This window comes from Rhodopseudomonas rhenobacensis, assembly GCF_014203125.1.
In the GTDB taxonomy this organism is placed as follows: Bacteria; Pseudomonadota; Alphaproteobacteria; order Rhizobiales; family Xanthobacteraceae; genus Rhodopseudomonas_A; species Rhodopseudomonas_A rhenobacensis.
In genome coordinates this window covers 1-54,134 of sequence record NZ_JACHIH010000034.1, presented here as the reverse complement: position 1 = coordinate 54,134, position 54,134 = coordinate 1, and the positions used below count along the sequence as shown (strand labels likewise).

Below are 54,134 nucleotides of genomic sequence, written 5' to 3'. Positions count from 1 at the left end.
CGCCAAAGCGCGCGATGCGCGAGCCGAATACGCTAATGCAACTTGACACGCCAGATAGTCGCTCACCCGACCCGGCTTCGCTGCGCTCCGCCGGGCCGACCTCTCCCCGCGCGCGGGGAGAGGTGAAGTCAGTGCCCGCGTCCGGGACACGACCCATAGGCGCAATTTCTTGCTACAAGATGCGCTTTAGTGTTGCGAACGGTGCGAGGCGGCGATGCCGGTGGGGTCGGATCAGATTGAAGTCTTGGACGCGTCGGGCTGGCGCAAGGTCGGCAGCCAGGCCGGCTCCAATCCCGGCGGCGTGTTTGAAGACGACGCCGGCGTGCGCTGGTACGTCAAGACGCCCAACACCGCCGATCACGCCCGCAACGAGGTGCTGGCCAATCGGCTGTATCGGCTGGCCGGCGTCGCGGTGCCCGACGTCGAACTTGCCCGGCGCGACGGCCAGCACGCGGTGGCGAGCCGGATGCTGAAAGGGCTGACGCTGGCGGAGGCGCCGCCGCATCTGTCCGACCGGGCCGGCGTGAGCGTCGGCGAAGGCTTTGCCGCCGACGCCTGGCTGGCGAATCGCGATGCTTTCGGCGTCGACCTCGACAACATGATCGTCACCGCAACCGGCGAAGTGATCCGCATTGATCAGGGCGGCGCGCTGCGCTACCGCGCGCAAGGCTCGCTGAAGACCGAATTCGGGCCCACGGTGGCCGAGTTCGACACGCTGCGCGACCGCCGCAAGAACGCGGTGGCGGCGAGCTTTTTTGCCGCGATGACCGAGCAACAATTGTTATCATCGCTGCGCTGCGTCACCGCGATCGGCTCGGCCGCGATCGCCGCCGCCGTGCGCGCGATCTATGGCGACGGTGCCGAGTCGGCTCTGCTGATCGACACGCTGATCGCCCGCCGTGACGACCTCGCGCGGCGCGCGCAGCACATCGGACGCGACTGATGCGCACCTCGGTCTCTCATCCTCTGCAAATCGCAGCCGTGCCCGGCGGTCCCGGCTGCGGCCGGGTCGGGCTGACCTTCTGTCCCGGCAAGTACGATCCCTATGCGGCCAGCGGCGCCTGGAAGCGCGATTTGGCCTGCGATCTCGACATGATCCGCGACTGGGGCGCGGCCGCGGTGGTGACGCTGGTCGAGCAGCGCGAACTCGCGATGCTGCGGGTGGAAACGTTGGGAGAAGAGGTGCTGCGCCGGCAGATGGCGTGGTTTCACCTGCCGATCGTCGACGTTTCGGTGCCGGATCAGAGTTTCGAATTGGCATGGGCCTCGGCCGGCGCGGGGTTGCGATCGATCCTGCGCAGCGGCTTCGACGTCGTGGTGCATTGTCGCGGCGGGCTCGGCCGCGCCGGCACCATCGCGGCGCGGCTGTTGGCCGAACTCGGCCATGAGCCCGCGATCGCGGTGCGCGAGGTGCGCAAGGCGCGGCCCGGCGCGATCGAAACGCCGTCGCAGAAACACTACGTGCTCGCGATCGGCGCCGCGGACGAGGACCAGCCCGCGGCCGAGCGCATCCGCGATCGCGCGATCGGCGCGCTGGCCGGGCTGGCGGTCGGCGACGCCGTCGGGACGCCGCTGGAATTTCAGCCGCGTGATAGCACTGCGCCGCTCACCGACATGATCGGCGGCGGGCCGTTCCGGCTCGAGCCCGGCGAATGGACCGACGACACCAGCATGGCGCTGTGCCTCGCCGACAGCCTGCTGGCGAGCGACCCCGGCTTCGATCCGGCCGATCTGATGCGGCGCTTCGTCGCCTGGTGGGAAGAGGGTGAAAACTCGGTCAATCAGCGCGGCTGCTTCGATATCGGTCTCACCGTCAAGGCGGCGCTGCAGCGCTGGCTGCGCGAGCGTGATCCTGATGCGGGCTCGCCGGATCCGCGCGCCGCCGGCAACGGCTCGTTGATGCGGCTCTCTCCGGTGGCGATCCGCTACTGGAACGACCGGACGCGGCTGCAAGACATCGCAATCCGCCAAAGCCGCACCACCCACGCCGCCGCCGAAGCGCTGGATGCCTGCGCGCTCTACGCCGAGATCCTGGCGGATGCGATCGCGGGACTGCCGCGCTCGCAGCTGCTGCGGCCGCGCGAGGGAACTTATGCCGGTGCGGTGCAGGCGATCGCCGCGGGCGGCTGGCGCGGCAAGCGCCGCGACGAAATCCAAAGCTCGGGCTACGTGGTGCATTCGCTGGAAGCCGCGCTGTGGTGCGTCGGCAGCACGGTGGATTTTCGCTCCGCGGTGCTGAAGGCCGCCAATCTCGGCGACGACGCCGACACCACCGCGGCGATCGCCGGGCAATTGGCCGGCGCGCTGTATGGCGCAAGCGGCATTCCGCGACATTGGATGCAGCGGCTGGCGGAGCGCGAGGCTATCTTGGCGCGCGCCGCAGCGCTGTTCGATCGCTCACTCGGCGAGCAAGCACCGCGTTGACAAAGCGGAAGCGTCATTGCGAGCCGAAGGCGGCGCGCAAGGGGCCGCGGGATGAAGGCTGATCAGAGCTTTCGAGTCGAATTGATGCGCGTCAAGTTTCCCAGCTGCCATTCCGGGGCGCGAGCAGCGTCAGCTGCGAGTGAGCCCGGAATCCATAACCACCGCAGGGGTTATGGATTCCGGACTTGCTCGTTCTTGCGAACTCGCAATCCGGAATGACGGCTGATTTGGGTTGGAAGCTTCGAGCCGAAAGAATGCTCTACAGCTGCGAGGTCGACCGCCCGGCGCTGGCGGTGGCGTCGCCGAGGCTGGGGACTACCACCAGGCGTTTGATCTGGCCGTTCTGATAGGCCTGCAGGAAGCGGTCATATTGCTTGATCGAAACGCAGCCGTTGGAATCGCCGTTGGGGCCGAGCATGTAGCTGTGCGCCAAGAGGCCAGTGCGCCCCATCGTATCGCCGCTGCCGACCGGGATCATGCGGATCGCCTGCACGCCGTGAAACAACCGCTCGCGCGGCTTCAGGTCGTAGACGTTGGGCGGCGTCGCCCCGACATTGTGTTTGTCGACATGGCCGGGATCGTCCATCAGCGCGCCGAAGCCGGAATGCGCTTCCAGCTTGACGCCGTTCGGCATGTACACCCGCCGCGCCGAAATATCATAGACCGCGGTGGCGTTGTCGTAGCCGAGCGCTGTGAGGTTCGGGCCGTCGCTGCCGAGCCCGCCGTCGGGATCGAGCGAGGCCAGCGTCAGCTTGTTGCCGAATATCTCGGAGAATTTCTGCAGCAGCCCCGGCTGCGGATCATTGCTGACCGCGACGCTGCGCTGCGCCGCCATCACGTCGGCCAGCACCGGCCGCGAGCGCGGCAGCGGCACCGCGACGACGCTGTTGGTCTGCGCCGGCGGGGCCGACGGCATCGCCACCAGATCCGGCGGCGCGACGTTCTGCGCGGTGAGATCCTGCGCCAGCCGCGCCTTGGCCTGCCGCAGCTTGGCTTCGAGCTCGGGCGACAGCGCGCGCGCGGTCGCCACCGGCGGCGCCACCGCGATCATCTCGTCGAAAATCGAATCCTTCAGAAACCTGGCATCGAACGACGCCGCATCGACGACGCTCGGCGATTCCGCTTCAGTGACCCAGGCGATCGGATCGACGTCGGCGATCCACGCCGCTGCGCCAGCCGCCAGCACCACGCCCAGCAGCGTCAGCGAGCTGGGAACGAAATAACTGCGCCCCAATGCAATGCTCTCAACGCACGTTCTGACGGCGGCCATCCATTTCCCCGTGCGACGCTTTGGATCGCTCGCTCATTCTGCCCAGGATGCATCAAGCCGGCGCATCTTGAAAGCCAAACTGCGGCAGTTTGGAGACCGCCGCCGCTGCCTCGGGTTTGCCACAAGATCTGTCGCGCACGCAGCGCCCCGCGCGCTGCGCGCTGGCAGGTATCCTAGTATGTGAAGCGGCAACGAGTCGAGCGGTCGCGATGTCCTGGCCCGGTTCCTGCTTCGTCCGTGGCCTGCCGCCGGTTTGCCACAAGGATGATGCCAACGATGCCGCTCTACAGCTTTCATTGTGCCAAATGCGACAGCGACGTCGAACTGCTGGTCGGTTCCGAGCAGCGGCCGGCCTGCCCGAACTGCCGCAGCAAGAAGCTGCAGCGGCTGGTGTCGCGGGTGGCCGCGCCCGGCAAGAGCCGCGACCTCATCAAGGCGGCGCGGTCGCAGGCCGCGCGCGAAGGCCATTTCAGCAATTACAGCCGCAGCGAACGCCGCGGTTAGGCTGCAGGCGAGTTTCGCCCGACACGGTTTCGATTGACGGATCGCCACGCTTCGCAGAAGTTCGCCGCACGTTTGGCCGAGGTTGCAATGCTCAGTTGCCCCGCAAGCGCTTCTGACAACGTCGAAAACCGAGGCTTACCGACATGACCATCCGCCTGCATCGCGGCGATCTGCCCGACCTGTCGCGCTATACCGATTCGGTGGCGATCGACACCGAGACCATGGGGCTGAACCCGCATCGCGACCGGCTCTGCGTGGTGCAATTGTCGAACGGCGACGGCAGCGCCGACGTGGTGCAGATTCCGGTCGGTCACAGCGATGCGCCAAATCTGAAAAAACTGTTGGCGGATCCTGCAGTTACCAAGATTTTCCACTTCGCGCGGTTCGACCTCGCGGCGCTCTACAACGCGCTCGGGGTGATGCCGCAGCCGGTGTATTGCACCAAGATCGCCTCGCGGCTGACCCGCACCTACACCGACCGTCACGGCCTGAAGGATCTGGTGCGCGAAGTGCTCGGCGTCGATTTGTCGAAGCAGCAGCAATCCAGCGACTGGGGTGCGCAGAGCCTCAGCGACGCGCAACTGGCCTACGCCGCCTCCGACGTGCTGCATCTGCACGGCCTGCGCACCCGGCTCGACGCCATGCTGGCCCGCGAAGGCCGCAGCGAACTGGCGCAGGCGTGCTTTGATTTCCTGCCGACCCGCGCCAAACTCGACCTCGCGGGTTGGGCGGAAGAGGATATATTCGCGCATTCCTAAAGCTTCGACGGCCGCGATGCGGCCATCGTCCTCGTTTCGGCTGGATTTGATGCAATTGCGGCACGGTCCGGCGCCGTCTGCCGCGCCGCCGGCCGGCGGGGCTTGCGGAACCGCGGGCTCGGCGCCAGTTGGTGTCGAGGCCGTCGGCCCGCTCGCAGGCGGCGGATGGGACGAGCCAGGCGTTGTGGAGCAGCGGTGCAATCGACGATCCAGTTGTCAGCCTATCAGACCGGAATGGAGACGCGCTTCGCAGTAGCGGCGCGTCACAGCCGGCTGGTGCGGTTGCTGCGGGTCGCGGTGCCTCTCGCAGTGGTGCTGGCGATGGCCGCGATCGTCGCGGTTTCGGTGTTCAACCCGTTCCGTTTCCTGGCGAAATTGCCGGTCGACATGGGCAATCTGGTGGTCTCCGGCACCAAGATCACGATGGAAGCGCCGCATCTGTCGGGATTTTCGCCGGACCAACGGCCCTATGAGCTATGGGCCAAGACCGCGACCCAGGACCTCACCACGCCCGACCATGTCGATCTCGCCACCCTGCGGGCCAAGCTGTTGACCCAGGACCAGGCCACCGTCACGGTCGATGCGCGGCAGGGGCTGTTCGATACCAAGAACCAGCTGCTCGACCTGCGCAAGGACGTCTATCTGCAGAGCTCGACCGGCTACGAGGCGTGGATGACGCGGGCGTTTATCGATATCGCCAAGGGCACCGTGGTCTCCGACGAACCCGTGGACGTGAAATGGCAGGGCGGAACGTTGCGCGGACAACGCATGCGGGTCACCGAAAAGGGCGAGATCGTCCGCTTCGAGGGCGGCGTGGTGATGAATCTGGACGGCGTGCAGCCGGCCCCGCCGGAGGAACCTGTCAGTGCTCCTGCTCCCAAGCCTCAAACGGCGCCGGCCAGCCGCGCTGTCTCCGGCAAAGCCAATGTGAAATGATCCCCAGATGACCAAGTTGCAGAGAACCGGCCGGATCCTGGGTGGCGGTTGCGCCGCGATGATTGTCGTCGCGGCGCTGGGCGTTGCGCCGGCCGCCGCGCAGGCCGGGATGACCGGGGTGCCCAACGCGATGCAGGGCTTCTCGCAGAACCGCGACAAGCCGATCCAGATCGAGGCTGCCACGCTCGAGGTGCGCGACAAGAAGAAGGAAGCGACCTTCACCGGCGACGTCAAAGTGGTGCAGGGCGATACCACCATGACCTCCAAGGTGTTGGTGGTGTTCTACGATCAGGACCAGCCGCCTGCCGAGCCGGCGCCGGGCCGCTCCGCCAAGACCGCGCCGAAGCCGCAGATGACGGCGGCGGCGCCCGGCCCCGGCGGCGGATCGTCGATCCGCCGGCTGGAAGCCAAGGGCAATGTCGTGGTGACCCAGAAGGATCAGGTAGTTACCGGCGACACCGCGGTGTTCGATACCAAGACCAATCTGGTGACAATGCTCGGCGGCGTAGTGCTGACGCAGGGCAAGAATGTCGTGCGGGGGGACAAACTCCTGGTCGATATGACCACCGGCGTGTCGCGGGTGGAGGCCGGCAACGGTCGGGTGCAGGGGCTGTTCCAGTCGTCCCCCGGGGCAGGGCCGCTCGGGACGGCGCCGCCGCCGAATTCCGGCAAACCGAAGTAATTTCAACGCGCCGCGGCGGCGCAATGAGGTTGAGCGGCAGCGTGCTGAGCCGCTAAGTGTGGTGTGGGGCGGGCGGCGCCTGGCGGCTTGGTGCGACGCACCACAATTTGCCGCTATTGCGCGGCAAAGACCAAGACGATTGAGGAAGAACCGCGCGCCATGCTGCGCGGCTTCGAACCAGGGCCGGGAAGGTTGACGATAACGCGATGGTGGATCTTCTCGGCATGTTCCGGCGCCGGCCGGCCAAGGCCGCCGCGAGCTTTGCGCGCTCGCAGCGCGACGACATCACCGACCTCGGCGACAACGTCGGCGACCTTCTGACCAGCCCGGTGCGCGACGCGCCGGCGATCCCGCGCGAACCCGCCGCCGCGGCGCCGCCGCCGCCGATTGCTCCGCAGCGCCCAGCCCGGCCGCAGTCGGCGCGACCGCAGAGCGCGCCCGCCCGCGACGGCTTTCTCGCGGTGCACGGCATCGAAAAGAGTTTCGGCAGCCGGCGCATCGTCCGCGGCGTCAGCATCTATGTCCGGCGCGGCGAGGCGGTCGGCCTGCTCGGCCCCAATGGCGCCGGCAAGACCACGGTGTTCTACATGATCACCGGCCTGATCAAGGCCGATCGCGGCGCCATCGAGCTCGACGGCCACGACGTCACCAAGCTGCCGATGTACCAGCGCGCGCGGCTCGGCATCGGTTACTTGCCGCAGGAAGCCTCGATTTTCCGCGGCCTCAGCGTCGAGCAGAATATTCGCGCGGTGCTTGAGGCGGTGGAGCCGGATCGCCGCAAGCGCGAGGCCGAACTCGACAATCTGTTGCAGGAATTCAACATCGAGCGGTTGCGCAAATCGCCGTCGATCGCGCTGTCCGGCGGCGAGCGGCGGCGCGTCGAAATCGCCCGAGCGCTGGCCAGCCGGCCGAACTACATGCTGCTCGACGAACCGTTCGCCGGCATCGATCCGATCGCGGTGGGCGACATCCAGGACCTGGTGCGCCACCTCACCAACCGCGGGATCGGCGTGCTGATCACCGACCACAACGTCCGCGAGACGCTGGGGCTGACCGACCGTGCCTATATCGTCTATGCCGGAGAGATCTTGACCGAAGGCAGCCCGGAGGAGATTGTCAACAATCCGGACGTCCGGCGCCTGTATCTCGGCGAGGAATTCCGGCTCTAACGGCGGCGCCAGGCAGAGCGTCTTTGGTTTCCAGGGACGCCGCCCATACTCCAAATTTCCCATTCGTCAAGCCGTGTACATCGGTCCGATAACGCGTTAAGCAAGAAACGGACCAATCTGGAACGGCTGCCTCCATGGCACTGACCCAACGCTTAGAATTCCGCCAGTCGCAATCGCTGGTGATGACGCCGCAGCTGATGCAGGCGATCAAACTGCTGCAATTGTCGAACCTCGACCTCGCTAGCTTCGTCGAGGACGAGCTCGAGCGGAACCCATTGCTCGATCGCGCCAACGAAAACGGCGAGCCGCCGGTGCCGGGCGAGCCCGCTCCTGAGCGCGCCGAATTTTCCGACCGCGACGAATCCGGATCGGCGTCCGGCGACGATGCGGGCGGCGAGGGCGCAGATTTTACCGACCGCGCCGGCGGCGACGGTTTTGAGGCTTCCGCCGAAGACTGGATGCAGCGCGACCTCGGCAGCCGCGCCGAGATCGAACAGACCCTCGACACCGGCCTCGACAACGTGTTCTCCGAAGAGCCGGCCGAAGCCGCGGCGCGCACCGCGCAGGACGCAGCACCCACCGCCTTCACCGAATGGGGCGGCGGCTCGTCGAACGACGACGGCTACAATCTCGAAGCCTTCGTCGCCGCGGAAATCACGCTGGGCGGCCATCTCGCCGAGCAGCTGGCGGTGGCGTTCACCGATCCGAAGCAGCGCCTGATCGGGCAGTATCTGATCGACCTGGTCGACGACGCCGGCTATCTGCCGCCGGACCTCGGCGACGCCGCCGAACGGCTCGGCGCCAGCGCCGAACAGGTCGAGGCCGTGGTGGCCGTGCTGCAGAAGTTCGATCCGGCCGGGGTCTGCGCCCGCAATCTCAGCGAATGCCTGGCGATCCAGCTGCGCGACCGCGACCGCTACGATCCGGCGATGCAGGCCTTGGTCGAGCATCTCGATCTGTTGGCCAAGCGCGACATCGGCAATCTGCGCAAGATCTGCGGCGTCGACGACGAGGATCTCGCCGACATGATCGGCGAGATCCGCCATCTCGATCCCAAGCCGGGGCTGAAATTCGGCTCGGCGCGGGTGCAGACCGTGGTGCCGGACGTCTATGTCCGGCCCGGCCCGGACGGCGGCTGGCATGTCGAGCTGAACAGCGAGACCTTGCCGAAGGTCCTGGTCAACCAAGTGTATTACTCGGAGCTGTCGAAGACGATCCGCAAGGACGGCGACAAGGCCTACTTCACCGACTGCCTGCAGAACGCCACTTGGCTGGTGCGCGCGCTGGATCAGCGCGCCCGCACCATCCTCAAGGTTTCCACCGAGATCGTGCGTCAGCAGGACGGCTTCTTTACCCAGGGCGTCGCGCATCTGCGGCCGCTCAATCTGAAAGCCGTTGCAGATGCCATCCAGATGCACGAGTCGACAGTCTCGCGGGTGACCGCCAACAAATACATGGCGACCAACCGCGGCATCTTCGAATTGAAATACTTCTTCACCGCGTCGATCGCCTCGGCGGACGGCGGCGAGGCGCATTCGGCGGAAGCCGTGCGTCACCACATCAAGCAATTGATCGATGGGGAAAACCCCGCGATTATTCTGTCCGACGACACCATCGTCGAAAAACTGCGCGAAGCTGGTATTGACATCGCGCGTCGCACCGTCGCCAAGTACCGCGAAGCGATGCGGATTCCCTCCTCCGTCCAGCGTCGCCGAGACAAGCAAAGCATGCTTGGAAATGCACTCACAGCGCCGGCAACCACGGCAGACCGGTCCCGCGACATTGCACCGGCTTGATTGAGTTCATTCCTGCTGAAACTGTATCTCCATCTTTAGACGAATCGAGGCATGACATGACCATTCGGGTCTCCGGCAAGAGCATCAGTGTCGGTGAAGCGCTGCGCGGCCGCGTCAGCGAGCGCACCGACGAGGTGCTCCGCAAGTATTTCGACGGCAACTATTCGGGCCATATCACCCTCAGCAAGGACGGCTTCGGCTTTCGCACCGATTGTGCGTTGCACCTGGACTCCGGCATCACGCTGGAAGCCGAATCCAACGCCGCCGACGCCTATGCCAGCGCCGACCAGGCGCTGCTGCAGATCGAAAAGCGGCTGCGCCGCTACAAGAGCCGGCTGAAGGATCGCTCGGCGCGCAAGATTCACGCTGCCGCCGCTGCGGTCGCCGAGATCGGTGGGTCGTCGCTGGACGCGCCGAGCTACGTCATCGAGGCGCCCGACACCGAAGCCGAAATCGCCGATGAGGGCTACAACGCGGTGATCATCGCCGAGGCGACCACCTCGCTGAAGCGGCTCTCGGTCTCGGAAGCGGTGATGGAATTGGACCTCTCCGGCGCGCCGGTGGTGGTTTTCCTGCATGGCAGCAGCGGCCGGGTCAACGTGATCTACCGGCGGCCGGACGGCAATGTCGGCTGGGTCGATCCGCCGGCGGTGGCCAGCTGAGATCGCCATTGACGCCCTGCAGGGCGCTTCCTATGGTCCGCCGCCTTCGGGGCCGAGCCCCGGGGCGGCGAGCTTTTGCGGCCGGCCGCGACTGGTGCTAGACTGCACCAGTTCGATGATTTCAGGAGCGTTTTAGACCGGCGAAGCATCTCAATCCGCCGGCCAAAGCGCCCCGCTTGACCCAACCTGCCTCACGCCTATTTCACACTGACGGTAAATCATCCTCGGAACGCTTCATGACGATTACCGATCTGGTCGCGCCCGAGGCCGTTATCCCGGCGTTGAAAGTCAACAGCAAGAAGCAGGCGTTGCAGGAGCTGGCGGCACGCGCCGCGGTGCTCACCGGGCAGAACGAGCGCGCGATCTTCGAAGTGCTGCTGCAGCGCGAGAAGCTCGGCACCACAGCCGTTGGTTACGGCGTGGCGATCCCGCACGGCAAGCTGCCGAAGCTCGACAAGCTGTTCGGCCTGTTCGCCCGGCTGGAGCGGCCGATCGATTTCGAGGCGATGGACGGCCAGCCGGTCGACCTGGTGTTTCTGCTGCTGGCGCCGGAAGGCGCCGGCGCCGATCACCTGAAGGCCTTGGCCCGGATCGCACGGCTGCTGCGCGATCTCGACGTCGCCAAGAAGCTGCGCGCCTCGCGCGACGCCCAGGCGATCTATTCGGTGCTGGCGTTGCCGCCGGCGACCGCGGCTTGATCCCGGCGATGTAGCCAACGGCGCGGGCGACCAGAGCGGCCGCGTTCCGCCACCCAATTCATCGATCGACGCCGCGAGCCGCCGGGCCTGCCGGTCGCGCGTTGTCGCCCCAATCGGGACCAAAATGTTTCAGATCGCCATCCTTGCTTTCAGCCTGTCGACCGACGCCTTTGCCGCCTCGGTTGCCAAGGGCGTGCGGTTTCCCAACATGTCGTGGCTGCGCAGCGCCGGGATCGCGCTCGGCTTCGGTACGCTGGAAGCGCTGGCGCCGCTGATCGGCTATCTGCTCGGCAAGCAGTTCGCCGGAATCATCGAAGGCTACGACCATTGGCTGGCCTTCATCGTGCTGGGCGGTCTCGGGCTGCGGATGATCTGGCGCAGCTTTCATCCCGAGGCGGTCGTCGCGTCGCAGACCACACCGACCTGGGCCGCGGTGCTCGCCACCGCGCTCGGCACCAGCATCGACGCCACCGCGGTGGGGCTGACGCTGGCGCTGTTCGGCGACAACATTCCGCTAACCCTGTTTGTGATCGGCATCGTCACCTTCGTGCTGACTTTGATCGGATTGCGGATCGGCGGCCTGATCGGCGAGCGCACCGGCCGTTGGGCCGAACTGGCCGGCGGCCTCGGCCTGATCGTGATCGGCAGCAATATTCTGGTCAGCCATCTGACGGCGTGAGCCACGGACTCTGCCGTCGGCTCGCAAGTCGTGATATCTTGGCGGGATGAAACGGTCGGACGCACTCAGGAAGCTGCGCGCCCATGCCGACGCCATCAGGGCGCTGGGCGCGACGTCGCTCTATCTGTTCGGCTCTACCGCCCGTGGCAAGGCCAGCGCCACGAGCGACCTCGACCTGTTCGTCGACTACGATCCCCGCGGTCGGTTTAGCGTGCTCGACCTGGTGGCCGCCAAGCGACTGCTCGAGGGCAGCCTCGGCGTCGCGATCGACCTCACCACCCGAAAGGGGCTGCACCCGCTGATCCGCAAGCAGGTCGAGGCCGAGGCGACCCGGGTTTTCTAGAGATGGCCGCGCGTTCCCCCTCGCTGCGCATCCACGATATGCTCGAAAGCATCCGGGGAATCGAAAAGGCGATCGCCGACAAGACCTTCCGGGATTACCAACGGTCGTGGCTGTTGCGCTCGGCCATTGAGCGTGGTGTCGAGGTTATCTCTGAAGCCAGCCGCCATCTCGGTCCGGACCTTAAGGCGCAGCATCCCGACGTGCGCTGGGATGACATCGCGGGGATCGGCAACATTCTGCGGCACGAATATCAGCGTGTGGATGCGTCGATCATCTGGAATGCGATCAAGAATGACCTGCCGGCCCTGAAGCAGGCGCTGCTCGCGTTGAAGCGGGCGACCAAATAGCCGGGTTGCTGGCATCGGACACGCAAGCGGCGTGATCGGCAAAAAAAGCGCGGGCCATCCTGACTCAACAGGACAGCCCGCGCAAAACTCGCTTTTGCTGGCTCGCGTTGCTCTCGCGGCCGTGCGTCAGTGGACGCTGACGGCCTGCAATTCCTGGCTCCAGGCATTGGCGATCGCCGCTTCCCGACTATCGGTCAGCATGATCGGGGTGCCGTCGGCCGAATGCAGCGCGAACAGCTTGAGGCCCGGCGCGATTCGCGGCGCCTGCGGAAACAAGCCAGGCACGTCCTCGGATCGGATCTGCTTCACGTAAGCGATATGGCCCTCGCCAAGGGTCGCCAGCGCCTCGGTGGAGACGTCGACATTTTCAACGACATTCACTGCAGTCATGGTCTCGACTCCTTTTTGTACATCAAGCGGTCGAGTCCGCTACTCGTTCCATTATTCGTGTTCATTGATAGCGATTGTCTTAACGACCCGCTCCGGCTCAGGCCGGGCCAGATCGATCGACAGCAGCCCGTTTTTCAAATCCGCACCCAGCACCTGCATCCCCTCCGCCAACACGAAAGTGCGCTGGAAGTGGCGCGCGGCGATGCCGCGATGGATGTATTGCCGGGTCTTGTCGTCCTGCTGCCGGCCGCGGATCACCAGCTGGTTTTCCTCAATGGTGACATCGAGTTGGTCGCGGGTGAACCCGGCGACCGCGAGCGTGATCTGGAGCTTTTCGGGCTCCCCGTTACAACGGTCGCAACGCTCGATGTTGTAGGGAGGGTAGCCGTCGGCGCCCTTGACGACGCGATCGAGCGCACGCTCGATTTCATCGAATCCCAGCAGGAACGGACTGGATAACGTCGGAACACGAGACATATCGTACAAAGCCCTCTCGAAGCGACTTTGAGTTTAGGGCCCTTGCGGCACCCTAAGAGTCGGCCGGCTGGCGGACTGCCCTCCGGTCACACCACAATATGGGCATCGCCCGGTGCTGTTCAAGAACCCCCAACGGGCGTCCCACGGCGGCATTTTGGCACTTACAGGTCGATCCGGCGGCGGCCGTCGGCGCTGAACAGATGCAATCTTTCACGCGGCGCGGTGACCATGATCCGCTCGCCCACTGCCGGCGCGTTTTGCCCCGGCACCCGGACGATCACCTCGCCGGGCGGCAGCTCGCCGGGCCTGGCGCTGATCGCCGGCTCGCCGTGACGCGCGCGCGCGCCATAGACGAAGGTCTCGGCGCCGACCCGCTCGATGGCGTCGACGACGAGATCGAGCGAAAGCCCGCCGCTCGCCGCGGCCTCCGTCGAAATCAGCAGATCCTCGGGCCGAATGCCGAGAATCCCAGCCTCGGTGTTCGCGCGTGCGTCGCCGGAAAATTGCGCGCGGATCTCATCGGCGTCGAGCGTGATCAGGTTCATCGGCGGCGCGCCGATGAACGAGGCGACGAAGGTGCTGGCGGGCTTGCGATAGACCTCGAGCGGATTGCCGATCTGCTCGACCATCCCGCCATTCATCACCACCAGAATATCCGCCAGCGTCATCGCTTCGAGCTGATCGTGGGTGACATAGATCGAAGTGGTGTTGAGCCGGCGCTGCAATTTACGGATCTCGACCCGCATCGCGATGCGCAGCTTGGCGTCGAGATTGGACAGCGGTTCGTCGAACAGAAACACTTTCGGCTGCCGCACGATGGCGCGGCCCATCGCCACGCGCTGGCGCTGGCCGCCGGAGAGCTGCCTGGGCTTGCGCTCCAGCAGCGCGCCGATTTCCAGAATCCGCGCCGCCTCGCGAACCCGGGTGTCGATCTCCGGCTTCGGCATGCCGCGGTTACGCAGGCCATAGGCCATGTTGTTGTAGACGCTCATATGCGGATACAGCGCGTAGTTCTGGAACACCATCGCGATGTCGCGATCCGCCGGCTCAATGTCGTTGACGACGCGGCCGCCGATGTCGATCTCGCCTTTGGTGATGGTCTCGAGCCCGGCGACCATCCGCAGCAGCGTCGACTTGCCGCAGCCGGAGGGGCCGACCAGCACGCAGAACTGGCCGTCGTCGACCGCAAAGTCGATGCCCTTGATGGCCTCGACGCCGCCCGGATAAGTCTTGCGGACGTTGCGCAGGGTGACGTTAGACATCGGACGCGACTTTCACTTTTCCGTCTCCACCAGGCCGTGCACGAACAGTCTTTGCATCACGATCACCACCAGCACCGGCGGCAGCATCGCCAGCACCGCGGTGGCCATCACCATCGGCCATTCGGTCAGCGCGTCCGAAGTTGTGATCATCTTGCGGATGCCGATCACGATGGTCTGCATGTCGTCGCGGGTGGTGATCAAGAGCGGCCACAGATACTGATTCCAGCCATAGATGAACAGGATCACGAACAGCGCCGCGATATTGGTCCGCGACAGCGGCAGCAGCGTATCCCAGAAGAACCGCAACGGCCCGGCGCCGTCGATCCGCGACGCTTCCAGGAGTTCGTCCGGCACCGTCATGAAGAACTGCCGGAACAACAACGTCGCGGTCGCCGAGGCGATCAGCGGCAACGTCAAGCCGGCGTAGCTGTCGAGCATGTTGAGATCGGCGGCGATCTTGTAGGTCGGATAGATCCGCACCTCGACCGGCAACATCAGGGTGATGAAGATCATCCAGAAGATCCACATCCGGAACGGGAAGCGGAAGTACACGATGGCGTAGGCCGACAGGATCGAGATCGCGATCTTGCCGAGCGCGATGACCAGCGCCATCACCAGCGAATTGAACAGCATCACGCCGACCGGCTCGCGGGTCGAGCCGGAGGTGCCGACGAAGATCGTCCGGGTGTAGGTCTCGAGGAAATGTCCGCCCGGCAGCAGCGACATCTGGCCGTTGGCGATCGAGGCGGCGTCCTGGGTCGAGGCGACGAACGCCAGATAGACCGGAAACGCCACCACAGCGATGCCGACCCACAGAATGAGATGCGCGACGAGACCGCGGATGCCCTGGCGCTCGACCATCAGGACAGGCCTTCGAAAAGTGAATGCGGGCGCCGCCGACTTTCCCTCGCCCCGCCTGCGGGGAGAGGGTGTCTGACGCGCGCGCAGCGCGTGTCAGACGGGTGAGGGGGCGTCGCCGCGAGTTCTGACTCGGGGAGACGCCCCCGCACCCGACCCGGCTTCGCGGGCGCTACGCCGGGTCGACCTCTCCCCGCAAGCGGGGAGAGGTGAAGAGCCTCGATCTCCGCGTCTGTGATGACCGGCGAAGCTTGCATCAGTAGGTCACCTTGCGTTCGACGTAGCGGAACTGGATTGCGGTCAGCCCGATCACGATCACCATCAAGAGCACCGACTGCGCCGCTGAGGAGCCGAGATTGCCGCCGAGCAGCCCGTCGAGATAGACCTTGTAGACAAGCGTTTCAGTGGATTTCGCCGGGCCCCCGCCGGTCATCGCGTCGATGATGCCGAAAGTGTCGAAGAACGCGTAGACGATGTTGACCACGATCAGAAAGAAGATCGTCGGCGTCAAAAGCGGGAAGGTGACAGTCCAGAACCGCCGCATCGGGCCGGCGCCGTCGATCGCCGCGGCCTCCAGCACGCTCTTGGGGATCGACTGCAAGCCGGCGAGAAAGAACAGGAAGTTGTAGGAGATCTGCTTCCAGGCCGCGGCCAGCACCACCAGGATCACCGCGTGGTTGCCGTTGAGCAGCGGATTCCAGTCGAGCCCCATGTTGCGCAGTCCCCGCGCCAGTACGCCGAGCGACGGATGCAGCATGAACATCCACAGCACGCCGGCGACCGCGGGCGCCACCGCATAGGGCCAGATCAGCAGCGTGCGATAGAGCCCGACGCCGCGCAGCGGCTTGTCGGCCATCACCGCCAGCAGCAGCGCGAACGACAGCGAGGAGCCGGCGATCAATGCGGAAAACGCGAAGGTGCGGACGATGGCGTTGAAATATTCCGGCTGCTGCAACAGCTCGGCGTAGTTCTCGAACGCCACGAAGGTGGTGGAGAGCCCGAACGCGTCCTGCAGCAGGAAGGATTGCCACACCGCCTGCAGCGCCGGCCAATAGAAGAACACCAGCACGATGCCGACCTGCGGGGCGATCAGCAGGAACGGCAGCAGCGGGGAGTGAAACACGGACTGCTTTTGCATTCTTAGTTCCCCTCCCCCCGCTCTTGCGGCGGGGAGGGGTCAGGGGTGGGGGGAGCCACGGACGCGGCGCTCAAGATCGTCTCGACAACGCCGTCGATATTTTCAAGCACCTCGTGATTCCAAAATCTCAGCACCCGATAACCCTGCGCATGCATGTAGTCGGTGCGGACCTGATCCGTTGCGCTCTCCGCGTGCTGCCCACCGTCGATTTCGATGACAAGCCGAATCGCGTGGCAGGCAAAGTCCGCGAAGTAGGGACCGATGGTGGCTTGCCGGCGGAAGTGCACATCGCCGAGCGCGATCTTGCGGAGGCGCTGCCACAGCTTGCGCTCGGCATCGGTCGTATTCTGCCGCAGGCTGCGGGCGCGGGGGACGCGGTGATCGATTGTACGCGACATCGGCGTCGTCCCCCCACCCCCGACCCCTCCCCGCCGCGAGAGCGGCGGGAGGGGAGCTCCCTCCGCTCTCGAATGCATCGACTACGCTACCTTCGCTGGCTTGCTGCGCTCAAGATCCGGGACGCCGCAACGGACGCCTCGTATCCTGCCCGGCTTAGCGCTTACTTGCTCACCGTGCGTTCGAACTGCCGCAGCATGGCGTTGCCGCGGGTCACCGCGGTGTCGAGCGCGTCCTTGGCGGTCTTCTTGCCGGCCAAAGCGGATTCGATTTCTTCCGCCCAGATGTCGCGCAGTTGCACCATGTTGCCGAGCCGCAGCCCGCGGGAGTTTTCGGTCGGCGGCTTGTTGGTCAATTCCTTGAGCGGCGTCTCGAGATACGGCGCGGTGATGTAAAAGCCTTCCTCCTGGGCCTTGGCGTAGGCCGCCTTGGTGATCGGCAGATAGCCCGAGGCCTTGTGGATCGCGACCTGACGATCGGTGTCGGACAGGAAGCTGAGGAATTTGGCGACGCCCTTGTATTCCGCCGGCGTCTTGCCGCCCATCACCCACAGCGAGGCGCCGCCGATGATCGAATTCTGCGGCGCGCCGGCTGCGTCCGGGTAATACGGCATCGGCGCGTTGGTCCAGTCGAACTTGGCCTGCGCCTTGACGTTGCCGAAGAAGCCCGACGAGGTCAGGAAGATCGGGCATTCGCCGGCGGTGAAGCGGCCTTCGCCGGAATTGGTGCGGCCGGAATAATCGTAGGTCTTGTCCTTCTGCAGCTCGATGAGCTTTTCCAGGTGCTTGATCTGCAGCGGGCCGTTGAATTCAAGCTTGGTGTCGAAGCCGTCGAGGCCGTTGGCCTTGCTCGCCAGCGGCACGTTGTGCCAGGCCGACAACTGCTCGAGATTGGCCCAGGTCACCCAGGCGGTGGAGAAGCCGCAAGTGGCATAGCCCGCGGCCTTCAATTTCTTGGCGTCTTCGAACACCTGCGGCCAGGTCTTCGGGATCTCGGCGATGTCGGCCTTCTTCAAGGCGTCCTTGTTGATCCACATCACCATCGAGGACGAGTTGAACGGGAACGACAGCATCTCGCCCTTGGAGGTCGAGTAGTAGCCGGTGATCGCCGGCAGATAGGCCTTGGAGTCGAACGGCTCGCCGGTGTCCGCCATCAGCTTGTAGACCGGCTTCACCGCGCCGGTCGCCGCCATCATGGTGGCGGTGCCGACCTCGAACACCTGGATGATATGCGGCGCGTTGCCGGCGCGGAACGCGGCGATGCCGGCGTTCATGGTGTCGGGATAGCTGCCCTTATAGGACGGCACGACCTTGTAGTCGGTCTGCGCGGCGTTGAATTCTTCGGCGAGCTTGACGATGACGTCGTTGTTGGCGCCGGTCATGGCGTGCCACCACTGGATCTCGGTTGCAGCAAGCGCAGGCGATGCAAGGCCGAGCGCGAGCGAAAGCGTCGCCGCCAGGCCGACATGTCGAAGTGCCATCAATATCCTCCCGATTGGCCATCATCTCGTCGCGCGGTAACAGCGCCCGATGACATGCACATGACCATGTCCACGAGCGCAGCCTAGGGGCGAAGCCACGCCCGAGGGAAGCGATAAAAAAAGGCGGAATAGCAACCGCCGCAATGCGGTATCGACGCGTGCGTTGGGCCGCGCCGCGGCCTCAGCGCTTATGCGCGTGGTCGCACACCGCGCCGCTTGCAACCAGCGATGCAATTTCGTCCGACGAAAAACCGAACTCGCCGAGCACCTCGTCGGTGTCTTGCGCGAATTTCGGCGGCACCCGGCGCAACGAGGCTTTGCTGCGCTCGAAGCGGATCGGCGAGGCGACGCCCTTGTACCAATCCTTCTCGATCACGTCGCCCCGGTAGACGGCGTGCGGGCCGGTCAACGCCTTGTCGATGGTCTGCACCGGGCCGGCGGGCAGCCCCGCCGCCAGCAGCCGATCGCACAACGGCTCGGCGTCATGCTGGCTGAACACCGCGCCGAGTTCGGCGCTGAGCGCGTCGCGATTGGCGATGCGATCCTTGTTGCGGGCGAAGCGCGGATCGGTGCCGAGTTCCGGCTTGCCGATCTCCTTAGCTAGCTTGCGGAAGGTGGCGTCGTTGCCGACGCCGATGAAGATGTCGTCGGTGCGGGTCGGAAAGATCGCGTAGGGCACCAGGTTCGGGTGCTCGTTGCCGGTCAGCGCCGGCGGCCTGCCGTGCAGGAAGTAGTTCGCGGCATGCGGATGCATGATGGCGAGGCCGGTCTCGAACAGCGTGGTCTCGACGAATTGCCCGCGGCCGGATTTCTGCCGCTCGGCCAGCGCCATCAGGATGCCGATCGCCGCATAGAGCCCGGTGGTGATGTCGACCAAGGGCACGCCGATTCGGGTCGGCCCGCTTTCCTTCGAGCCGGTGGCGGCGATCATGCCGGCCATCGATTGCACGATGGCGTCGTAGCCGGGATTGCCGCCGCGCGGGCCGTCGCCGCCGAAGCCGGAAATCCGGCAATGCACCAGCCGGGGAAATTGCTCGCTCAGCACCTCGTTGCCGAGGCCCCATTTCTCCAGCGTGCCGGGCTTGAAATTCTCGATCAGCACGTCGGCCCGGTCGAGCATCTTCAACAGCACCGCGCGGCCGCCGGGCGAGGCGAGGTCGAGCCCGATCGAGCGCTTGTTGCGGTTGACGCCGATGAAATACGCCGCGTCCTCGTCGTGAAAGGGAGGGCCCCATTCGCGGGTCTCGTCGCCCCTCGGCGGCTCGACCTTGATCACATCGGCGCCGTGGTCGGCGAGGATCTGCGTGCAATACGGACCGCCGAGCACGCGCGACAAATCGATCACGCGCAGACCGCTCATCGCACCGGGGGCAATTTCAGGGGACATGGGCGCTTTCTTGCGAAGCTTACATCGAGAGGCTGGAAGCTAGCAGAGCCGCTTGTTTGCGAAGGCCCTGCCGGAATGGGACTTCAGGTACTTTTCGAACTCCAGAGCTTTGAACTTGTCTGGAAATCCACAGTACCAGCACAATTCCCACGGCGTAAACTTTGAAGTGTGCGGAGATTTGCCGGCGTTATGGTCCGCGATTCGTTGCTTCAGGTCGGCCGTAGCGCCGGTATAAACCTGATCCGGAAAGCTGACGCTGCGGATGATGTAGACGTACCACATCGGTTCACCGGGTTGGCGCCGCGACGCCGGCCGCCGCGTTGACGGCGGAAAATCTACCAAGGAAAAACAATACGTCCACGCCTGTCGTTGCGCCGGGGACGCTTCGCCCTCGGCTAGCAAGACCGCGCCAAGCGTGCTCGCCCAAGCCAGACGAGCAAAGCCAAGGTCGGATGATCTGAAGTGGATTGATTTGGATTTTGCTGCAGCCCGTCGCGCGCCCTGCGGGCTGTGCCGGGCACGCTTCGCCTTCGGCTAGCGTGGCTGCGCCACGCGGAGCGATGGCGAGTTTGCTCAAAAGAGAAGAGAGCTGATTCGATGAGATGGAGTTGTTGAGTTCTGTGCCAGCCCGTCGCCGCCCTGCGGGCTATGCCGGGCACGCTTCGCCTTCGGCTAGCGTGGCTGCGCCACGCGTAGCCGAAGGCGAAGCGTGGTGGAGCCAGGCGGGATCGAACCGCCGACCTCTTGCATGCCATGCAAGCGCTCTCCCAGCTGAGCTATGGCCCCTTAACCGTGCGCGGCGGTGGGATTCGTCCGCGCAGGCATTCGTTGATCACATTCCGGCGACGATCTCAAGTCTCCTCGTCACCAGAAACGTCACCAATAATATCGGTGACGTCTTCGTCGCCTTCTTCCTCGTCGGCGATGAAGGTGGAATCGTCGTCGTCATCGTCTTCGATGGTGTCGTCGATCTCGATGTCGTCTTCGGATTCCGGCACCACGGCCTTGACCTTGCCGGTGTTCTCCTCGGCGTCGGCTTCTTCCAACGGCACTAATTCCTCGGCTTCGGCGGCTTCCGGCGCTTCGGCAGCAGCGGCAGCCGAAGCTGCGGCGGCGCGCGAGGCGGCGTCCGCACGGGTCCGCGGCGGCGGAATCGGCGCAATCGGCACGACCTCCCCAGTATAGGGCGAAATCACGGGGCTCTTGTTGAGGTCGTAGAACTTTTTGCCGGTCGTCGGGCAAATACGCTTGGTGCCGAGGTCGGATTTGGCCACTTGTGCAATCCTGGGAATTCTTGAAAAACGGTGCTTCACTTGGCTAGTTGCCACGCTGCTGTCAATAGCGCTCTGCACGAGGGCGACGGCATCGTGATGCGCGCAAGCCTTTTCGCAACCGACCGCGCCGGCGCAGAGGAACACAATCTTGACCCATTCAACTCACCCCGCCGGCCAGCCGAGCCCGCTCGAATCGCGCAAGTCCGCGTCGCTGACCGGCCGGGTGCGGGTGCCGGGCGACAAGTCGATCTCGCATCGCGCGCTGATTCTCGGCGCGCTGGCGGTCGGCGAGACAAGGATCAGCGGGCTGCTCGAGGGCGAGGACGTGCTCAACACCGCCAAGGCGATGCGGGCGCTCGGCGCCCAGGTCGAGCGCACCGGCGATTTTGCCTGGACGGTTCATGGCGTCGGCGTCGCCGGCTTCGCGCAGCCGGCCGCGGCGCTCGATTTCGGCAATTCCGGAACCGGCTGCCGGCTGGTGATGGGCGCCGTCGCCGGCTGTCCGATTCAAGCCACCTTCGACGGCGACGCCTCGCTGCGCTCGCGGCCGATGCGCCGGATCGTCGATCCGTTGGAACTGATGGGCGCGCGGGTCACTGATTGCCGCGACGGCGGCCGGTTGCCGCTGACCTTGGCCGGCGCCCGCGATCCGCTGCCGATCCTGTACCGCACCCCGGTGGCGTCGGCGCAGATCAAATCGGCGGTGCTATTGGCGGGGCTATCGGCACCCGGGGTCACCACGGTGATCGAGCAGGAGGCCAGCCGCGACCACACCGAATTGATGCTGAGCCATTTCGGCGCGCAGATCGTCACCGAAGCCGAGGGCGTACACGGTCGCAAGATCTCGCTGACCGGCCAGCCCGAACTCACCGGCGCGCCGGTGGTGGTGCCGGCCGATCCGTCCTCGGCGGCGTTTCCGATCGTCGCGGCGCTGATCGTGCCGGGCTCCGACATCGTGCTGACCGAGGTGATGACCAATCCGCTGCGCACCGGGCTATTCAAGACCTTGCGCGAAATGGGCGGCTCGATCGAAGAGAGCGAGGTCCGCGGCGACGCCGGCGAGCCGATGGCCCAGTTCCGGGTGCGTGCCTCGCAGCTCAAGGGCGTCGAGGTGCCGCCGGAGCGCGCGCCGTCGATGATCGACGAATATCTGGTGCTGGCGGTGGCCGCCGCCTTCGCCGAGGGCACCACGCGGATGCGCGGCTTGAAGGAATTGCGGGTCAAGGAGAGCGACCGGCTGGAGGCCACCGCGGCAATGCTGCGCGTCAATGGCGTTGCGGTGGAAATCGACGGCGACGATCTGATCGTCGAAGGCCGCGGCCATGTACCCGGCGGCGGGCTGGTCGCCACCCATATGGATCACCGCATCGCGATGTCGGCGCTGGTGATGGGGCTCGCCGCGGACCAGCCGGTGACGATCGACGACACCGGCTTCATCGCCACCTCGTTCCCGGACTTCATTCCGATGATGCGCCGGCTCGGCGCGGAGTTCGGCTGAGCACTGAGTGTTGGTCCCGTGCCCCGGACGCGGTGCACCGCGCCGCTCTCGCGGCGTGGTGCGCTGCTGAGCCGGGGCCGTAACGGAACGCAGCGCTTGCAATGGTCCCGGCTCGCGTCGCAGCGCTTGCGCGCTGCTCCGCGTCCGGGACACGATGCTCTAAATGAATTCACGCGCGGTCATTCCGGGGCGCGAGAGCGAAGCTCGAGCGAACCCGGAATCTCGCAACGGGCGTGAGTCTTTCCCCAGCGGCAAGATTCCGGGTTCGCTCGCCCAAGAGGGCTCGCGCCCCGGAATGACGTCGCGTTGTGGAGACCCGGCCCCGCCTACGCCGCCTCGATCGGCACCCGCCCGGCCAGCGTGTCGGCGTCGCGCTGCACGGCGGTCAGCGCCGCCTCGAGCTGGGTGCTGATCGCCGCGCGGTCGGCGTCGGCGCCCACCGTGATCGGCTCGCCCCAGCGCACCACGATCCTGGAGAACGGCTTCGGCAGGAACAGCCGGTCCCAGCTCTTGAACACCACCGCGCGCTGCGGGCTGATCGACACCGGCAGGATCGGCAGCCCGGTCAGCCGGGCGAGATCCAGAACGCCGTCGTTGACGTGCATCCGCGGTCCGCGCGGGCCGTCCGGGGTGACGAACAGGCAATGGCCGTCGCGGCCGAACCGCATCAATTCGCGCACCGCGCGCATGCCGCCCTTGGAGCTCGATCCGGTGACGGTCTCGATGCCGAAGATCGCGCCGATCTTGGAGATGATGCGGCCGTCGCGATGGCCGCTGATCAGCGCCTTCAGCGCCTTGTCTTCCATGCACAGCATCGGCAGCATGATCAGCCGGCCGTGCCACATCGCCATGATGTAGGGTCCCGGAACCGGCGGTCGCGGCCGGTCGAATTTGGCCGTCCAGGTCACGATCTGGAAATACGCCGCCAACGGGTAGCTGATGGTGGTCTGGAACGCATCCGAGCGCAGGATCCGTTTGATGAAAGCGGGCGTAGCCATCGAAATATCCACCAGGAAGATGGCAGCGTCGCAGGGCGTGAGCCGCCGCGCCGTCTGCGAGGTCTTTGGGAGGCGGCTTATACGTGCCGCCAGCCGGCTTGCAAACGACCCGACGCGGTCGCCGCGGCTTGAAACTTCGCCCTTGGCGGTGTTGAAGGTGGCCGGCGCCGCGCCCTTTTTGCGAAGAAGGCGGCCGCAGGAAAGCAGGATCAGCATGATTATCGCCATCGACGGACCGGCCGCCTCCGGCAAGGGCACGCTCGGCAAGCGGCTCGCGGCGCATTACGGCTACCGTCATCTAGATACCGGCGTGATCTACCGCGCGGTCGCCAAAGCGCTGCTGGACCAGGGCGCCAACCTCACCGACGAGGCCCGCGCCGTTGCGGCGGCCGAGGCGCTCGATCCGGACAGCTTCAGCGATCCGGCGCTGAAGTCGCAAACCGTCGGCGAGGCCGCCTCGGTGGTGTCGGCGCTGCCGCGGGTCCGTGCCGCGCTGGTCGCCTTCCAGCGCCAGTTCGCCGCCACCCTGCCGGGCGCGGTGCTGGACGGCCGCGACATCGGAACCGTGATCTGCCCGGACGCCGACGTGAAGATTTTCGTCGTCGCCGATGCCGGCGTCCGCGCGCATCGTCGCACCCAGGAAGCGCTGGCGCGCGGCGAGGCCGCCGACGAGGCGCAGGTGCTGGCGGATATTCTCAAGCGCGACGAGCGCGACAAGAACCGCGCCGCGGCGCCGTTAAAAGCCGCAGACGATGCGCACTTGCTCGATAACTCGCATTTGGATATAGAAAGTGGCGTCCGGGCCGCCATCGACATTGTCGAGGCCGTTCGAGCGGGCCGGCAGAGTCGCCCTTGAACTTCTCTGACACGGGCGTATGTTCCGGGTCATGGCAGAAAGCGCCGAAATCGAACGTATTGCTCGCGACGTCGTCAACGCGCACACGGTGATGAACGCGGTGACGTCCGTGATATCGCGGCCGTCAGTCGATTGGACGGACGACCCGATCATTGAAATCAACGTTGTGGTCAGGCCTGAAGCGGAGACTGCCCTGCTGAAGGGTGAAACGCCGCTGAACATCCTGACACGCATATCCGATCAATTGATCGGACTCGGTGAGCATAGGTTCCCGATCATCCACTACGCGACGACCGCGGACATGGAAGCTGTCAATGACGCTTCCGAACCCTGACCACTACCTCGATCAGGCGGAACATCTCATCACCTTGTCTAACGCACGGCAGGCAGATCTTCGGCGAGCCGTATCGACGGCCTATTACGCGGTGTTTCATGCCGTGATGAGGGCGGCGGCGGACACCTATATCGGATCGACCAATCGAAACACCGCCGAGTATGCACTCGCTTACCGTCAGATTGACCATGCTGGCCTGAAAAGTGTCTGCGAATATTGCATGAATCCCTCTTTCGCGGTCGGGGCTCAGCCGTTTAAATTTGGACCTGACCTCCGCGCGTTCGCAGCGGCGGTGCTTGAATTGCGTGGCCTCCGACACCGGGCGGACTACGATCCGGCGCTGTATCTATACGTTCTGGATGTGCGCACCGTTATCGCGACAGCGCGGGACGCTCTTAATCGTTTCCGCAGCCTAGCCTATGACCAGCGGCGAGTTCGGCGCACTTGCTCGATAACTCGCATTTGGATATAGAAAGTGGCGTCCGGGCCGCCATCGACATTGTCGAGGCCGTTCGAGCGGGCCGGCAGCGGGTCTGAGATTTTCCCGGGAATTGGGACACTCAGGCGAAACCGTTGCCGTCATTGGAGGAAAGCCCGCTCCAGGTCGCGTGTGTGGTGTTGAACTGATAGGATCACGACCTTAGATTTTCGAGGTTGGTCCGCCGTGTTCAGGCCCCGGATCGTCTTTGGAATTTCTAAAAACCACCGTATCGATCGTGCAGGCATGCTGCCGGCCCGCTTTGCCATTCAGCAAGCGGTCGCCAAAGGGCGCGGACCTTTGGCACTTCACGCCCGATACGCCCTCAACCGATAAGCCGGCGACACCCGCATCTGGAGAACAAATGGCTTCGACTGCTTCCTATAATCCTTCCCGCGACGATTTTGCCGCGATGCTCGACGAGTCCTTCGCCGGCGGCAATCTGCAGGAAAGCTCTGTCATCAAGGGCATTGTTGTTGCGATCGAGAAGGACATGGCCGTCATCGACGTCGGCCTGAAGACCGAAGGCCGCGTGGCGCTGCGCGAATTCGCCGGCCCCGGCAAAGACAGCGAACTCAAGGTCGGCGACACCGTCGAGGTGTTCCTCGACCGGATCGAGAATGCGCTCGGCGAAGCCGTGCTGTCGCGCGACAAGGCGCGCCGCGAGGAAAGCTGGGGCAAGCTCGAGAAGGCCTTCAACAATAACGAGAAGGTCCACGGCGTCATCTTCAACCAGGTCAAGGGCGGCTTCACCGTCGACCTCGACGGCGCGGTGGCGTTCCTGCCCCGCTCGCAGGTCGACATCCGCCCGATCCGCGACGTCGCGCCGCTGATGAACAACTCGCAGCCGTTCCAGATCCTCAAGATGGATCGCCGCCGCGGCAACATCGTGGTGTCGCGCCGCACGGTTCTCGAAGAGACCCGCGCCGAGCAGCGCCAGGAACTGGTGCAGAACCTCGAAGAAGGTCAGGTGATCGACGGCGTGGTCAAGAACATCACCGATTACGGTGCGTTCGTCGACCTCGGCGGCATCGACGGCCTGTTGCACGTCACCGATATCGCCTGGCGCCGGGTCAATCACCCGACCGAGGTGCTGACCATCGGCCAGACCGTCAAGGTCAAGATCATCAAGATCAACCACGAGACCCACCGCATTTCGCTCGGCATGAAGCAGCTGCTGGACGATCCGTGGCAGGGCATCGAGGCGAAGTACCCGCTGAACGCGCGCTTCACCGGCCGCGTCACCAACATCACCGACTACGGCGCGTTCGTCGAATTGGAGCCGGGCATCGAAGGCCTGATCCACGTCTCCGAAATGTCGTGGACCAAGAAGAACATGCACCCCGGCAAGATCGTTTCGACCTCGCAGGAAGTCGAAGTGCAGGTCTTGGAAGTCGATTCGGTCAAGCGCCGGATCTCGCTCGGTCTCAAGCAGACCATGCGCAATCCGTGGGAAGTGTTCGTCGAGAAGTATCCGGTCGGCGCCACCGTCGAAGGCGAAGTCAAGAACAAGACCGAGTTCGGACTTTTCTTGGGTCTCGACGGCGAAGTCGACGGCATGGTGCATCTGTCCGACCTCGACTGGAAGCAGCCGGGCGAGCAGGTGATCGACAACTTCAAGAAGGGCGACATGGTCAAGGCCATCGTCCTCGACGTCGATGTCGAGAAGGAGCGCATCTCGCTCGGCGTCAAGCAGCTCGAAGGCGACCCCTTCGCCGAGCCGGGCGACGTCAAGAAGGGCGCGATCGTGACCTGCGAAGTGCTGGACGTGAAGGAATCGGGCATCGACGTGCAGATCGTCGGCACCGACTTCAACACCTTCATCAAGCGCTCCGAGCTCGCGCGTGAGCGTTCCGATCAGCGCGCCGAACGTTTCGCCGTTGGCGAGAAGGTCGACGCCCGGGTGATCCAGTTCGACAAGAAGGCCCGCAAGGTCCAGGTGTCGATCAAGGCGCTCGAAGTCGCCGAAGAGAAGGAAGCCATCGCGCAATACGGGTCTTCGGATTCGGGAGCGACGCTGGGCGACATTCTCGGCACCGCGTTGAAGCAGCGCGACAAATAAGCTTCGACAAGGTCGAAGTTGGATCGAGGGCCCCGGGAAACCGGGGCCTTTTTTCGTGGGTTGAGCAGCCGCATTGCGACGTGTTCGGCCGCCGCTCAAAGGTCGGCGTGCCCCGGACAAAGCGCATCACGCCGCCCTTGCGGCGTGATGCGCTGCAGAGCCGGGGCCGTCACGGATGCTGCCTTCGGAACGGTCCCGGTTCTGCGGAGCAGCGCTTCGCGCTGCACCGCGACCGGGACACGAGGCCTGGTCATGGGGCCGCACCTTGTTTTCTTCATATTGGGTTGCAATTGATGTAATCGGGACACGATCGATCAACGGTCCGGATGGACAACCGTGACGGTCGCTGCTGGAGAATTTTCGATGTCGTTTGATTCCGATGTGATCGTCGACCGCCGCAGGATGCGCCGCAAGCTGACGTTCTGGCGCGTGGCGGCGGCGCTGGTCGCCATTGCGGCGGTGATTGCGGTGGGCTCCGCGGCGGTGCCGTCGGGCGCGTTGGCGCCGAGCGCCGGGGCGATCGCCCGCGTCAAAATCGACGGCCTGATCCGCAGCGACGCCGACCGCGTCGAAGCTTTGGAGCGGCTGGAAAAATCCGCCGCCGCCGCGGTCGTCGTGCACATCAACTCGCCGGGCGGCACCACCGCCGGCTCCGAGCAGCTTTACGACGCGCTGGTGCGGCTCAAGGCCAAGAAGCCGCTGGTGGTGGTGGTCGAGGGCCTGGCGGCCTCCGGCGGTTACATCGCGGCGATCGCGTCGGATCATATCGTGGCGCAGCAGAGCTCGCTGGTCGGGTCGATCGGCGTGCTGTTTCAGTTTCCCAACTTCACCGAATTGCTGAAGACCGTCGGCGTCAAGGTCGAGGAAGTGAAGTCGTCGCCGCTGAAGGCCGCGCCGAACGGCTTCGAGCCGACCAGCCCGGAAGCCCGCGCCGCGCTGGAGTCGCTGGTGAAGGATTCCTACGCCTGGTTCCGCGGCCTGGTGCAGCAGCGCCGCGGCATGGACGCAGCGCAACTCGAAAAAGTCGCCGACGGCCGGGTGTTCACCGGGCGTCAGGCGGTCGACCTCAAGCTGATCGATCAGCTCGGCGACGAGAAGACCGCGATCGCCTGGCTGGTCGCGGAAAAGAAGGTCAAGGCCGACCTGCCGGTGCGCGACTACAAGCTCGAGCCGCGGTTCGGCGACCTCACCTTCTTGCGCGCTGCGGCGTCGATCACCCTCGACGCGATGGGCCTGAACGCGGTGGCGCGGCAGATCGAGCGCGCCGGCGTGGTGCAATCGGTCGAGCAGCTCGGCCTGGATGGCATGCTGGCGCTGTGGCAGCCGGCGGGATCGAACTGATCTCGGCGAGGCCGCCGCGTCGCGCGGCGTGCAAGCCGCGCAAGGGGTGTCGCGATGCCGTTTTCGGCACAGACCTAGTGATTTCCACGCCCTCTGATTTCATTTAGCGTCTTGACAGTCCAAGGTATTTTCACGGAAATGGCGATCCGCACCCACGGGCCCCAGTCTCGATGATCAAATCCGAACTCGTTCAGCGCATCGCCGAGCACAACCCGCACCTCTATCAGCGGGACGTCGAGAATATCGTCAACGCGATCCTCGACGAGATCGTAGCGGCTCTGGCGCGCGGCGACCGCGTCGAGCTTCGCGGCTTCGGTGCGTTTTCGGTCAAGCATCGGCCGGCCCGCGCCGGGCGCAATCCCCGCACCGGCGCCCATGTGCCGGTCGACCAAAAGAGCGTACCGTTCTTCAAGACCGGCAAGGAAATGCGCGAACGGTTGAACCGTGACAGCGGAGCGCCAGACACCGGCGCGTAGCGCGGTTCGGCAGCCTTCAAGGCGAGAGAGACCATGCAGAAATTCCTGACGGCCTTGGTTCTGATTCCGCTCGGACTGATCATCTTCGTGTTTGCGCTCGCCAACCGCCAGTTGGTGACGGTGTCGCTCGATCCGTTCGCCGGCAATGATCCCGAACTCGCGGCCACGCTGCCGTTGTTCGTTCTGTTGATCGGCGTGGCGATCCTCGGCGTGATCGCCGGCAGCACGGTGACCTGGCTGCGGCAGCGGCGCTGGCGCAAAGCGGCGCGCCGGCACCAGGCCGAGGCGATCGAGGCGCGGGCGCAGCTGACTGAGCTGCGCGCCAGCGTCGTTACCCCGCCCGCGGCCGAAGCCCAGCGGGCGCCGCGGCTGCTGCAGCTCGGTTCCGCCAACAGTTCGCGAGACAAGCAGAGCGCGACGTTGTAACACCCGCTCTCGAGCGCCTTGCCGATCGGCCAACCCGTGCTGCGAGACCATGCCCCTTGTCGTCAAAATTTGCGGCCTGTCCACCCGCGCGACGCTCGACGCGGCGCTGGCGGCTGGCGCCGACATGGTGGGCTTCGTGTTCTTTGCGGCCTCGCCGCGGCATGTCGATCTCGCGCAGGCGCGCGAGCTCGGTGACGCCACCGCGGGTCGCGCCGCCAAGGTCGCGCTGACCGTCGATGCCGACAATGCGCTGTTCGAAGGCGTGATCGCGGCGCTGCGGCCGGACATTCTGCAGCTGCACGGCCATGAATCGGTGGCGCGGGTCGCCGAGATCCGCCGGACCTTCGGTCTGCCGGTGATGAAAGTGCTCGGCGTCGCAACGCCGGCCGATCTTGCGCCGTTACCTGATTATGCGGCGGTCGCCGACCGCATCCTGTTCGACGCGCGGCCGCCGAAAGGTGCCAGCCGTCCCGGCGGGCTCGGCGCGGTGTTCGACTGGACGCTGCTACGCGACCTCGATCTGGCGCGGCCGTTCATGGTGTCCGGCGGCCTCACCGCCGATAACGTCGCCGAAGCGGTGCGCATCACCCGCGCCGGCGGCGTCGATATTTCCTCGGGCGTCGAAACCGCCCCCGGCGTCAAGGATCCCGATCTGATCCGCGCCTTCATTCGCGCCGCGCGCGCCTCGCAAGAGTTGATGATCTGATGACTTCGCAGCTGCCAAACTCGTTTCGCTCCGGCCCCGACGAGCGCGGGCATTTCGGCATTTTCGGCGGACGCTTCGTCGCCGAGACCCTGATGCCGCTGATCCTCGATCTGGAAAAGGCCTATGCGGACGCCAAGGCCGACCCTTCGTTTCAGCGCGAGATGGACGGCTATCTGAAGGACTATGTCGGCCGGCCGTCGCCGCTGTATTACGCCGAGCGTCTCACCGAGCACCTCGGCGGCGCCAAGATCTACTTCAAGCGCGAGGAGCTCAACCACACCGGCTCGCACAAGGTCAACAACGTGCTCGGCCAGATCATGGTGGCGCGGCGGATGGGCAAGAAGCGCATCATCGCCGAGACCGGCGCCGGTCAGCACGGCGTCGCCACCGCGACCTTGTGCGCGCGGTTCGGCCTGGAATGCATCGTGTTCATGGGCGCGGTCGACGTCGAGCGGCAGCAGCCCAACGTGATCCGGATGCAGATGCTCGGCGCCAAGGTGGTGCCGGTGCAGGCCGGCGCCCGCACGCTGAAGGACGCCATGAACGAGGCGCTGCGCGACTGGGTCACCAACGTCAGCGATACCTTCTATTGCATCGGCACGGTGGCGGGGCCGCATCCCTATCCGATGATGGTGCGCGACTTCCAGTCGATCATCGGCGCCGAGACCAAGGCGCAGATGCAAGCCGCCGAAGGCCGGCTGCCGGATTCGCTGGTCGCCTGCATCGGCGGCGGCTCTAACGCGCTGGGGTTGTTTCATCCGTTCCTGGACGATCCCACCGTGGAGATTTTCGGCGTCGAGGCCGCGGGCCATGGCTTGACGCAATTACACGCCGCCTCGATCGCCGGCGGTCGCCCCGGCGTATTGCACGGCAACCGCACCTACCTGTTGATGGACGAGGACGGCCAAATTCAAGAAGGCCATTCGATTTCCGCCGGCTTGGACTATCCCGGCATCGGTCCGGAGCATTCCTGGCTGCACGAGACCGGCCGCGTGACTTACCTCAGCGCCACTGACCATGAAGCGCTGGCCGCGTTCCAGCTGCTGTCGCGGCTGGAAGGCATCATCCCGGCGCTGGAGCCGGCGCACGCCATCGCCAAGGTGATGGAGCTGGCGCCGAAGCGGCCGAAGGATCACCTGATGGTAGTCAACCTCTCCGGCCGCGGCGACAAGGACATCCCGCAGGTCGCGGAGATTCTGCAGGCCGCGCAGAAATGAGGAGCTTGGTTCTCCGATTGGCCCCCTCACCCGACCGGCGTCGCTTCGCTCTGCCGGTCGACCTCTCCCCGGTGGGGAGAGGTGAAGAGTTGCCGCCGACTCGGCGTGTCGCCGCCGCGCGGCGTCGCGTTGAGACGGCAAACGAAGCGATGCCACTTGCTCACCTCTCCCCGGCGGGGAGAGGTCGGATCGCTCTTGCGATCCGGGTGAGGGGGCATCAGACCTCCGGCAGCGTCGCCTCGATCATCTGCAAGACGCCTTCAAGATTGTCGTACACGTCGATGTTGGTGACGCGAACGACATGGAAACCGCAATCTTCCAGCGCGCGGGTGCGGTGGGCGTCGCGCTTGACCGCGTCGGCTTCGCTATGCGTCACGCCGTCGACCTCGACGACGAGCTTGCCGTCCAATGTGACAAAATCCACGACGTACGGCCCGATCGGGTGCTGCCGGCGAAACTTCCAGCGCGACAGCCGACGGTTGCGCAGTGCTTGCCAGAGCTTGGCTTCGGGGCTGGTCTGCGCGGAACGCAGTTGTCTGGCTCTCGCCTTGAACTTGTCCATCCCTTTCACCGGGCTGCTTGGCAGCCGGCCTCTCCCTGACCAGCAGAGGCATAGCATATCCGGCGCAACATCATGACCACCCGCATCGACACCCGTTTCGCCGAGCTGCAGAAGCAAGGCCGCGCCGCCTTCGTCACCTTCCTGATGGCCGGCGATCCCGATCTCGACACTTCGCTCGCGCTGATCAAGGCGTTGCCCAAGGCCGGCGCCGACATCATCGAGATCGGCATGCCGTTCACCGATCCGATGGCCGACGGCCCGGCGATCCAGGCCGCCGGCTTGCGCGCGCTGAAGGCCGGCACCACGCTGAAGAAGACGCTGGCTCTGGTGCAGGCGTTCCGCCGCGACGACGACGCCACGCCGCTGGTGCTGATGGGCTACTACAATCCGATCTACATCTACGGCGTCGACAAATTCCTGGTCGATGCCAAGAAAGCCGGCGTCGACGGGCTGATCATCGTCGACCTGCCGCCGGAGGAAGACTCCGAACTGTGCCTGCCGGCGATGCAGGCCGGGTTGAATTTCATCCGGCTGGCGACGCCCACCACCGACGACAAGCGGCTGCCGGCGGTGTTGGCGAACACCTCGGGCTTTGTCTATTACGTCTCGATCACCGGCATCACCGGCTCGGGAAGTGCTGATTCCGCCGTGGTCGGCGAGGCCGTGGAGCGGATCAAGCGCCACACCAAGCTGCCGGTCTGCGTTGGCTTCGGCATCCGCACCCCGGAGGCGGCCCGCGACATCGCCCGCCACGCCAATGGCGCGGTGGTCGGCTCAGCGCTGGTCGACGCACTCGCCAAGAGCCTCGACAACGACGGCCGGGCCACCGCTTCCACGGTCGGCGCCGTCACCGAGCTGGTCAGGTCGCTCGCCAACGGCGTCCATGCGGCGCAGCAGGCGGCCGAATAGCCACAATTGCGGCGGACCAAGGGTCCACCAAGGTGCGGGTTGCCGGGCGTGGCCCGGGCCGCCATATAGACAGCGCGCCGTCCGCGACCGGAGGCGCCTCCCGGATAGCAGCGACGCCCGGATACAAGCGACGCGGAGTGCATCATGAATTGGCTGACCAACGTCGTTCGCCCCAAGATCCGTAACATCCTGCGTCGCGAGACGCCGGAGAACCTGTGGATCAAATGTCCGGATTCCGGGCACCTGGTGTTCTACAAGGACGTCGAAGCCAACCAGTTCGTGATTCCCGGCTCCAACTACCACATGCGGATGGGGGCCGCGGCGCGGCTGAAATCGATCTTCGACAATGAGACCTGGTACGACATCGCGCTGCCCGAGGTCACACCCGATCCTTTGAAATTCCGCGACGAACGCAAATACGTCGATCGCATCAAGGATGCCCGCGCCAAGACCGGCATGAACGACGCCATCAAGGTCGGCTACGGCAAGCTCGAGGGCGCCGCAGTCGTGGTCGCGGTGCAGGATTTCGACTTCATGGGCGGCTCGCTCGGCATGGCCGCCGGCGAGGCGATCGTGCGCGGCATCGAGCTTGCGGTCGAGAAGCAATCGCCGTTCATCCTGTTCGCGGCCTCCGGCGGCGCGCGGATGCAGGAAGGCATCCTGTCGCTGATGCAGATGCCGCGCACCACGGTCGGCGTGCAGATGCTGCGCGACGCCAAGCTGCCCTATATCGTGGTGCTGACCAACCCGACCACCGGCGGCGTCACCGCGTCTTACGCCATGCTCGGCGACGTGCAGATCGCCGAACCCGGCGCGCTGATCGGTTTTGCCGGTGCCCGCGTCATCGAACAGACGATTCGCGAGAAGTTGCCCGAAGGCTTCCAGCGCGCCGAATATCTCAAAGAGCACGGCATGATCGACATGGTGGTGCACCGCCACGACCTGAAGGCGACGCTGGGGCGGCTGTGCCGGCTGCTCACCAAGGCGCCGATGCCGGAAGTGATCGTGGAGCTTGAGCCGGAGCCCGAGCCGGTGGTGGCCGAGATCATTCCGCCGAGCTCCGACCTGCCGGCCCAGCCGCCGGCCCCGGTGGCCGCGCAAACGCCGGCGCCCGCCGCGCCCTCGGCGTGAGCGAAGGCGCAGCCGCACCGCTGACGCCATTGGCCGAAGTGCGGGCGCGGCTGGCCAAGCTGCACCCGCAGCGCATCGATCTCGATCTGGAGCGGATGCAGCGATTGCTGCAGCGGCTCGACCGTCCCGAGCGCAGCCTGCCGCCGGTGATTCACGTCGCCGGCACTAACGGCAAGGGCTCGACCCTGGCCTATCTGCGGGCGATCCTGGAGGCGAGCGGCCTGCGCGTTCACACCTACACCTCGCCATGGCTGGTGCGGCCCAATGAGAGCATCCGGCTCGGCCGGGTCGGCGGCGGCGTGCTGGTCGGCGACGACGAATTGGTTGCGGCGCTGCGCCATTGCGAAATGCTCAATGCCGGCCAGCCGATCACGCTGTTCGAGATCGAGACCGCCGCCGCGCTGCAGCTTTTCGCGCAACGTCGCGCCGATATTCTTCTGCTGGAAGTCGGGCTCGGCGGAAGGCTCGACGCCACCAATGTGATCGAGCGGCCGCTCGCCAGCGTGATCGCGCCGATCGGCATCGACCACACCGAATTTCTTGGGACCACGCTGGCGGCGATCGCCACTGAGAAGGCCGGCATCATCAAGCGCGGCAGCCCGGTGATCTGCGCCGAGCAGCCGGACCAGGCGATGGCGGTGATCGAAGCCGAGGCGCGGCGGCTGCACGCGCCGCTGCACGCCGCGGGGCAACATTGGCATGTCGGCATCGAGCGCGGCCGGCTGGTCTATCAGGACGACCGGGGCCTCATGGATCTGGTTGCGCCAAAACTGTTCGGCCGGCATCAGTTCGACAATGCCGGGCTGGCGATCGCCACGCTGCGCGCGATCGAGACGCTGCGGATCGATCACGCCGCCTATGAGGCCGGCGTCGCCGGCGCCGAATGGCCGGCGCGGATGCAGCGGCTAAGCGCCGGCACTGTGGTGGATGCGGCGCCGCAGGGCTGCGAGGTCTGGCTCGACGGCGGTCACAATGCCGACGGCGGCCGGGTCGCTGCGGCGGCGCTCGGCGATCTCGAGGAGCGGGTGTCGCGCCCCTTGGTGGTGATCGCCGGGATGATGGCCAACAAGGATGCCGAGGCGTTTCTCAGCAATTTCTCAGGACTGACCCGCCACATCATCGCGGTGCCGATTCCGAGCCGAGCTGACGCGATGCCGCCGGAGACGCTCGCGGATGCTGCGCGAAAACTCGGGCTGCGGGTCGAGATCGCGGACGGCGTCGCAGCGGCGCTGGCGTCGCTGCGCCGGCTCGCCTATGAAGTGCCGCCGCGGATTTTGATTGCCGGCTCGCTCTATCTCGCCGGCGAAGTGCTGGCGCAGAACGGCACGCCGCCGAAGTAACTCTTCATATTGGCTAGGTTTCTGGTGTTCCGGGCCAGGTGCGGGCGGCGCAAACCCATGCATTGCCGTCACCGCCCGCGAAAGCGGGCGGCCCAGTATTGCAGAGCGCAGCGGTTCAGCCGCAACGCTCCGGCGTACTGGATCCCCGCTTTCGCGGGGATGACGGCTTGGTGTGCAGCAGCGCAGTGCCCCCGCAAGCGCGGCGTCGTGCGCCGCGTCCGGGGTACGACCACCGCGAAGTCGATAGGTGAGGTTGCCGAACAAGGCACCCAAAACGAAAACGGCCCGCGCTGGCGGGCCGTCGCAACCAATCAAATCAGTGTCAGCTCACACCGCGGCGGAGATCCACTGCTGCAGCTTCTGCTTCGGCGCGGCGCCGACCTGGCGCGAGGCCATCTCGCCGCCCTTGAAGATCAGCAGCGTCGGGATCGACATCACGCTGTACTTCGACGCGGTCTGCGGATTCTCGTCGACATTGAGCTTGACGATCTTGACCTTCTCGCCGAGCGCGCTGGAAATCTCGTCCAGCGCCGGCGCGATCATGCGGCAGGGACCGCACCATTCGGCCCAGAAATCCACCACGACCGGACCCGCCGCGTTGAGAACTTCGGATTCGAAATCGGCGTCTGAAACCTTGCCAACGGCCATGGAATACCTCGTTTGAATGTTGGAGAGGCGCGTCGGGAATCGCGCCGGTAAGATGTCTAGCAACGTAAGAACGCGCCTGGGCAGGGTCAAGCACGCTCACGCGGACATGATGGCTGCCAGCCCTGCGTCCAGCGCGCTGTCAGAAATCTCCATGATTTCAGTGATTTCGGTCCAGATCAGGGCGGCCCGCAGGGTTCGCTCCGGGTATAACTTGGCAAGCACGGCGCGATACAGCGCGAGCTGCCGCAGATAGCCGGCCGGGGCTTCGGCCGGCGTGCGCGGCGGCGCCTGGTTGGTCTTGAAGTCGACCAGCAGCACCTCGGCGGGCGTCACCAGCAGCCGGTCGATCTGGCCGGAGACCAGCACGCTCTCGCCGCCGGGGCGGGCCAGCCGTCCGGCGATCGGCACCTCGGCGCGGCTGCCGGGGCCGAATAGCGCGGCGAGGCGCGGATCGTCGATCAGCGCCAGCACCGAGGCGGCCAGCGCGGTGCGGTCCTGTTCGGGCCAGGTGTCGTTGGTGGTGTTGCGCGCCAGATAGCGCGCGGCGGCCTCGGCGCGGCGCTCGCGCGGCAGATCCGGCAGCGACTGCAACAACCGATGCACCAACTGGCCGCGCTGCCGCGCCTGGGCGCGCGGGCCGCTGCCGTCCTCGGCACGGCTGCGGCGGCTGCCGGCATCGTCGGACGGCCGCAGCACCCGCTCGGCGGCGGGCGTCGGCGCGGCCGGCAGCCGTAACCATGCGGGCAGCGGCTCCGGCGTGGGCGCGTCCTTGCGGGCGGGCGCTTCGGCTTGAGCCTGCTCCGGCGCAAGATCCTCCGCGCGGCAATAGCGCTTCACCACGCCGTCCGGCGGCGGCACGGTCTGCATCGAAAGGCCCGAGCCTTCGAGGCCCTTGGCGATCAGGTCGTACCACGACAACGGCCGCACCTCGGCGCGGTTGCCGGGCTGGCAGCCGCCGACGATCAGCCGGTCGGCGGCGCGCGTCATCGCCACATACAAGAGCCGGCGATATTCGTCCTCGGTCTCGGCGATCATCGCCGCGCGGGCTTCGGCGACCACCGGGGGGTCGTCGGCCTTCTTGCCGGCCCATACCGCGACGCTTGGACCGTTCGGCGCGGCGTTGCCCTGCGGCAGATGCACCAGGTTGAGCCGCTGGCTATCCGCCGGCGATGAGGTGGTGTCGACCAGGAACACCACCGGCGCCTCCAGCCCCTTGGCGCCGTGCACCGTCATCACCCGCACCTCGTCGCGGGAGATTTCCATGTCGCGCTTCACCTCGGTGTCGGCGGCGCGCAGCCAGGCCATGAAGCCCTGCAGCGAGGCCGGTGCCTTGCGCTCATAGCCGAGCGCCAGTTCGAGGAATTCGTCGAGCGCGTCGGTCGCCTCATGGCCGAGCCGGCGCAGGATGCGGGCGCGACCGCCGTCGCCGCCGAGCAGCCAGGCGTAGAACGCGAACGGGGTTTTCGCGACATTGTCGGCGCAGTCTTGCAGCCGCCGATGCGCGGCTTTGAATTTCGCACCGTCCCCGGCGTGCGCCGCCAAGGCGTCGCGCAGGCTGCCTTTGCGCTGCCAGGCCAGCTTGAACAGCTCGTCGTCGTCGAGCCCGAACAGCGGGCTCTTCAGCGCCACCGCGAGCGCCAGATCGTCCTGCGGCAGCAGCAGCGCGTCGGCGAGATTCATCAGGTCGATGATCGCGATGTGCTCGGTCAGCTTCAGCCGGTCGGCGCCGGCGACCGGAATGCCGCCGCGCTTCAAGGCCTGGATGATGGCGTCGAACGCCTTGCCGCGGCGGCGCACCAGGATCAGCACGTCGCCATAGCGTAGCGCACGGCGATCGCCGCGAGGCCCGGTCTGCGTGCCGTTGCTGATCAATTCGGCGATCTCGGCCTGCACCCGTTGCGCAAGCTTCACCTCGGGGCTGGTCTCCGGCAGCGCGTCGAACGGCGCCCGCCAGCCTTCGATGTCCTGACGCTCGTCGGGCTGCTGCAATTCCCACAGATCGATCAGGCTGGGGCCGGCGTCGGCCAGCGATTCGTGGATCGGATAGGTGGTGTCGGCATGGATGCTGCGATAGATCGCCTGGTCGCGGAACACGTGATCGACCGATTGCAGGATCGCAGCACCGGAGCGGAACGAGTAGTTGAAGCTGATCGGATCGAACTTCAGCTCGGCGTTGCGGAAGCGGGTCTGCAGCGCGCCGCGCCGCAATGCGAATTCGCGTGGCGAGGCGCCCTGGAACGAGAAGATCGACTGCTTCTCGTCGCCGACCGCGAAGATCGTGCGCTTGACGTCGCGGGCGCCTGCGCCGGCGGTGAATTCCGAAATCAGGTGGTCGACGATGTCCCATTGCCGCGGGCTGGTGTCCTGCGCCTCGTCGATCAGCACGTGGTCGACGCCGCGGTCGAGCTTGTAGTGCACCCAGCCCGACGAAATCCGGTTCAGCATGTCGAGCGTCTTGTCGATCAGGTCGTCATAGTCCAGGAGGCCGCGATCCTGCTTCTGCCGCGCGTAGTTCGCCGCGACGTCGCTGGCGATCACCAGCAGCGCTTGGGTGCGCTCGCGCAGCGCCAGCGCGCGGCGGCGCTCCAATAGCGGGCCGATCCGCTCGCATTCGCGCTTCAGCGCCGCCACCAGATCGGGACGGGCCTCGGCGATTTTCTTGGTGGCCAGCGACTTGCGCGGGCTAAAATCCTTGGTCAGGAAGATCTGCAGATAGCGATCGATCTGGTCGTTGCCTGTAAGCGTCGCGGCCTGCCGCAGCCGTTCGGCCTGATCGCCGTCGGTCTTGCTGCCACCGTCCAGAATCGACGCGGCCTTTTCCCAGCGCGCCCGCGGCAGGTTCGGTCCGTCGATGATCTCCTGGTCGACCGCGGCGCAGCTGTCGTCGGGGGCAACGCCAAGCGCCGCGGAGAGCTGCGCCATCGCCGCCTCGGTGGAACCGGCGCGCGCAATCCAGGCCATGAACTTGTCGCGGCTGAAACAGGCGTCGCGCACCACGTCGCGAAACGTCACGTCGGCGGCGCTGGTCATCGCTACGGTCAAAGCTTTGCCGGCGGCGCTATGCGGCGCCTGCGCCGCCTGCAGCAGCACCGAGAGACTGGCGCGCTCCATCATCTCGGTCTGGTCGCGCTCGTCCAGCACCGCGAACCGCGCCGGCACATTGGCCTCGAACGGAAACTGTTGCAGCAGCCGGGTGCACAACGCGTGGATGGTCTGCACCTTGAGCCCGCCCGGTGTCTCCAGCGCGCAGGCGAACAATTCGCGCGCCCGCATCCGCGTTTTGGAGTCTGGTTGGGCGATGCCGGCGCTCTTGATCGCGGCGTCGAGATTGTCGTCGCTCAGCGTCACCCAATGCCCGAGCGTGCTGAACACCCGCTGCGCCATGTTGGCGGCGGCCGCCTTGGTGAAGGTGATGCAGAGGATCTTCTCCGGCGGCACGCCATTCAGCAGCAGGCGGATCACCCGCTGCACCAGCACGTGGGTCTTGCCGGAGCCGGCATTCGCAGAAACGAACACCGAGGCGGTCGGATCGGAAGCTTGCACTTGCCGCTCGGTGGCGGCGGGGGGAATCACGCGCCCGCTCATTGGCCGTCTCCGAGCCCGCCGGCCGCCGACCATTCCTTGATCCGCGCCAGATCGTCGTAGTGGCCGTAACGGTTGGCCCACATCGGCAGGTTCAGCGACGAGTAGGGCGTAGTTGCATCGTCGAATTTGCGGATCAGGGCTTCGAGCTTGGCGCGGGCTTCGCTCGCGGCATCGTCGGGGAATAGCGCCTCTTCAGTTCGGTCGCGTTTCAGTTCGAGGATTTTCTCCTCGCCCGGCGGGTTGTTGCCGCTGAGTTTGACGTAGACCAGTTCGCTCACCGAGGAGCCCGCGGCGATGCCGTCGAAGCCGCCTTCGCGCAGGATCGCGGCTTCCAGCGTCAATTGCGGCGACAGCCCCATCCGCACCTGCTTGCCGGTCGGCGGGCGGCCGGTCTTGTAGTCGAGGATCGCGAAGGTGCGGTCGGCGCGGCGCTCGATGCGGTCGGCGCGCGCCGAGAGGATGAAGCTGCGGGTAGCATCGAGCGGGATGCTAAGCGTGCCGCGGGTCTCGGCGTCGACATGGGCGACGTTGAGCCGGCGCTCGGTCTCCCAGGTGGCGAACCAGGATGCAATTCGCAGGAAGCGCGGCCACCACAGCGCGCGGGCCTCCGGGCGCTCCATCAGCGGCGCGAAATGCTTTTGCCCGATGGCGCGCAACGCGACGGCCGGATCGTCCGGCAGCGCCTGCGCGAAGACTTGCGTGAATTCGCCGAGCGACTCGTGGATCGCCGAGCCGCGATCCGCCGCCGACAGCGGCATGTCGACCGGGTCGAGCGGCGTGAGCTTGAGAATGAACTTGGCGTAGATGGTGTAGGGGTCGCGCAGCCAATCCTCGATCGCGGTGACCGACAATTGCAGCGGCCGGGCGTCGCGCGGCGGCCGCGGCATCGGCTGCGCGATCGGCACGACCTTGTCAGGGCGGTCGAGCGCGTGGGCGTAATCGAGATAGATCTGGCCGCGCGCCTCGGCGGCTTTCCAGCGTTCCGCGCCGGCCACCGCCTCCAGCCGATGCAGGAAGCGCGACGCCACTGCCGGCGCGCCGGCGACCTTGGCGGCGTGGCTGAGGATCACTTCGTCGGCGCCGAGCATCTGCGCGAAGTCGTGCGCGGAGAGCCCGATGCGGCGCTCCGGCAGATCGAGTTTCAGCTGATGCCGCATCGGCCGGCTCAGCCACGGATCGCTGCGCGGCGCCGGCGGCCAGATGCCTTCGACCAGCCCGCCGAGAATCACCCGGTCGCATTGCGTCAGCCGGGCTTCCAACGGGCCGAAGATCCGCAGCGCGACGCTTTCCGCTTCCGGGCGGCGCACGACGCGGTCGGCGAACGCGGTCTGGAATAATTCCGGGTAGTCGCCGGGCTGCGCCACAAGCCCGCTCGCCTTCGGCAGATCCTCGAACGCGGATTCCAGCGCGGAGCCCTGCGGGCCGTCGAACGCCGCTGCAAAACCATCGTCGTCGCGGGAGAGGGCGGTGACGACGGCGCGATGTTGCTTGGCGAGTTCGGAAAAATCCAACGGCTGATTGGCATCGAGCGCTTCCAGCGGCGCCAGCGCGCTTTGCAATTCGCCGATCAGCGCCTGCGCGCGATCGAGCGCCTCATCGCGCAGCCGGGCGCGCGGCTCGGAGCCGTGCAGCATCGAGGTCTCGCGGTGGCGCAGTTTGCCGAGTTCGTCGCGGAAGCGGGCGAAGTCACGCGCGAGGCCCGCGCTGCCGGCGGCGGGGCGGGTGCCGCGCAGCACCGCCTGCTCCAAGGTCTCGACCGCGTCGCGCCAGAAGCCGGCGGCCTGACCGAGCCGCAGCAGCGGATGCTTCAACAGCGCCAGCAGGGTTGCCGGCTCGAGCTGCGCGGTGGCAGCCATCGCGGCGAGGCGTGCGAAAATGCCGTGCGGGGTGTCGATCAGGGCGTCGCCGCCGGAATCGTCGAACGGCAGCTTCCAGCGGCCCAACGCCGCCATCACCCGCCGCGCCAGCGCGCGGTCCGGCGTCACCAGCGCGGCCGACTTGTTCAGCTCGCGCGCTTGCCGCATCGCCACCGCGATCGCCAGCGCTTCCATCTCCGGATTGTCGGCGGAGATCACCGCCAGCTCAGTCATGCCGGCGGCGATGTTCTGCTCGACCGCGGGCTCGGCGAGGCGCTGGTGCCATTGCGCGGTGGCGTTCGATGGTCGCATCGCCTCGGAGACCAGCAGCTCGCGGCCGCGCGGCGCCGGCTCGCCGAGCGGAACGACGTCGCGGCGTTCGATGCCGAAGGTCTCAAGCAAGGCATGCAGCGCGAATTGCGGATGGTTCGACGACGGCGGCGTGGAGGCCTTGCCGGCGGCGTCGCGGGTGCCGCCGATCTTTTGCCAGGCGTCGTCGTCAAGATCGGTGTCGAGCCCGGGCAGCACCACCGCGCCCTGCGGCAGCGCGGCGATGGCGCGGAGAAACCGCGCGGTCGCCGGCATCGAGCCGGTGGAGCCGGCGGCGATCACCGGGCCGGAATGATGCGCGGCGAGCCGCTTGGCTTCCGCGTCGATCAAAAGATCGCGCCGCGCCGCCGGCTCGATCAGCTGGTTGTCGGCGAGATAGGCCGGCCAATAGTCGCGGGCGATCTTCAGAAAATCCAACGACAGCTGCCAGTATTGGTCCAACTCGTCCGGCACCAGCCCGTCGAGCTGCGCCCAATCGACCTTGCGGGTCACCATGTCGTCCATCAGCCGCGCCAGATCGCCGGCCAGCGCCAGCGCCGAGGCCGGGCCGCCGACCACCAGCGGCGCCAGCTCCTTGCCCCACGCCGCGACCAGTCGCGCCAGGATCAGCCGGCGGTCGAGTTCGGCGAGGTTCGGCGGAATCTCCAGTGACGCGCTGCCTTCGAACGGCTCGGCGTCTTCGGCGAACGCCAGTTCGTCCTCGTCGATGCCGCCGAGCGCGACGATCCGCGGCAGCAGCACCGCGTCGCTCTGCAGCACGTCGAGAAAGATCTCACGCGCCATCCGCCCGGCGCGCCGGGTCGGCAGATACAGCGTGGCTTCGGCCAGCCGCCGAGGATCGGCGCGGGCGTCGAAGCCCGGCAGCAGCCGGCCCTCGACCAGCGCGGCAATCAGCGTGCGCAGGAACGGCGCCGAGGCCGGAATATTGAAAACGCGCATGAAGATCCCGATTCGCCGAGCGGCTGCATCATGCCACGCGCCGACGCGCGGCGGGAGTGCCGCCGGCCGGTGGCTGCATTGCCCGGGGCTGCATGGCCGCGCGGCGGTCATCCTTCGAGGCGCGCCACGAAGCGCCGTACATTTGGTGGCGCCGGTTCCGGCGCGCACCTCAGGATGACGGCCCGTTGTGTGATTTCATAAGAGGTTCAACATCTTCGCCGTCATCCTGAGGAGCCCGGCGAAGTCCGCAAGCACGAAGTCGGGCGTCTCGAAGGATGCGCCCGAAACGCGTCAGACCACGCTGCTGGCGAGATAGGCGCGTTCGGCGGTCTGGATCGCGTCCGGGGTGCCGACATGCATCCAGACGCCGTCGAGCCGCAGGCCGAACAGCCGGCCTTGTTCGCTGACGCGGTCGAAGATCCGGGTCAGCGGAAACTCGCCCTGCGGCGCCTCGGCGAACAGCTGCGGCGACATGATCGCCACGCCCGCATAGACGAACGGCACCACTTCGAGCTCCTTGCGCTTGCGCAAGGTGCCGTCCGGCGCCATCGCATAATCGCCGCTGCCGCTATAGCCGATGGAATTGGCGGTCGCCGCCATCAACAGCAGGATGTCCATCCGCTCGGGGTCGAAGGTCGCGGCGAGCCGCGCCAGGTTCGACTGCGCGCCGTCGATCCACATGGTGTCGGCGTTGAGATGAAAGAACGGCGTGGCGCCGAGCAAGGGCAGCGCTTTGACCACGGCGCCGCCGGTGCCGAGCACCGCATCGCGCTCGTCGGAAATCAGCACCCGCGGCTGCTTGCGGCCGGCGACGTGGTCGATGATCTGGTCGGGCAGATAGTGCACGTTGACCACGGCCTCGGCGACGCCGGCTTCGGCCAGGCGGTCGAGCACGTGATCGAGCAGCGGCTTGCCGGCGACGCTGACCAGCGGCTTCGGGATGGTGTCGGTGATCGGCCGCATTCGCAGGCCAAGCCCGGCGGCGAGGATCATGGCTCTGTCTGGCTTGACGGACATCGACGCTCTCGACTGCAAGGGTCTTTTCGGATTCGCTGCGGATCAGTTTAACACGCAATCCAGCGGCGTTGCATCCGGGCCGGCGTTCGGCCTGTCCGCAATAATGGTCGGCGATGACGGCTATACGACGTCGCCGCGGCCGCACGGTGGCGGCGACCGATCGCTCGTCAGGGTGCGACGGTCTGCGGCTTGCCGCGGTCGGCGGCGCGCTTCTTCTTGTCGCTCGGGCGCAGGAAATTGACGCCGATCTGGTCGCCGTTCACCCAGGTCAGTTCGCAGCGGCGATAGGCCAGCCCGGTCGACGACAGCAGCAGGAAGAACTCCTTGAGGTTGAGTCCTTCCACCGAGCCCTCGATGCTGAGCTTGGCGCCGATTTCGGAGACGTCTTCGACCTTGCAGGCCCGGCGCCAGGTGCCGTCGATCGCCATCATGTGGGCATCGAGCCCGCGTTCGAACACCACACGCGTGCCTTTGCGGCGCTCCGCAGCAGCCATGGTCTCCTCCTCCGTCCGCACAGCATCGCATCCCCGCCACGGCAGGGTATCGACCAAGACTACCGGGCGGTCGGCTAATAACTGGTAAAGATACCTGGCTCAGGTCGGCGGCGGCACGTGGGCTTTGTACCAGTCGCGCAGCGGCGCCAGCTTCGGATGCGCCAGCGAGCGGTTGAGATAGGTCCAGATCCGCGGCAGGTGGCGCAGATAATGCGGCTTGCCATCGCGGCTATTCAGCCTGGCGAAAGTGCCGAGCAGCCGGGTGTTGCGCTGCGCCGACATCACCGCATAGATCTCGGCGAAGGCGACCGCATCGAAGCCGGCGTCGGCGGCGCGCCGCGCCTTGATGTAGCGCGCCAATAGCGCCAGTTCGAGCGCCTCCGGGACATCAAGCCGGGCATCCTGCAGCAACGACACCAGGTCGTAGGCCGCGGGTCCCAGCACGGTGTCCTGAAAATCGATCACCCCGACCTTGGCGATGCCCTCGCGCTCGTCGAGCCAGATCAGGTTCGGCGAATGGAAGTCGCGCAGCACCCAGGTGGTCGGCTCGGACTCGTGCGGCGCGAGCAGGGCGCGCCACATCGCGATGAACTCCTCGCCCAGTTCTCGTGTCGGCGTGACGCCGCGGTCGGGCAGATACCATTCCGGCATCAGGCCGATTTCGATCAGCATCGCGTCGACGTCGAAGCGCGGAATCACATAGTCGGCGTGCGGCGACAACGGCAGCGTATCCGGCAGCGGCTCACGATGCAGCTCCGCCAGCATGTCGGTCGCGGCCTGGTAGCGCTCGGCGATCGGCGCCGGCGGCTCGCCCGCCAGGAAACTCTCGCTGTCGAAATCCTCGGTGATCAGAAAGCCGGCGTCGAGGTCGGCGTGATGGATCGCCGGCGCAGAGAAGCCGCGCGCGCGCAGGCCGTTGGCGATCGCCACGAACGGCCGGACGTCCTCGGCAAGATGCACCGCGGCGCTGTAGCTTTTGCCGGCATAGAGCGCGGGGCCGTCCGGGCGCGGCGGCGAATTCATCAGGATCAGCGAGACGCCGTCGCGGATCAGTCGCGCGTAGGACCGCGTCGAGGCGTCGCCGGCCATGCGTTGCCGCCGCGCGTCGGCGGTGCCGGACTCGTCGAGGAAGCCCAGCAAGGTGATCAGCCGGTCGACCTGGGCGGCGGCCTTGCCGTGGCCGGTGATCTCCGCGGCGCGCGCCGCGCTGCCGAGCGCCGGGCGATGCGTCAGCGCGATGTCGATGCGGTCGGCCGGCAGCAGACCCGGCGCGCGCTCCGGCCACTCGATCAGCGCGACGGTGCCCTCGGGCAACGGCGACAACCCGATCTCTTCCAGTTCGGACGGGTCCTCGATGCGGTAGAGGTCGGCGTGCAGCAGCGGGAACGGCGGCAACTCGTAGCTCTGCGCCAGCGTGAAGGTCGGGCTCGGCACTTCGAGCTCGGGATCGCCGGCGAGATAGCGGATCATCGCCCGCGCCGCGGCGGTCTTGCCGGCGCCGAGATCGCCGGACAGCGTGATGACGTCGCCGGGCCCGATCAGCAGCGCCAGATCGGCCATCAGATTGGCGGTGGCGGTCTCGTTGAGCAGCGCCAGCGAGAATGTGACGGGGGCGGTCATTCAGCGGCGTTGCGTTGCTGCGACTGATCGATCGGAAACGTGCAGGTCAGCGTGGTGCCCTTGCCGACCACCGAATCGATCCGCACCTTGCCGCCGTGCAGCTCGACGAAGGAGCGCACCAAGGACAGCCCTAATCCGGCGCCGCGATGCCGCGAGCCGTTGGAATGGCTCTCGAACCAGTCGAACACCTTCTCCTTGACGTTGGGCGGAATCCCCGGGCCGGTGTCGGTTACGGTGAACACCACGGTCTTCTCGGTGCGTCTGGCGCTGAGCGTGATCGCGGCGTGCTGCGGCGAGAAGCCGACCGCGTTGGCCAGCAGATTGTACAGCACCTGCACGACGCGGCGTTCGTCGGCGATGAAATGGCCGATGTCCGGCGCGGCGTCGACTTCCAGCACGATATGGTCGCGGGCCAGCCGATCCTGGATGCCTTCGGTGGCGGCCTCGATCGCCTTGCGGATGTCGACCTCGCCGAGATTCAGCGTCATCGCGCCGGCGTCGATGGTGGCGAGGTCGAGGATGTTGTTGATGATCGCGAGCAGCGCGTTGGTCGAGGTGGTGATGTAGCTGAGATATTCTTCCTGCTTTTCGGTCAGCGGTCCGGTCGAGGGGTCGCTGAGGAAATGCGCGAAGCCGATGATGGTGGTCAGCGGCGAGCGCAGCTCGTAGGAGACGTGGTGGACGAAATCGACCTTCATCTGGTCGGCGGTTTCCAGCGCCTCGTTGCGCTCGCGCAGCGCCCGCTCGACGTTCTCGGTGTCGGTGATGTCCTGGAACGTCAGCATGGTGGCGCCGTCGGGCAGCGGCATGGTCATGCAGTTCAGCACGCTGCCGTCGCGGCGCTCCAGCTTCAACGGAATCGCGATGCGGTTCTCGATGCCGGTGATGGCGCCGCGCAACGTCTGCCAAGTTGGCGCGTCGTCGAACAACGGTCGGCACCAGTCCACCACCGTTTCGATATGCGGCTGCAGCTGCAGCGCTTCCGGCGACAGGTTCCACATCCGCGCGAATGGCGGGTTGAACAGCCTCGCGCAGCCATTGCTGCCGAACACCGCGACCGCTTCGGCGAGATTGTCCAGCGTCTCGCGCTGCACGTTGATCAGGCCGTCGAAGCGGCGCGCCAGTTCCAGGCTCTCGGTGACGTCGTCGAACAGATAGGTGACGCCGCCTTCGGGATTCGGCGTGGTGACGATCGACAGCGCGCGGCCGTCGGGCAAATACCAGACGTCCTTGGCGGGATCGACGGCGCGGTAGGCCTCGTGCAGCCGCGCCTTCCATTCGCGGAAATTCGGCTGCTCCGGCAATTTGCGCGACGCGCGCAGCCGGTCGAGCACGCTGGAATCGTCGGGGTTGCTGTCCAGAAAGGTGCGGTCGAGATCCCACAGCCGGCGATAGGAATCGTTGTAGAAGGCGAGCCGGTGCTGCTCGTCGAACACCGCGACGCCGCTCGACAATTGATCGAGTGTGCGGCGGTGCGCTTCGGCCATCCGCACTAAGGCTGCGCCGAGCGCATAGGCTTCGCTGGCGTCGATCGCGGCGCCGGCGCTGCCGCCGCGCACCTTCATGGCGTGAACGTCGTAGATCCGGCGCTCGCCGCCGACCACGATCGGCAGCCGGGCGGTGAAATTGGCGTTGTCATTGAGCGCGCGGCCGAGCGCGCTGCGGTCGTTGCTTTCCAGCAGTTCGAGATTGCGGTCGACCGCGTCGGCGACGCTGGCGCTGTCGGTGGCGCGCGCATAGGCGGCGTTGGCGTAGTTCAACTGGCCGCCCTCGCGCCTGGTCCAGATCGGCCAGGGGGCCGCCGCGGCGAAGTCGCGCAGCATCTCGGTGTCTTGCTGCAACGTCCTATAGCGTTGCGTCATCTCGGCGAGTTCGCGGCGCAGCCCGGAGAGATCGCGGATCCGCACGATGGCCTGGCCGCCGACCGCGCGGCCCATCGCCTCAATGTTGCGGCCGGTCGAGGTGACGAGGTTGAGCTGAAAACTCTCGCCGGCTTCCAGCAAGGCGTCGACGGCGTGGTCCATCTTCAGCGCCGGCTCCGGCGGCATCCAGGTTCCGAACGCCAGGATGCGTTGCGGCGGAACGGTCTGCTCGGCGCCGACGGCGGCCTGCGGGATCAACAGCGAGACGTCGCCGCTGATCTGCGGCCGGGTGTCGCCCGCGGCCCAGGTGACCAGCACCTGGGACTCGGCGAACAACAGCGCGCGGAAACGGTCGGCCTCGAGCTGCAGGGTTTGGATATTGCCGCGCAGCTGCGCCTCGCAGGCGGCGGCGCGCAGCCGCGTGCGCATCAACAGGATCGCTGCGACCACCGAAAAGCCGAGCACGGCCGCCGCCATGGTCAGCGCGATGACGTCCTGACGGCTGAAATCGAACAGCGCGCCGAGCGCGGATTCCGCCGGGGCCTCCGCCGCCGACGCCGAGGCCACCGCGGCGCCGATCGCCAACGCGACGCCTGCGCCGCCGCTGCGTGCCAGCGCCGTGCACGACAGCAAGGTCCGACGCATCGATGCGATCACGCCTGACATGAGAGCCCCAAACCGCGGAACGAACGACCGGCGCCACACAGCCGATCGGCAAGCGTCGGCGATACGCCGTCGAAACACGCGCTGACGAAGAGTTGCGCGCGATCCGAGCGAACCGGACTCCACTCAGCCGATCGTGCCCCATTTTTGCCGGTCACGAATCGAGCGACATTATCCCCAACCGGACAAGACGGGTAAGAGTCCAGATCGTGAACGGCGGGCGCAGACCAAAAATGGACAATTTTAATTTCTTCCGCGCCCTTTTGGCCGCGATCAGCGCCCGGTCGAGCCGAATCCGCCGCTGCCGCGCTCGGTTTCTTCGAGCGAGCTGACGACCGTGAGCTCGACCCGCGCCACCTTGGCCACCACCATCTGGGCGATTCGCTCGCCGCGGCGAATCGTAAAGGGTTGGCTGCCGTGATTGATCAGCAGTACGCCGATCTCGCCGCGATAATCGGCGTCGATGGTGCCGGGCGCATTCAGCACGGTGACGCCGTGCCGCGCCGCGAGCCCGGAGCGCGGCCGCACCTGCGCTTCAAAGCCGGGCGGCAGCTCGAGCTTCAGCCCGGTCGGCACCAGCGCGTAGGTTCCCGGCGCCAGCACCAGCGGCGCGTCGGGGGCGACGGCGGCGAGCAGGTCTAATCCTGCGGCGTGCGCGCTCTGATAGGCCGGCAGCGCGAGGCCTTCACCATGCGGCAATTGCTGAACGGCGGCGGAGATAGCGACGGTCATGATTCGGTGGTCCTTACAGCTTTGGAAATACGCGCAATCAGCGCGGTGGCAACTTGGTCTTTCGACATCACCGGCCAGGACTCGACGCTGATCTCATCGGCGGCGCGGGTCAGGAGGTGGATGGTGTTGCGGTCGCCGCCCATCACGCCGGTGGCCGGCGAGACGTCATTGGCGACGATCCAGTCGCAGCCCTTTCGCGCGAGCTTTGACTTGGCGTTGTCGAGCAGATGCTCGGTCTCGGCGGCGAAGCCGATCACCAGCGGCGGGCGATTTTGTTCGCGCTTCGCGATGCTGGCGAGGATGTCGGGATTTTCGGTGAGTAGCAAAGGCGGCGGCGCGCCGGCGCCTTTCTTGATCTTCTGGCCGCCTTCGCTTTCGACGCGCCAATCGGCGACCGCGGCGGCGAAGACCGCGACGTCGGCCGGCAGCGCGGCGTTCACCGCATCCAGCATCTCGCGCGCGGATTCGACGCGGATCACATGCACGCCCGCGGGATCGTGCAATTCGACCGGACCGGAGATCAGCGTGACCTCGGCGCCGGCGGCTGCGGCGGCCGCGGCGATCGCAAAACCCTGTTTGCCCGAGGAGCGATTGGCGATGTAGCGCACCGGATCGATCGGCTCGTGGGTCGGACCGGCGGTGATCAGCAGCTTGCAGCCGGCCAGTGGCTGCGCTTGTTGCGGTCGCAGAAACGCCTGGGCCGCAGCGGCAATTTCAATCGGCTCGGCCATCCGCCCGGTGCCGGCTTCGCCCTTCTCGGCCATCTCGCCGGCGTTGGGGCCGACCATGTGGACGCCGTCGCGGACCAGCTGCGCGACGTTGCGGCGCGTGGCCGCGTTATTCCACATCAGCGGATTCATCGCCGGCGCCAGCAGGATCGGCCGGTTGGCGGCGAGCAGGATCGCGCTGGCGAGGTCGTCGGCGTGGCCGTTCGCCATCTTGGCCATCAGGTCGGCGGTCGCCGGCGCCACCACGACGAGCTCGCAGTCGCGCCCGAGCCGAATGTGGCCGGCGTCGAATTCGCTCATCGGATCAAACAGATCGGTATAGCAGCGCTGATGCGACAGGGCGCTGGCGGTGAGCGGCGTGACGAATTTTTGCGCGGCGGCGGTGAGCACGCAGCGCACCGAAAAGCCGCGCTCCATCAGGCGCCGGATCAGGTCCATGGATTTGTAGGCGGCGATGCCGCCGCCGACGATCAGGGTGATGCGGGGCTGGCCATCGACCGCGGCGGGCTCCCCAAGGGGCGCCGCGGGCTGCTCGGCGGAGCCGTCAAAACTTGCGGCAAACTCGTGGCGCGGCTGCGCGGCGTCGCGCAGGATGGTCCGTGCCTCGTCTTCCATCGAGCGGCCGTTCCGGGCGGCGCGCTGCCGCAGCTCGGCCTTGATCGCCTCGTCGAGTTTGCGGATCGTCAGACTGGCCACGCGGATTCTCCTGCGTGGAACTTAGCCAATGATCGCATTGCATGCAAGGCATGCGTGCATTGCAATCAAATCATGAGGTGTCACTGCAGCGTCAGCAGCACGCCGATGAAGGTCGCGGCGATGATCCATAGCGCGATGGTGCGGCCGCGGGTGCGGTTGCGCTCCGAGCGACCGATCGCCGCGATGGTCTCCGGCGCCAGCACCAGGCCGTCGCGGGTCATCACTTCGAGCTGATTGAGCACCGCCACCGAGCGCGCGGCGATCGCCGGCAACCCCGAAAGCAGATGGCTGAGTTCGCCGGCGCCACTGAGCGCGGTCTCGATCTTGCCGACCGGACCCAAGTTGCGCTCGATCCATTCGCGCACCACGGGATCGGCGACCTTCCAGATGTCGAGCTTGGGATCGAAGCTTCGCGCGACGCCCTCAACGACGACCATGGTCTTCTGCAAGAGAATCAATTCGGGTCTTGTGCGCATGTCGAACAGGCCGGTGACTTCGAGCAGAAGCGTCAACAGCTTCGCCATCGAAATGTCTTCGGCGATGCGGTTGTGGATCGGCTCGCCGATGGCGCGGATCGCTTGGGCGAAATTCTCCACCGAATGATGCGCCGGCACGTAGCCGGCCTCGAAATGCACTTCGGCGACGCGGCGATAATTGCGGGTGATGAAGCCGAGCAGGATCTCGGCGAGAAACCGCCGCTCCTTCGGCGCCAGCCGCCCCATGATGCCGAAGTCGACCGCGACCAGGCGTCCCGACGGATCGAGGAACAGGTTGCCGGGATGCATGTCCGCATGGAAGAAGCCGTCGCGCAGCGCGTGGCGCAGAAAGCTCTGGATCACCTTGCGGCCGAGTTCGGCGACGTCGACATTGGCTTCGGCGAGCCGGGCGTGATCGTTCAGCGGAATGCCGTCGATCCACTCCATGGTCAGCACGTTGTGGGTGGTGCGGTCCCAGTCGACCTGCGGCACCCGGAAATCCGGATCGTTCTTGGTGTTCTCGGCCATCTCGGAGGCGGCGGCGGCCTCCAGCCGCAAATCCATCTCCATCGCCACCGAGCGCGACATGGTGTTGATGATCTCGACCAGCCGCAGCCGGCGGGCTTCCGAGGAATAGATCTCGGCCTTCTCGGCGACGAAGAAGAAATCGCCGAGGTCGCGGTTGAACCGCGCCGCCACATTGGGCCGCAGCACTTTCACCGCGACGCGCTTGCGCACGCCCTCGGTGTCGGTCTCGCCGCGATGCACCTGGGCGATCGAGGCCGCCGCCACCGGCTCGCTGAGGCTGACGAACACCTGCGCCACCGGGCGCTCCAAGGACGCCGCGATCACCGCCTCGGCCTCTTGTTGCGAGAACGGCGGCAGCCGGTCCTGCAGGCTTTCGAGGTCGTGCGCCATCGCCACGCCGACCACGTCGGGGCGCGTCGCCAGGAATTGACCGAGCTTCAGATAGGCCGGGCCGAGCCGCGTCAGCGCGCGCGACAGCCTGGGGCCGGATTTGGCGCCGGGGCGTTCGATCAGCCGGGCAAGCCGCAGCGCCAGTTGGCCCGGCGGCGGCACCAGCGACGGATCGACCACGCCAAACACGCCCTCGCGCGCGAACACGTAGCCGGCGCGGGCGAGCCGCGCCGCATGAGTGAGGGCAGAGATCACAAACGCCAGCCCGAATGCAGCGCCACGATGCCGCCGGACAGCGACTGATAGGACACCCGCGCAAAGCCGGCGTCGCGGATCATCTCGGCGAACACCGTGGGCTTGGGGAATTTGCGGATCGATTCGACGAGATATTGATAGGATTCGGCGTCGCCGGTGACGGCGCGGCCGATCTGCGGGATCACGTTGAACGAGAACAGGTCGTAGATCTTGGCGAGGCCGGGAACGTCGACGGTGGAGAATTCCAGGCACAGGAAGCGGCTGCCCGGCTTCAGCACCCGATGGGCCTCTTTCAGCGCGAGATCGATCCGCGGCACGTTGCGGATGCCGAAGGCGATCGTATAGGCGTCGTAGCTCTTGTCGGGAAACGGCAGCGCCTCGGCGTTGCCCTCGATGAACGACACCTGATGGTCGAGATGCCGGGCGATGGCGCGTTCGCGGCCGACGCTGAGCATGTCGGAATTGATGTCGCACACCGTGGCGTTGAAACCCGCGCCGGCGGCTTTCGCCGCGCGGAACGAAATATCGCCGGTGCCGCCGGCGACGTCGAGCAGCGCGAACGGCGCGTCGGAGCGCGGCGGGTTCAGCGTGGTGATCATGACGTTCTTCCAGGCGCGGTGCAGCCCGCCCGACATCAGATCGTTCATCAGGTCGTAGCGCGATGCGACGCTGTGGAACACGTCGTTGACCAGCGTCTGCTTGTCGTCCAGCGCCACGTCCTTGAAGCCGAAATGCGTGGTCTCGCCCGGCTGTGTCATGCCTTGTTCTCCTGCAAGCGGCGGCGCCGCTGGCCCAAGCCCTCGCTCGCGCCGCTCGCCATCGCCAAAACCTGTCTTTCGCGGACCATATAGCGCGCCGCCGCCGATGGCGCTATCACCTTGGCAACCAAAGGTGAACGCGTCCCATGCCGGAATTGCCCGAAGTCGAAACCGTCCGGCGCGGGCTCGAGCCGGCCATGGCGGGCGCGCGGATCGACGGCTTCGAGGCGCGACGGGCCGATCTGCGCTTTGCGCTGCAGCCGGATCTGGCCAAACGGCTGATCGGCCAGACCGTGATCGGGCTCGGGCGGCGGGCGAAATATCTTTTGGCGGAGCTGTCCTCCGGCGACGTTCTCCTGATGCATCTGGGGATGTCCGGCTCGTTCCGGGTGCTGCAGGGCGAAGCCGCGGCCACTCCCGGGGCGTTTCACCATCCGCGCAACGACGACCGCGCCCATGATCACGTGGTGTTCCGGATGTCGAACGGCGCGGTGGTGGTGTTCAACGATCCGCGCCGCTTCGGCTATATGAAGATCCTGGCGCCCGGCGAGATCGCCGACGAGCCGTTTCTGAAGGGGCTCGGCCCGGAGCCGCTCGGCAATTCGTTCGACGCCGCGCTGCTGGCCTCGGCCTGCGCCGGGCGCAAGACCAGCCTCAAGGCGGCGCTGTTGGACCAGCGCGTGGTCGCCGGCCTCGGCAACATCTATGTCTGCGAGGCGCTGTTCGGCGCGCATCTCTCACCCAAACGAATCGCCGCGACCCTGGCGACGCGGACGGGTGCTCCGACCGAGCGCGCCGAGCGGCTGGTCGAAGCGATCCGCGCGGTGCTCAACGCGGCGATCAAAGCCGGCGGCTCGTCGCTGCGCGACCACCGCCAGACCTCCGGCGAACTCGGCTATTTCCAGCATTCCTTCGCGGTCTACGACCGCGAGGGCGAACCGTGCCGCACGCCCGGCTGCACCGGCGTGGTGAAGCGCTTCGTGCAGAACGGAAGGTCGACCTTCTGGTGCCCGAAATGCCAGAAGTGAGGGGGGCGCGCTCGCGGCGCATCCTTCGAGACGCCCGGCTACGCCCTTCGGGCTCCGCCGGGCTCCTCAGGATGACGGCGGTGGTGTTGAACCGCGGACGTGGCCGCCACGGCGTGCCAATCTACTGATGTTGCTGCGTGGCGTCGAAACAACCCTCGCTACACACCGCAGCCGTCATCCTGAGAGCCTGTGAATCTATTAGATTTTGCGTTTTTCGAGTTGAGTCAAATCAAGCACTTAGCTGCCGCAAAGACGCTGAAATTCG

General features: G+C 66.3%; 51 protein-coding genes, 1 tRNA gene and 1 pseudogene. 28 read left to right on the top strand and 25 right to left on the bottom strand.

The genetic code is table 11. The features are described from left to right. Positions 1–214 precede the first annotated feature (214 nt). Entirely contained in the window at positions 215–943 is a 729-nt protein-coding gene (locus HNR60_RS20440; RefSeq protein ID WP_184261515.1) for a type III effector HopAG1, read from the top strand. Then, a complete protein-coding gene (locus HNR60_RS20435; RefSeq protein ID WP_184261513.1) occupies positions 943–2,424 on the top strand; it encodes an ADP-ribosylglycohydrolase family protein in 1,482 nt (493 codons plus the stop codon). Before HNR60_RS20440 ends, HNR60_RS20435 begins: the two co-directional genes overlap by 1 nt. A 259-nt stretch (positions 2,425–2,683) precedes the next feature. Here HNR60_RS20435 and HNR60_RS20430 read toward each other — a convergent pair whose 3' ends face one another. Beyond that, complete coding sequence (locus HNR60_RS20430) at positions 2,684–3,658, bottom strand: DUF2778 domain-containing protein (RefSeq protein WP_246433033.1); 975 nt, start codon at positions 3,656–3,658, stop codon at positions 2,684–2,686. Positions 3,659–3,970: 312 nt separating this feature from the next. Between HNR60_RS20430 and HNR60_RS20425 the strand changes: the two genes are divergently transcribed. From HNR60_RS20425 to HNR60_RS20375, 11 genes are all read left to right on the top strand, one after another. Further along, positions 3,971–4,198, top strand: coding sequence for an FmdB family zinc ribbon protein (locus HNR60_RS20425; RefSeq protein WP_184261509.1), 228 nt, complete (start codon positions 3,971–3,973; stop codon positions 4,196–4,198). Between the two features lie 143 nt (positions 4,199–4,341). Further along, positions 4,342–4,956 (top strand): ribonuclease D, encoded by a 615-nt coding sequence (locus HNR60_RS20420; protein ID WP_184261507.1) that lies wholly within the window; start codon positions 4,342–4,344, stop codon positions 4,954–4,956. A gap of 234 nt (positions 4,957–5,190) precedes the next feature. Further along, complete coding sequence (lptC, locus tag HNR60_RS20415) at positions 5,191–5,892, top strand: LPS export ABC transporter periplasmic protein LptC (RefSeq protein WP_184261523.1); 702 nt, start codon at positions 5,191–5,193, stop codon at positions 5,890–5,892. A 7-nt stretch (positions 5,893–5,899) separates the two neighbouring features. Next, positions 5,900–6,574: an LptA/OstA family protein gene (locus tag HNR60_RS20410; RefSeq protein WP_184261505.1), complete on the top strand. Its 675-nt coding sequence runs from the start codon at positions 5,900–5,902 to the stop codon at positions 6,572–6,574. Between the two features lie 206 nt (positions 6,575–6,780). Beyond that, positions 6,781–7,743, top strand: coding sequence for an LPS export ABC transporter ATP-binding protein (lptB, locus tag HNR60_RS20405; protein ID WP_184261503.1), 963 nt, complete (start codon positions 6,781–6,783; stop codon positions 7,741–7,743). Positions 7,744–7,877: 134 nt separating this feature from the next. After that, entirely contained in the window at positions 7,878–9,539 is a 1,662-nt protein-coding gene (gene rpoN / locus HNR60_RS20400; protein ID WP_184261501.1) for an RNA polymerase factor sigma-54, read from the top strand. A 56-nt stretch (positions 9,540–9,595) separates the two neighbouring features. Next, positions 9,596–10,201 carry a ribosome hibernation-promoting factor, HPF/YfiA family gene (hpf, locus tag HNR60_RS20395; RefSeq protein WP_184261499.1) on the top strand — a complete coding sequence of 202 codons (606 nt, stop codon included), beginning with the start codon at positions 9,596–9,598 and terminating at the stop codon, positions 10,199–10,201. 236 nt (positions 10,202–10,437) lie between these two features. Continuing rightward, the gene (gene ptsN, locus HNR60_RS20390; protein ID WP_184261497.1) at positions 10,438–10,899 is read left to right on the top strand and encodes a PTS IIA-like nitrogen regulatory protein PtsN; all 462 of its coding nucleotides are present in this window, start codon (positions 10,438–10,440) and stop codon (positions 10,897–10,899) included. Positions 10,900–11,023: 124 nt separating this feature from the next. Next, positions 11,024–11,578, top strand: a complete 555-nt coding sequence (locus HNR60_RS20385; RefSeq protein ID WP_184261495.1) for a manganese efflux pump MntP — start codon at positions 11,024–11,026, stop codon at positions 11,576–11,578. A 46-nt stretch (positions 11,579–11,624) separates the two neighbouring features. Next, entirely contained in the window at positions 11,625–11,921 is a 297-nt protein-coding gene (locus HNR60_RS20380) for a nucleotidyltransferase family protein (RefSeq protein WP_184261493.1), read from the top strand. Positions 11,922–11,923: 2 nt separating this feature from the next. Continuing rightward, positions 11,924–12,268, top strand: a complete 345-nt coding sequence (locus HNR60_RS20375) for a HepT-like ribonuclease domain-containing protein (RefSeq protein WP_184261491.1) — start codon at positions 11,924–11,926, stop codon at positions 12,266–12,268. A gap of 126 nt (positions 12,269–12,394) precedes the next feature. On the opposite strand, the gene HNR60_RS20370 is transcribed toward HNR60_RS20375, so the two are convergent. The 11 genes from HNR60_RS20370 to HNR60_RS20320 all read right to left on the bottom strand — a co-directional run bounded on the left by HNR60_RS20370 (position 12,395) and on the right by HNR60_RS20320 (position 20,930). Beyond that, positions 12,395–12,658, bottom strand: coding sequence for a BQ00720 family protein (locus tag HNR60_RS20370; protein WP_011470893.1), 264 nt, complete (start codon positions 12,656–12,658; stop codon positions 12,395–12,397). A gap of 51 nt (positions 12,659–12,709) precedes the next feature. Further along, positions 12,710–13,135: an Hsp20 family protein gene (locus HNR60_RS20365; RefSeq protein WP_184261521.1), complete on the bottom strand. Its 426-nt coding sequence runs from the start codon at positions 13,133–13,135 to the stop codon at positions 12,710–12,712. Between the two features lie 161 nt (positions 13,136–13,296). Next, the gene (locus HNR60_RS20360; RefSeq protein ID WP_184261489.1) at positions 13,297–14,397 is read right to left on the bottom strand and encodes a sn-glycerol-3-phosphate import ATP-binding protein UgpC; all 1,101 of its coding nucleotides are present in this window, start codon (positions 14,395–14,397) and stop codon (positions 13,297–13,299) included. A gap of 12 nt (positions 14,398–14,409) precedes the next feature. Further along, on the bottom strand, positions 14,410–15,258 hold the full coding sequence (gene ugpE / locus HNR60_RS20355; protein ID WP_184261487.1) for a sn-glycerol-3-phosphate ABC transporter permease UgpE: 849 nt from the start codon (positions 15,256–15,258) through the stop codon (positions 14,410–14,412). Between the two features lie 253 nt (positions 15,259–15,511). After that, a complete protein-coding gene (ugpA, locus tag HNR60_RS20350) occupies positions 15,512–16,393 on the bottom strand; it encodes a sn-glycerol-3-phosphate ABC transporter permease UgpA (protein WP_184261485.1) in 882 nt (293 codons plus the stop codon). A 2-nt stretch (positions 16,394–16,395) separates the two neighbouring features. Further along, entirely contained in the window at positions 16,396–16,791 is a 396-nt protein-coding gene (locus HNR60_RS20345) for an endonuclease domain-containing protein (protein ID WP_184261483.1), read from the bottom strand. Positions 16,792–16,952: 161 nt separating this feature from the next. Further along, positions 16,953–18,269, bottom strand: coding sequence for a sn-glycerol-3-phosphate ABC transporter substrate-binding protein UgpB (gene ugpB, locus HNR60_RS20340; protein WP_184261481.1), 1,317 nt, complete (start codon positions 18,267–18,269; stop codon positions 16,953–16,955). A gap of 181 nt (positions 18,270–18,450) precedes the next feature. Further along, on the bottom strand, positions 18,451–19,656 hold the full coding sequence (locus HNR60_RS20335; RefSeq protein ID WP_184261479.1) for a CaiB/BaiF CoA transferase family protein: 1,206 nt from the start codon (positions 19,654–19,656) through the stop codon (positions 18,451–18,453). A 39-nt stretch (positions 19,657–19,695) separates the two neighbouring features. Continuing rightward, positions 19,696–19,938 carry a GIY-YIG nuclease family protein gene (locus tag HNR60_RS20330; protein WP_184261477.1) on the bottom strand — a complete coding sequence of 81 codons (243 nt, stop codon included), beginning with the start codon at positions 19,936–19,938 and terminating at the stop codon, positions 19,696–19,698. Between the two features lie 428 nt (positions 19,939–20,366). Then, positions 20,367–20,442 (bottom strand) — tRNA-Ala (locus HNR60_RS20325). A gap of 65 nt (positions 20,443–20,507) precedes the next feature. Further along, complete coding sequence (locus HNR60_RS20320) at positions 20,508–20,930, bottom strand: TIGR02300 family protein (protein WP_184261475.1); 423 nt, start codon at positions 20,928–20,930, stop codon at positions 20,508–20,510. Between the two features lie 148 nt (positions 20,931–21,078). Between HNR60_RS20320 and aroA the strand changes: the two genes are divergently transcribed. Beyond that, on the top strand, positions 21,079–22,428 hold the full coding sequence (gene aroA / locus HNR60_RS20315) for a 3-phosphoshikimate 1-carboxyvinyltransferase (RefSeq protein WP_184261473.1): 1,350 nt from the start codon (positions 21,079–21,081) through the stop codon (positions 22,426–22,428). Between the two features lie 326 nt (positions 22,429–22,754). On the opposite strand, the gene HNR60_RS20310 is transcribed toward aroA, so the two are convergent. Then, the gene (locus HNR60_RS20310) at positions 22,755–23,426 is read right to left on the bottom strand and encodes a lysophospholipid acyltransferase family protein (protein WP_184261471.1); all 672 of its coding nucleotides are present in this window, start codon (positions 23,424–23,426) and stop codon (positions 22,755–22,757) included. A gap of 214 nt (positions 23,427–23,640) precedes the next feature. Between HNR60_RS20310 and cmk the strand changes: the two genes are divergently transcribed. From cmk to trpB, 10 genes and pseudogenes are all read left to right on the top strand, one after another. After that, the gene (gene cmk, locus HNR60_RS20305; protein WP_184261519.1) at positions 23,641–24,282 is read left to right on the top strand and encodes a (d)CMP kinase; all 642 of its coding nucleotides are present in this window, start codon (positions 23,641–23,643) and stop codon (positions 24,280–24,282) included. A gap of 31 nt (positions 24,283–24,313) precedes the next feature. Continuing rightward, on the top strand, positions 24,314–24,616 hold the full coding sequence (locus HNR60_RS20300) for a hypothetical protein (protein ID WP_184261469.1): 303 nt from the start codon (positions 24,314–24,316) through the stop codon (positions 24,614–24,616). Then, a complete protein-coding gene (locus tag HNR60_RS20295) occupies positions 24,597–25,088 on the top strand; it encodes a hypothetical protein (protein WP_184261467.1) in 492 nt (163 codons plus the stop codon). Before HNR60_RS20300 ends, HNR60_RS20295 begins: the two co-directional genes overlap by 20 nt. After that, positions 25,046–25,153 (top strand): annotated as a pseudogene (locus HNR60_RS20290) (cytidylate kinase); the annotation flags it as partial. The gene HNR60_RS20295 and the pseudogene HNR60_RS20290, both read left to right, overlap by 43 nt. A 305-nt stretch (positions 25,154–25,458) precedes the next feature. Beyond that, complete coding sequence (gene rpsA, locus HNR60_RS20285) at positions 25,459–27,156, top strand: 30S ribosomal protein S1 (protein ID WP_184261465.1); 1,698 nt, start codon at positions 25,459–25,461, stop codon at positions 27,154–27,156. Positions 27,157–27,519: 363 nt separating this feature from the next. Continuing rightward, the gene (gene sppA, locus HNR60_RS20280) at positions 27,520–28,497 is read left to right on the top strand and encodes a signal peptide peptidase SppA (protein WP_184261463.1); all 978 of its coding nucleotides are present in this window, start codon (positions 27,520–27,522) and stop codon (positions 28,495–28,497) included. A 170-nt stretch (positions 28,498–28,667) separates the two neighbouring features. Further along, entirely contained in the window at positions 28,668–28,973 is a 306-nt protein-coding gene (locus tag HNR60_RS20275; protein WP_184261461.1) for an integration host factor subunit beta, read from the top strand. A gap of 33 nt (positions 28,974–29,006) precedes the next feature. Beyond that, complete coding sequence (locus HNR60_RS20270; protein WP_184261459.1) at positions 29,007–29,399, top strand: lipopolysaccharide assembly protein LapA domain-containing protein; 393 nt, start codon at positions 29,007–29,009, stop codon at positions 29,397–29,399. Positions 29,400–29,448: 49 nt separating this feature from the next. Then, positions 29,449–30,105: a phosphoribosylanthranilate isomerase gene (locus HNR60_RS20265; protein WP_184261457.1), complete on the top strand. Its 657-nt coding sequence runs from the start codon at positions 29,449–29,451 to the stop codon at positions 30,103–30,105. Then, positions 30,105–31,322 carry a tryptophan synthase subunit beta gene (trpB, locus tag HNR60_RS20260; protein WP_184261455.1) on the top strand — a complete coding sequence of 406 codons (1,218 nt, stop codon included), beginning with the start codon at positions 30,105–30,107 and terminating at the stop codon, positions 31,320–31,322. Before HNR60_RS20265 ends, trpB begins: the two co-directional genes overlap by 1 nt. A 217-nt stretch (positions 31,323–31,539) precedes the next feature. Here trpB and HNR60_RS20255 read toward each other — a convergent pair whose 3' ends face one another. Then, on the bottom strand, positions 31,540–31,884 hold the full coding sequence (locus HNR60_RS20255) for an endonuclease domain-containing protein (RefSeq protein ID WP_184261453.1): 345 nt from the start codon (positions 31,882–31,884) through the stop codon (positions 31,540–31,542). A gap of 72 nt (positions 31,885–31,956) precedes the next feature. Between HNR60_RS20255 and trpA the strand changes: the two genes are divergently transcribed. The 3 genes from trpA to HNR60_RS20240 all read left to right on the top strand — a co-directional run bounded on the left by trpA (position 31,957) and on the right by HNR60_RS20240 (position 35,264). After that, positions 31,957–32,793 carry a tryptophan synthase subunit alpha gene (trpA, locus tag HNR60_RS20250; RefSeq protein ID WP_184261452.1) on the top strand — a complete coding sequence of 279 codons (837 nt, stop codon included), beginning with the start codon at positions 31,957–31,959 and terminating at the stop codon, positions 32,791–32,793. A 144-nt stretch (positions 32,794–32,937) separates the two neighbouring features. Then, the gene (accD, locus tag HNR60_RS20245) at positions 32,938–33,924 is read left to right on the top strand and encodes an acetyl-CoA carboxylase, carboxyltransferase subunit beta (protein WP_184261450.1); all 987 of its coding nucleotides are present in this window, start codon (positions 32,938–32,940) and stop codon (positions 33,922–33,924) included. Continuing rightward, positions 33,921–35,264 (top strand): glutamate ligase domain-containing protein, encoded by a 1,344-nt coding sequence (locus HNR60_RS20240; protein WP_184261448.1) that lies wholly within the window; start codon positions 33,921–33,923, stop codon positions 35,262–35,264. Before accD ends, HNR60_RS20240 begins: the two co-directional genes overlap by 4 nt. A 327-nt stretch (positions 35,265–35,591) precedes the next feature. On the opposite strand, the gene trxA is transcribed toward HNR60_RS20240, so the two are convergent. The 11 genes from trxA to ubiE all read right to left on the bottom strand — a co-directional run bounded on the left by trxA (position 35,592) and on the right by ubiE (position 52,841). Then, positions 35,592–35,912, bottom strand: coding sequence for a thioredoxin (trxA, locus tag HNR60_RS20235; protein ID WP_184261446.1), 321 nt, complete (start codon positions 35,910–35,912; stop codon positions 35,592–35,594). 96 nt (positions 35,913–36,008) lie between these two features. After that, positions 36,009–39,497, bottom strand: a complete 3,489-nt coding sequence (addA, locus tag HNR60_RS20230; protein ID WP_184261444.1) for a double-strand break repair helicase AddA — start codon at positions 39,495–39,497, stop codon at positions 36,009–36,011. After that, on the bottom strand, positions 39,494–42,622 hold the full coding sequence (gene addB, locus HNR60_RS20225) for a double-strand break repair protein AddB (RefSeq protein ID WP_184261441.1): 3,129 nt from the start codon (positions 42,620–42,622) through the stop codon (positions 39,494–39,496). Before addB ends, addA begins: the two co-directional genes overlap by 4 nt. Positions 42,623–42,913: 291 nt before the next feature. Then, positions 42,914–43,639, bottom strand: coding sequence for a nucleotidyltransferase family protein (locus HNR60_RS20220; protein ID WP_184261439.1), 726 nt, complete (start codon positions 43,637–43,639; stop codon positions 42,914–42,916). Between the two features lie 167 nt (positions 43,640–43,806). Next, positions 43,807–44,133 (bottom strand): PilZ domain-containing protein, encoded by a 327-nt coding sequence (locus HNR60_RS20215; protein ID WP_184261437.1) that lies wholly within the window; start codon positions 44,131–44,133, stop codon positions 43,807–43,809. A 99-nt stretch (positions 44,134–44,232) separates the two neighbouring features. After that, complete coding sequence (gene tsaE, locus HNR60_RS20210; RefSeq protein ID WP_184261428.1) at positions 44,233–45,753, bottom strand: tRNA (adenosine(37)-N6)-threonylcarbamoyltransferase complex ATPase subunit type 1 TsaE; 1,521 nt, start codon at positions 45,751–45,753, stop codon at positions 44,233–44,235. Further along, the gene (locus HNR60_RS20205; protein WP_184261420.1) at positions 45,750–48,281 is read right to left on the bottom strand and encodes a sensor histidine kinase; all 2,532 of its coding nucleotides are present in this window, start codon (positions 48,279–48,281) and stop codon (positions 45,750–45,752) included. Before HNR60_RS20205 ends, tsaE begins: the two co-directional genes overlap by 4 nt. A gap of 270 nt (positions 48,282–48,551) precedes the next feature. After that, entirely contained in the window at positions 48,552–49,010 is a 459-nt protein-coding gene (gene dut / locus HNR60_RS20200) for a dUTP diphosphatase (RefSeq protein ID WP_184261418.1), read from the bottom strand. Further along, positions 49,007–50,434 (bottom strand): bifunctional phosphopantothenoylcysteine decarboxylase/phosphopantothenate--cysteine ligase CoaBC, encoded by a 1,428-nt coding sequence (gene coaBC / locus HNR60_RS20195; protein WP_347339363.1) that lies wholly within the window; start codon positions 50,432–50,434, stop codon positions 49,007–49,009. The genes dut and coaBC overlap by 4 nt, the downstream gene beginning before the upstream one ends. A gap of 80 nt (positions 50,435–50,514) precedes the next feature. Then, positions 50,515–52,083 carry a 2-polyprenylphenol 6-hydroxylase gene (gene ubiB, locus HNR60_RS20190; RefSeq protein ID WP_184261416.1) on the bottom strand — a complete coding sequence of 523 codons (1,569 nt, stop codon included), beginning with the start codon at positions 52,081–52,083 and terminating at the stop codon, positions 50,515–50,517. Beyond that, positions 52,080–52,841, bottom strand: coding sequence for a bifunctional demethylmenaquinone methyltransferase/2-methoxy-6-polyprenyl-1,4-benzoquinol methylase UbiE (gene ubiE, locus HNR60_RS20185; RefSeq protein WP_184261414.1), 762 nt, complete (start codon positions 52,839–52,841; stop codon positions 52,080–52,082). The genes ubiB and ubiE overlap by 4 nt, the downstream gene beginning before the upstream one ends. A 146-nt stretch (positions 52,842–52,987) precedes the next feature. Here ubiE and mutM point away from each other — a divergent pair, with 146 nt between their 5' ends. Continuing rightward, positions 52,988–53,869, top strand: coding sequence for a bifunctional DNA-formamidopyrimidine glycosylase/DNA-(apurinic or apyrimidinic site) lyase (gene mutM, locus HNR60_RS20180; RefSeq protein WP_184261412.1), 882 nt, complete (start codon positions 52,988–52,990; stop codon positions 53,867–53,869). Positions 53,870–54,134 lie beyond the last annotated feature (265 nt).

Excerpts from the sequence above, each read along its gene's own strand:
- HNR60_RS20440 (WP_184261515.1), top strand. The coding sequence starts at position 215 with ATGCCGGTGGGGTCGGATCAGATTGAAGTCTTGGACGCGTCGGGCTGG.
- HNR60_RS20435 (WP_184261513.1), top strand. The coding sequence starts at position 943 with ATGCGCACCTCGGTCTCTCATCCTCTGCAAATCGCAGCCGTGCCCGGC.
- HNR60_RS20425 (WP_184261509.1), top strand. The coding sequence starts at position 3,971 with ATGCCGCTCTACAGCTTTCATTGTGCCAAATGCGACAGCGACGTCGAA.
- HNR60_RS20420 (WP_184261507.1), top strand. The coding sequence starts at position 4,342 with ATGACCATCCGCCTGCATCGCGGCGATCTGCCCGACCTGTCGCGCTAT.
- lptC (WP_184261523.1), top strand. The coding sequence starts at position 5,191 with ATGGAGACGCGCTTCGCAGTAGCGGCGCGTCACAGCCGGCTGGTGCGG.
- HNR60_RS20410 (WP_184261505.1), top strand. The coding sequence starts at position 5,900 with ATGACCAAGTTGCAGAGAACCGGCCGGATCCTGGGTGGCGGTTGCGCC.
- lptB (WP_184261503.1), top strand. The coding sequence starts at position 6,781 with ATGGTGGATCTTCTCGGCATGTTCCGGCGCCGGCCGGCCAAGGCCGCC.
- rpoN (WP_184261501.1), top strand. The coding sequence starts at position 7,878 with ATGGCACTGACCCAACGCTTAGAATTCCGCCAGTCGCAATCGCTGGTG.
- hpf (WP_184261499.1), top strand. The coding sequence starts at position 9,596 with ATGACCATTCGGGTCTCCGGCAAGAGCATCAGTGTCGGTGAAGCGCTG.
- ptsN (WP_184261497.1), top strand. The coding sequence starts at position 10,438 with ATGACGATTACCGATCTGGTCGCGCCCGAGGCCGTTATCCCGGCGTTG.
- HNR60_RS20385 (WP_184261495.1), top strand. The coding sequence starts at position 11,024 with ATGTTTCAGATCGCCATCCTTGCTTTCAGCCTGTCGACCGACGCCTTT.
- HNR60_RS20380 (WP_184261493.1), top strand. The coding sequence starts at position 11,625 with ATGAAACGGTCGGACGCACTCAGGAAGCTGCGCGCCCATGCCGACGCC.
- HNR60_RS20375 (WP_184261491.1), top strand. The coding sequence starts at position 11,924 with ATGGCCGCGCGTTCCCCCTCGCTGCGCATCCACGATATGCTCGAAAGC.
- HNR60_RS20370 (WP_011470893.1), bottom strand. The coding sequence starts at position 12,658 with ATGACTGCAGTGAATGTCGTTGAAAATGTCGACGTCTCCACCGAGGCG.
- HNR60_RS20365 (WP_184261521.1), bottom strand. The coding sequence starts at position 13,135 with ATGTCTCGTGTTCCGACGTTATCCAGTCCGTTCCTGCTGGGATTCGAT.
- HNR60_RS20360 (WP_184261489.1), bottom strand. The coding sequence starts at position 14,397 with ATGTCTAACGTCACCCTGCGCAACGTCCGCAAGACTTATCCGGGCGGC.
- ugpE (WP_184261487.1), bottom strand. The coding sequence starts at position 15,258 with ATGGTCGAGCGCCAGGGCATCCGCGGTCTCGTCGCGCATCTCATTCTG.
- ugpA (WP_184261485.1), bottom strand. The coding sequence starts at position 16,393 with ATGCAAAAGCAGTCCGTGTTTCACTCCCCGCTGCTGCCGTTCCTGCTG.
- HNR60_RS20345 (WP_184261483.1), bottom strand. The coding sequence starts at position 16,791 with ATGTCGCGTACAATCGATCACCGCGTCCCCCGCGCCCGCAGCCTGCGG.
- ugpB (WP_184261481.1), bottom strand. The coding sequence starts at position 18,269 with ATGGCACTTCGACATGTCGGCCTGGCGGCGACGCTTTCGCTCGCGCTC.
- HNR60_RS20335 (WP_184261479.1), bottom strand. The coding sequence starts at position 19,656 with ATGTCCCCTGAAATTGCCCCCGGTGCGATGAGCGGTCTGCGCGTGATC.
- HNR60_RS20330 (WP_184261477.1), bottom strand. The coding sequence starts at position 19,938 with ATGTGGTACGTCTACATCATCCGCAGCGTCAGCTTTCCGGATCAGGTT.
- HNR60_RS20310 (WP_184261471.1), bottom strand. The coding sequence starts at position 23,426 with ATGGCTACGCCCGCTTTCATCAAACGGATCCTGCGCTCGGATGCGTTC.
- cmk (WP_184261519.1), top strand. The coding sequence starts at position 23,641 with ATGATTATCGCCATCGACGGACCGGCCGCCTCCGGCAAGGGCACGCTC.
- HNR60_RS20300 (WP_184261469.1), top strand. The coding sequence starts at position 24,314 with ATGGCAGAAAGCGCCGAAATCGAACGTATTGCTCGCGACGTCGTCAAC.
- HNR60_RS20295 (WP_184261467.1), top strand. The coding sequence starts at position 24,597 with ATGACGCTTCCGAACCCTGACCACTACCTCGATCAGGCGGAACATCTC.
- rpsA (WP_184261465.1), top strand. The coding sequence starts at position 25,459 with ATGGCTTCGACTGCTTCCTATAATCCTTCCCGCGACGATTTTGCCGCG.
- sppA (WP_184261463.1), top strand. The coding sequence starts at position 27,520 with ATGTCGTTTGATTCCGATGTGATCGTCGACCGCCGCAGGATGCGCCGC.
- HNR60_RS20275 (WP_184261461.1), top strand. The coding sequence starts at position 28,668 with ATGATCAAATCCGAACTCGTTCAGCGCATCGCCGAGCACAACCCGCAC.
- HNR60_RS20270 (WP_184261459.1), top strand. The coding sequence starts at position 29,007 with ATGCAGAAATTCCTGACGGCCTTGGTTCTGATTCCGCTCGGACTGATC.
- HNR60_RS20265 (WP_184261457.1), top strand. The coding sequence starts at position 29,449 with ATGCCCCTTGTCGTCAAAATTTGCGGCCTGTCCACCCGCGCGACGCTC.
- trpB (WP_184261455.1), top strand. The coding sequence starts at position 30,105 with ATGACTTCGCAGCTGCCAAACTCGTTTCGCTCCGGCCCCGACGAGCGC.
- HNR60_RS20255 (WP_184261453.1), bottom strand. The coding sequence starts at position 31,884 with ATGGACAAGTTCAAGGCGAGAGCCAGACAACTGCGTTCCGCGCAGACC.
- trpA (WP_184261452.1), top strand. The coding sequence starts at position 31,957 with ATGACCACCCGCATCGACACCCGTTTCGCCGAGCTGCAGAAGCAAGGC.
- accD (WP_184261450.1), top strand. The coding sequence starts at position 32,938 with ATGAATTGGCTGACCAACGTCGTTCGCCCCAAGATCCGTAACATCCTG.
- trxA (WP_184261446.1), bottom strand. The coding sequence starts at position 35,912 with ATGGCCGTTGGCAAGGTTTCAGACGCCGATTTCGAATCCGAAGTTCTC.
- addA (WP_184261444.1), bottom strand. The coding sequence starts at position 39,497 with ATGAGCGGGCGCGTGATTCCCCCCGCCGCCACCGAGCGGCAAGTGCAA.
- addB (WP_184261441.1), bottom strand. The coding sequence starts at position 42,622 with ATGCGCGTTTTCAATATTCCGGCCTCGGCGCCGTTCCTGCGCACGCTG.
- HNR60_RS20220 (WP_184261439.1), bottom strand. The coding sequence starts at position 43,639 with ATGTCCGTCAAGCCAGACAGAGCCATGATCCTCGCCGCCGGGCTTGGC.
- HNR60_RS20215 (WP_184261437.1), bottom strand. The coding sequence starts at position 44,133 with ATGGCTGCTGCGGAGCGCCGCAAAGGCACGCGTGTGGTGTTCGAACGC.
- tsaE (WP_184261428.1), bottom strand. The coding sequence starts at position 45,753 with ATGACCGCCCCCGTCACATTCTCGCTGGCGCTGCTCAACGAGACCGCC.
- HNR60_RS20205 (WP_184261420.1), bottom strand. The coding sequence starts at position 48,281 with ATGTCAGGCGTGATCGCATCGATGCGTCGGACCTTGCTGTCGTGCACG.
- dut (WP_184261418.1), bottom strand. The coding sequence starts at position 49,010 with ATGACCGTCGCTATCTCCGCCGCCGTTCAGCAATTGCCGCATGGTGAA.
- ubiE (WP_184261414.1), bottom strand. The coding sequence starts at position 52,841 with ATGACACAGCCGGGCGAGACCACGCATTTCGGCTTCAAGGACGTGGCG.
- mutM (WP_184261412.1), top strand. The coding sequence starts at position 52,988 with ATGCCGGAATTGCCCGAAGTCGAAACCGTCCGGCGCGGGCTCGAGCCG.